The sequence below is a fragment of the Streptomyces sp. NPDC047072 genome, from assembly GCF_040643855.1.
Lineage (GTDB): Bacteria > Actinomycetota > Actinomycetes > Streptomycetales > Streptomycetaceae > Streptomyces.
On the sequence record NZ_JBEYVC010000004.1, the window covers coordinates 113,376 to 153,940 of the forward strand.

Here is a 40,565-nt window from a genome sequence, read left to right on the forward strand (position 1 = left end):
CAGACGCGGGTCGAGCGCGGCGGTCACCCCCGTCACCCAGCCCTGGACCCCGGGGTGGTGCCCCGGCTCGGACAGCGCGTGCAGCGCCATGCAGAGCTCGGCCAGGGGCGAGGGCACGAAGGCGACCCCTTCCGGCCGCAGCCCCGCGATGTCGATGTGCACGCTCATGTCCTCATGGTGCACCCCGCCACTGACAACGCGGCCGTCGATTGACGGCGGCCGTCAATCCGCCGGTCGGTCCAGGCTGTCGGCCTCCTTGAGCTGTACGTCCTTCAGCCGTACGACGAAGTCCGCGACGGCCGCCTTCACGTCCGCGGACGTCCACTCCAGGCCGGCGGCGCGGACGTACACCTCCGTGGCGGCCAGACCGGGCCCCTTCGCGTCCCAGGCGTTCGCGAACAGGACGGTGCCGGTCTCCTCGGCCTGCCGGATCGCGGCCTCCGACAGGACGTCGAGGTCGTACGGCAGCCAGACCTGGAACTCGTTCGTGTGCGGCTCGGCCGGCAGGACGCGCGCCCACGGCAGCCCGGCCGCCGCGAACCCCTCCCGCAGCGCGGCGGCCACCACGCGCGCGTGGGTCACGTACTCCGGCAGCCGGGGCAGCTCGTGCTTCAGTCCGGCCAGCGCCGTGAGCGCCGTGGGGAACTGCTGGAAGACCATGCCGCCGTAGCGGTGCCGCCAGACCTTGGCCTCCTCCACCAGCGTCCTGGGCCCGGCGAGGGCCGCGCCCCCATAGGCGCCGAGGGACTTGTAGTACGACACGTAGACGCTGTCCGCCAGGCCCGCGATCTCCTCCAGGGGGCGGCCGAGGTGGACCGTGGACTCCCACAGGCGCGCGCCGTCGAAGTGCACCACCGCGTCCCGCTCCCGGGCGGCCTCCACCAGCTCGGTGAGCTCCTCCCAGGAGGGCAGCAGGAAACCGGCGTCCCTGAGGGGCAGCTCCAGCATCAGCGTCCCGAAGGGCTCGGGGAGGCCGCGGACCTCGTCGGCGGTCGGCTGGCGCGGCTCGCTCGTCAGCCTCACCGGACGCAGGCCGCTGACCTGGCTGAGCGCGTCCTCCTCGTGCACGAGGGGGTGGGCCAGGCCGTGCAGGGCGACGGCGGGGTTCCCGGTGCGGCCCGCCCAGCAGCGCAGGGCGACCTGCTGGGCCATCGTGCCCGTGGGGAAGAAGGCGGCGGCCTCCTTGCCGAGCAGCGCGGCGGTCCGCTCCTCCAGCGCCTCGACGACGCCGTTGCCGTAGAGGTCGGACCGGTCGTCGAGGTCGTAGACGTCCGCCGCCGTGTCCAGCGCCGCGAGGCGCTCGCGGAGCGTGCCCAGGAAGTCCAGGTGCGCGAGGACGCGGTCCGCGCTCCGGTACGCGCGTATGCGCCGTTCGCGGCGCTCGAGGAGCCGTTCGCCGTCCGTGGTCTGCTCGTCGGTCCGCTTGTCCTGATCCGCTGCATCGCTCATGCCCTGGATCATCGCCCGGCCCCCGCGCGCGGGCACCCCCATTTCCGGGCACGGCCGCGTGCGGAAACCCACAGCCTGTGGACAACCGGACGCCTCCCGAACCGATCGCGTTAACATGACGAGAAATCGTCCGGTACCCGGAGCGGACTGGAACGGGAAGGCCGCCGTCGCGTGAGTACAACCCCACAGCAGGACACCAAGGACCGCCCCGCGCGGCTCACCGTCGGCGTCGTCGGCGCCGGCCGCGTGGGTCCCGCGCTCGCCGCGTCCCTCCAGCTCGCCGGACACCGCCCGGTGGCCGTCTCCGGAGTCTCCGACGCCTCCCGGCGCCGGGCCGCGCAGCTGCTGCCGGACGTGCCGCTGGTCAGCCCCGCCGACGTGCTGGCGCGCGCCGAACTGGTGCTGCTGACCGTCCCCGACGACACCCTGCCCGGCCTTGTCGAGGGCCTCGCCGAGACCGGCGCCGTCAGGCCGGGGCAGCTGCTCGTGCACACCTCCGGGCGGTACGGCGCGAAGGTCCTGGACCCCGCCCTGCGCGCCGGGGCGCTCCCACTGGCCCTGCACCCCGCGATGACCTTCACCGGCACCCCCGTGGACGTCCAGCGCCTCGCGGGCTGCTCCTTCGGCATCACCGCGCCCGAAGAGCTGCGGCTGGCCGCCCAGGCCCTCGTCATCGAGATGGGCGGCGAGCCCGAGTGGATCGCCGAGGAGATGCGGCCGCTGTACCACGCGGCCCTCGCCCTGGGCGCCAACCACCTGGTCACCCTGGTCGCCCAGTCCATGGAGCTGCTGCGCTCGGCCGGCGTCGAGGCCCCCGACCGGATGCTCGGCCCGCTGCTCGGCGCCGCCCTCGACAATGCCCTGCGCTCCGGCGACGCGGCCCTGACCGGCCCGGTCGCGCGCGGGGACGCGGGCACCGTCGCCGCGCACGTCTCGGAGCTGCGCAAGCACGCCCCGCAGACCGTCTCCGGCTACCTCGCGATGGCCCGCGCGACCGCCGACCGCGCGCTCGCCCACGGCCTGCTGAAGCCCGAGCTGGCCGAGGACCTGCTCGGGGTACTCGCGGGCGGGACGAACGGCACCGACGGGACGAACGGCACCGACGGCGGCCGAGGCTCCGAAGGGGGTGCCCGATGACCGAGCTGCTGCGCACCGCCGCCGACCTGCACGCACGCGCGCGCGTGGGCCGCCGTGCGGTCGTGATGACCATGGGCGCCCTCCACGAGGGCCACGCCACCCTAGTGCGCACCGCGCGCGACCTCGCGGGCCCCGACGGCGAGGTCGTCGTCACCGTCTTCGTGAACCCCCTCCAGTTCGGCGCCGCCGAGGACCTCGACCGCTATCCGCGCACCCTGGACGCCGACGTCGAGCTCGCCGGACGCTCCGGCGCGGACGTAGTGTTCGCCCCCTCCGTGGACGAGGTCTACCCGGGCGGCGAACCCCAGGTCCGCATCTCCGCCGGCCCCATGGGCGAGCGCCTGGAGGGTGCCTCGCGCCCCGGGCACTTCGACGGCATGCTCACCGTCGTCGCCAAGCTGCTCCACCTCACCCGCCCCGACCTCGCCCTGTACGGCCAGAAGGACGCCCAGCAGCTCGCCCTGATCCGCCGGATGGCGCGGGACCTGAACTTCGGCGTGGACATCGTCGGCGTGCCCACCGTGCGCGAGGAGGACGGCCTCGCCCTCTCCAGCCGCAACCGGTACCTCTCGCCCTCCGAAAGGCGCACGGCCCTCGCGCTCTCCCAGGCCCTGTTCGCCGGGCGCGACCGGCACGCGGCACAGGAGGCGCTGCGCGCACGGGCCCGCGAGGTGCCCGCCACGCACGCGCGTGCCGAAGCGCTCAGCGCGCTCGGCGAGTCCCGCGCGGCCGCCGACGCGCACGCCGTCGCCAAAGCCCTCCCGCAGCCCGGTGACGGAGAGGAGACGCGTCGCGCCTCCTACGGCGCCCCCTCGGCCGTCCGCGCGGCCGCCCGCCTGGTCCTGGACGACGCCGCGCGCCTCACGCCACCCCTCGCCCTGGACTACCTCGCGCTCGTCGACCCCGCGGACTTCACCGAGATCGACGACGACTTCACCGGCGAGGCCGTCCTCGCCGTCGCCGCCCGGGTGGGGACGACCCGGCTGATCGACAACATCCCGCTGACCTTCGGAGCCGCCTCGTGACCAGCACAGGCATACGACTGCACGCACCCGCCCCGGGCTGGGCCATCGCCGCGGACGTGGTGGTCGTCGGCTCCGGTGTCGCCGGGCTGACCGCGGCCCTGCGCTGTGAGGCCGAGGGCCTGCGGACCGTCGTCGTCACCAAGGCCCGTCTCGACGACGGCTCCACCCGCTGGGCGCAGGGCGGCATCGCCGCGGCCCTCGGCGAGGGCGACACCCCCGAACAGCACCTGGACGACACCCTGGTGGCGGGCGCGGGCCTGTGCGACGAGGAGGCCGTCCGGATCCTCGTCACCGAGGGCCCGGACGCCGTACGGCGGCTGATCGCGACCGGCGCCCACTTCGACGAGTCCGAGCAGGGCGACCTGGAGCTGACCCGCGAGGGCGGCCACCACCGCCGCCGGATCGCCCACGCGGGCGGCGACGCCACCGGTGCGGAGATCTCCCGGGCGCTCGTCGAGGCGGCACGCGCGCGGGGTGTGCGCACGATCGAGAACGCGCTCGTGCTGGACCTCCTGACGGACGCCGAGGGCCGTACGGCCGGCGTGACCCTGCACGTCATGGGCGAGGGCCAGCACGACGGTGTGGGCGCCGTGCACGCCCCCGCGGTGGTCCTCGCGACCGGCGGCATGGGCCAGGTGTTCTCCGCGACCACCAACCCGTCCGTCTCCACTGGCGACGGCGTGGCGCTCGCCCTGCGCGCCGGCGCCGAGGTCTCCGACCTGGAGTTCGTGCAGTTCCACCCGACCGTGCTCTTCCTCGGCGCGGACGCGGAGGGCCAGCAGCCGCTCGTCTCCGAGGCCGTGCGCGGCGAGGGCGCCCACCTGGTCGACGCCGACGGCGTGCGCTTCATGGTCGGGCAGCACGAACTGGCCGAACTCGCGCCCCGGGACATCGTCGCCAAGGGCATCATGCGCCGCATGCAGGAGCGGGACGCCGAGCACATGTACCTCGACGCCCGGCACTTCGGCGCCGACATGTGGGAGCACCGCTTCCCGACGATCCTGGCCGCCTGCCGGGCCCACGGCATCGACCCGGTCACCGAGCCCATCCCGATCGCCCCGGCCGCCCACTACGCCTCCGGCGGCGTGCGCACCGACTCCCGGGGCCGCACCACCGTCCCGGGCCTGTACGCCTGCGGCGAGGTCGCCTGCACCGGCGTGCACGGCGCGAACCGGCTCGCCTCCAACTCCCTCCTGGAGGGCCTGGTCTACGCCGAGCGGATCGTCGCCGACATCGCGGCGAGCCGCGCCGAGGACGGCCTCCACGCGCGCGTGCCCGCGCCGGTCGAGCACCCCGACAAGCCCGCCCACCCGCTGCTCGCCCCCGAGGCCCGGTTCGCGATCCAGCGGACCATGACCCAGGGCGCGGGCGTCCTGCGCTCCGCGGAGTCCCTCGGCACCGCGGCGGAGGCCCTCCAGAGGCTGCACGCCGACGCCCGCGACGCGCTCGACGAGAACGGCAAGACCGCCGAGCCCGGCGTCGACACCTGGGAGGCCACCAACCTCCTGTGCGTGGCCCGGGTCCTGGTCGCCGCGGCGGAACTGCGCGAGGAGACGCGCGGCTGCCACTGGCGCGAGGACCGCGCCGACCGCGACGACACGGACTGGCGGCGCCACATCGTCGTACGGCTGAATCCCGACCGGACCCTCGCCGTACGCACCACCGATACCGCAGACTTCCCCCCGACCCGGCAGCCCCTTCAGGAGCAGTGACAGCAGTGAGCACCGACGACCTTCCCCTCGTGTCGAACGGAGGCTGCGGCGACGGCTGTGCCTGCGGCGCCCCTTCCGGCGGTCCCGACGAGGAATACCTGGAGTGCGGGCTCGACCCCGCGCTCGCCCAGCTTCTGGCCGACGCCGGGCTCGACCCCGTCGAGGTCGAGGACATCGCCAACGTCGCCATCCAGGAGGACCTGGACCGCGGCGTGGACGTGACGACCGTCGCGACCATCCCCGAGGACGCCGTCGCCACCGCCGACTTCGTCGCGCGCGAGGCGGGCGTCGTGGCCGGCCTCAGGGTCGCCGAGGCGGTCGTCTCGGTGGTCTGCGAGGACGAGTTCGAGGTCGAGCGGCACGTCGAGGACGGCGACCGGGTGGAGGCCGGGCAGAAGCTCCTGTCGGTCACCACGCGCACGCGTGACCTGCTCACCGCCGAGCGCAGCGCGCTGAACCTCCTGTGCCGGCTGTCCGGCATCGCGACCGCCACGCGCGCGTGGGCGGACGCCCTGGAGGGCACCAAGGCCCGCGTGCGGGACACGCGCAAGACCACCCCGGGCCTCAGGTCCCTGGAGAAGTTCGCGGTGCGCTGCGGAGGCGGCGTCAACCACCGCATGTCGCTCTCCGACGCGGCCCTGGTCAAGGACAACCACGTGGTCGCAGCCGGTGGCGTCGCCCAGGCCTTCAAGGCCGTCCGGGAGGCCTTCCCGGACGTGCCGATCGAGGTCGAGGTCGACACCCTGCACCAGCTGCGCGAGGTCGTGGACGCGGGCGCCGACCTGATCCTGCTGGACAACTTCACGCCGGGCGAGTGCGAGGAGGCCGTCGCGCTCGTGCACGGCCGGGCCGCCCTTGAGGCCTCGGGACGGCTGACGCTCGACAACGCGCGCGTGTACGCCGACACCGGCGTCGACTACCTCGCCGTCGGCGCCCTCACCCACTCCGCGCCGATCCTCGACATCGGCCTCGACCTGCGCGCGGCGGAGTAGCCGCGATGCTCCTCACGATCGACGTCGGCAACACGCACACCGTCCTCGGCCTGTTCGACGGCGAGGACATCGTCGAGCACTGGCGGATCTCCACGGACGCCCGCCGCACGGCGGACGAGCTGGCGGTGCTGCTTCAGGGGCTCATGGGCATGCACCCGCTCCTCGGGGACGAGCTCGGCGACGGCATCGACGGCATCGCCATCTGCGCGACCGTCCCCTCGGTCCTGCACGAACTGCGCGAGGTGACCCGGCGCTACTACGGCGACGTACCCGCCGTGCTCGTCGAGCCGGGCGTCAAGACGGGCGTGCCGATCCTCACCGACAACCCCAAGGAGGTCGGCGCCGACCGGATCATCAACGCGGTGGCGGCCGTCGAGCTCTTCGGCGGTCCCGCGATCGTCGTCGACTTCGGCACGGCGACCACCTTCGACGCGGTCTCCGCGCGCGGGGAGTACGTCGGCGGCGTCATCGCCCCCGGTATCGAGATCTCGGTCGAGGCGCTCGGCGTCAAGGGCGCCCAGCTGCGCAAGATCGAGGTGGCCCGGCCGCGCAGCGTGATCGGCAAGAACACGGTCGAGGCCATGCAGTCGGGCATCGTCTACGGCTTCGCGGGCCAGGTCGACGGGGTCGTGGGCCGGATGGCGCGCGAGCTGGCCGACGACCCGGACGACGTGACGGTGATCGCGACCGGCGGCCTGGCGCCGATGGTGCTGGGCGAGTCCTCGGTGATCGACGAGCACGAGCCCTGGCTGACGCTGGTGGGGCTCCGGCTGGTCTACGAGCGCAACGTGTCGCGCATGTGAGGCGGGGCGCGGCGGCGGGGCCCGGACCAACCGGGTGGCTCCGTCGCGCCACACCCGTCCGGTATGACGAGTTTGTCTGATTAGCGCGTACTGTCGCCGCATGCCCACGCCATACGGATCCCGCGGCGGCATGGCGTTCGGTGCGGAGGAGCTGCGTGTGCTCCGCCGCGCTCTCGCCCTTGCCCTGAACCCCGAACCCGCCTCGGCCGAGGACATCAAGGACTGCCATCGTCTCGCCGGGAGCCTGGACGAGGCGGTGCGCGAAGGGGCCCGGCTGCGCGCCTTCCTGGTGGCCGACCTCGGCCGGTACCGCGCCGCGCTGCCCGGCACCGCCGCCGGGTACTTCACGCTCCTGGAGGAGGCGCTGGGGGCCGGGTACCGGCCCGAGCCCGACGATCTCGCCGCGCTGCGGGCGCTGCGCGGCAACCCGACCGCGGCGGCGCTGCTCCTGCGGTGCCAGATGCTGGCCGAGCGGGACGTAACGGCGCGTCTGGCGGGCGCCGGGAGTGATCGGAGGCCTCCGGCCGTCCCGGCGGTCCCCGCGTCGCGTACGCGGCTTCTGGCGCTGCCCGGGGGCCTTTCCGGGGGTGCCTGGGAAGGTGAGCGGGTTCCCGCCGGGCAGGAGGCGAAGGAACCGGTGAAGAAGCCCGCCAGGCCGCCGGTGAAGCCCGCCGAGAAACCCGCCCCCGCGCCCCCCGCGCCGAAACGGCCCATTCCCACACCCGGCGAGGTCTTTCCCCGCCGCAAGCCGACACCACCGCCGCCGAACCCGCCGCAGCACCTGGCCGCGGGCTGAACCCACCGGACGCCGCCGGGCGGGCGCGGTCACGGGGACGCGTTGTCCGACCCCGTCCCGGATGTCCGTCCGGCCGTGGCTACCCTGGGGCCATGGACTATGTCTCCGCGCTCGTGCCCCCGGTCGTCATGGCCGTGTTCTTCATCGGACTGATCCGGGTGATCGTGAAGACCCAGGGCGGGGCGAACAAGGCCAAGGAGGACGCGGCCGTCGACGCCGCCCTCGCGCGCGCGGAGGCCGCCAAGCAGTCCTCCGGAACCGGCGCCGCCGACGCCTGAGGGCCCGGCATACGCCCTTTTTGTTCCTTCTCCCACTACTGTGCTGAGTTGTGCCTCGCCCATTGGGAGAACTCGAAGACGCGGTCATGACGCGGGTGTGGAGTTGGAACCGCCCCGTCACCGTTCGGGAAGTCCTGGAAGACCTTCAGCAGGAACGCTCCATCGCCTACACCACGGTGATGACCGTTTTGGACAATCTCCATCAGAAGGGCTGGGTCCGCCGTGAGGCGGAAGGCCGGGCCTATCGATATGAGGCGGTCTCCACACGCGCCGCCTACGCCGCCGCTCTGATGAACGACGCCTGGTCCCAGAGCGACAACCCCGCCGCCGCACTCGTCGCCTTCTTCGGCATGATGAGCGGGGAACAGCGAGAGGCCCTGCGCGACGCCGTACGCATCGTCCAGGTGCCGTCCCCCGAGAACCCCGACTCCGCGCCGCGGGACGGCGGGCGATAGCGTCCGCTCATGTCCGCAGAGAGTCCCTCCGCCGAGAACCCCGAAGTCACCGCAAAAGCCATCACGGTCCGACGGGCCCGCACCAGCGATGTCGTCGGCATCCGCCGGCTCCTTGACACCTACGTCCGCGACCGCATCCTGCTCGACAAAGCGACGGTGACGCTTTACGAGGACATCCAGGAGTTCTGGGTCGCCGAGCGCGACGACAACGCCGAGCTGGTCGGCTTCGGCGCCCTGCACGTGATGTGGGAAGACCTCGCGGAAGTGCGCACTCTCGCGGTCAAGCCGGGCCTGAAGGGTGCCGGTGTCGGGCATCAGTTGCTGGAGAAGTTGTTGCAGACGGCCCGCTGGCTCGGTGTTCGTCGCGTTTTCTGTCTCACCTTCGAAGTGGACTTCTTCGGCAAGCACGGCTTCGTCGAGATCGGTGAGACACCCGTTGACACCGATGTCTACGCTGAGCTACTGCGTTCCTATGACGAAGGCGTGGCGGAGTTCCTCGGTCTCGAACGGGTGAAACCGAACACCTTGGGCAACAGCCGGATGCTTCTGCATCTGTGATCGAGAAGGCCCGGCAAGATGCCCAGGTTCCCTATGTCCGAAACGCGCATGTTTCCGGACGGGGGGCTCCTGTCAGTCTCCCCGGGGGGTTTGTGTTTTTCCCGGAAAAGCGGTTTGCTTTCCGACGTAGTGCAGTACTGCATATAACGATGAAAGGAAATCCGGTGGCACAGAAGGTTCAGGTCCTTCTTGTCGACGACCTCGACGGTGGCGAGGCGGACGAGACCGTCACGTTCGCGTTGGACGGCAAGACGTACGAGATCGATCTCACGACTGCCAATGCGGACAAGCTCCGTGGCCTTCTCGAGCCCTACGTGAAGGGCGGCCGCCGTACCGGAGGCCGTGCTTCTGGCGGGCGTGGAAAGGCGCGGGCGGCTTCCGGCGGCAGCCAGGACACCGCGCAGATTCGCGCCTGGGCGAAGGAGAACGGTTACGAGGTCAATGACCGCGGCCGTGTTCCGGCGACCATTCGTGAGGCTTACGAGAAGGCCAACGCCTGATCGAAAGGTCTTACCGGACTCCGGTGGACCTACGGCCGCGAACTCCGCAGCCGCAGCCGGTGGCAGTGCGTGGCCGCCGTGTCCACGACGCGCACGAGATCGGGGGCGCCCCCACCGCCCCCCAGCGCCGACATCGTCGGCAGCGAGGCCTCGACCTCGCACCCAGGCTCGGGGGGCCGCAGCCAGACGGCGGCCCCCTGCAGGGCGCCCGCACGGTCCCTGTCTCCGGCCTTCACGAACAGCGGCGCCCCGATGCAGCCGCCCGCGCCCCTGGCCCTCAGATCCAGCGGCAGCGTGCCCCACTCCAGCCACTCCAGCAGGCCCGGCAGCTCCTCCGCGCTGCCCGCCGCCACCAGGACGTGCATACGGTCGCCCCGGACGGCGACCGGGGAGCCGTCGGCGAGATGGCGCAGGGCCGCCCGTCCCGCCTCCAGCGGCATGTCCAGGACGTCGAAGCGCAGGCCCGTGCGCAGCCGTAACGCAGAACCCGGCGCGCTCGCGGGCACGGTCGGCCACCCCAGATCGTTCTCGTACCAGCGGCGGACCGGGTCACCGGGGCCGCCCGGATCGAGGGGGCGACGGGGGGAGGGGACCGTGGTGAGGTCCGTGGCGAGCGGGGGGTGGCTGCCGACCATGCCAAGTGCAACCGTCCCGAAGGCCCGCGAGTTACGCTGGGTGCGCTCGTGTGTGCGCAGTGTGTCCGAAAAGGGGGCGTGCGGGGGTGCCGGACGGCGCGAGGTTGTTCGCCCATAGCGGAGGGACGGGGGGCGTACGGCATGGAGTGTCAGTGGCTGCGGGTAAGACATCCCTAGTGGGAGGGGGCGACACGCAGGACAGGCCGTCTCACGTTCGCCATCGGCGTACTGGCGAGTGGGGTAAGTGCCTGGCCTGCGGGAACATCGTCTCGCACCATCAGGTTGGAGCAGATGTCGGCGTTAGCGGGGTCAGGAGGCCATCGACGGTGTCGGCAGTTGGAATGAGCGGTCCCCGCTTGCGGGACTAAGCTGCGGAAGGACAGGGAGGGGAAGTTCCCCCCACTGCCTGACCGCTCTGAGGAGCGATTAACGATGTTCGAGAGGTTCACCGACCGCGCGCGGCGGGTTGTCGTCCTGGCTCAGGAAGAAGCCCGGATGCTCAACCACAACTACATCGGCACCGAGCACATCCTCCTGGGCCTGATCCACGAGGGTGAGGGTGTCGCCGCCAAGGCCCTTGAGAGCCTCGGGATTTCGCTCGAGGCGGTCCGCCAGCAGGTGGAGGAGATCATCGGCCAGGGCCAGCAGGCCCCGTCCGGGCACATCCCCTTCACCCCCCGTGCCAAGAAGGTCCTGGAGCTGTCGCTCCGCGAGGCCCTTCAGCTGGGTCACAACTACATCGGCACGGAGCACATCCTGCTCGGCCTGATCCGCGAGGGCGAGGGCGTCGCCGCCCAGGTCCTCGTCAAGCTGGGCGCAGATCTCAACCGGGTGCGGCAGCAGGTCATCCAGCTGCTCTCCGGCTACCAGGGCAAGGAGACCGCCACCGCCGGCGGGCCTGCCGAGGGCACCCCCTCGACGTCCCTGGTCCTCGACCAGTTCGGCCGGAACCTCACCCAGGCCGCTCGTGAGTCCAAGCTCGACCCGGTCATCGGGCGCGAGAAGGAGATCGAGCGGGTCATGCAGGTGCTGTCCCGCCGTACCAAGAACAACCCGGTCCTGATCGGTGAGCCCGGCGTCGGCAAGACCGCCGTCGTCGAGGGTCTCGCCCAGGCCATCGTCAAGGGCGAGGTGCCCGAGACCCTCAAGGACAAGCACCTCTACACCCTGGACCTCGGCGCGCTGGTCGCCGGCTCCCGCTACCGCGGTGACTTCGAGGAGCGCCTGAAGAAGGTCCTCAAGGAGATCCGCACCCGCGGCGACATCATCCTGTTCATCGACGAGCTGCACACGCTCGTCGGTGCGGGTGCCGCCGAAGGCGCCATCGACGCGGCTTCCATCCTGAAGCCGATGCTGGCCCGCGGTGAGCTGCAGACCATCGGTGCCACCACGCTGGACGAGTACCGCAAGCACCTGGAGAAGGACGCGGCCCTCGAGCGCCGCTTCCAGCCCATCCAGGTCGCCGAGCCCTCGCTCCCGCACACCATCGAGATCCTCAAGGGTCTGCGCGACCGCTACGAGGCCCACCACCGTGTCTCGATCACGGACGAGGCCCTCGTGCAGGCCGCGACCCTGGCCGACCGGTACATCTCGGACCGCTTCCTGCCGGACAAGGCGATCGACCTGATCGACGAGGCCGGTTCCCGGATGCGCATCCGCCGGATGACCGCGCCGCCGGACCTCCGCGAGTTCGACGAGAAGATCGCGGGCGTCCGTCGCGACAAGGAGTCGGCGATCGACTCCCAGGACTTCGAGAAGGCGGCCTCTCTCCGCGACAAGGAGAAGCAGCTGCTGGCGGCGAAGGCCAAGCGCGAGAAGGAGTGGAAGGCCGGCGACATGGACGTCGTCGCCGAGGTCGACGGCGAGCTGATCGCCGAGGTCCTCGCGACCGCCACCGGCATCCCGGTCTTCAAGCTGACCGAGGAGGAGTCCTCGCGTCTGCTGCGCATGGAGGACGAGCTCCACAAGCGGGTCATCGGCCAGATCGACGCCGTCAAGGCGCTGTCGAAGGCGATCCGTCGTACGCGTGCGGGCCTCAAGGACCCGAAGCGTCCCGGTGGTTCGTTCATCTTCGCCGGCCCGTCCGGTGTCGGTAAGACCGAACTCTCCAAGGCGCTCGCCGAGTTCCTCTTCGGTGACGAGGACGCGCTGATCTCCCTCGACATGTCGGAGTTCAGCGAGAAGCACACGGTCTCGCGGCTCTTCGGTTCGCCCCCCGGTTACGTGGGCTACGAAGAGGGCGGCCAGCTGACGGAGAAGGTGCGGCGCAAGCCGTTCTCGGTGGTCCTCTTCGACGAGGTCGAAAAGGCGCACCCGGACATCTTCAACTCGCTGCTGCAGATCCTGGAGGACGGTCGACTGACCGACTCCCAGGGCCGGGTCGTGGACTTCAAGAACACGGTCATCATCATGACGACCAACCTCGGCACTCGGGACATCTCCAAGGGCTTCAACCTGGGCTTCGCGGCCTCGGGCGACAAGAAGACCAACTACGAGCGCATGAAGAACAAGGTCTCGGACGAGCTGAAGCAGCACTTCCGGCCCGAGTTCCTCAACCGCGTCGACGACGTGGTCGTCTTCCCGCAGCTGACCCAGGACGACATCCTCGCGATCGTCGACCTGATGATCGGCAAGGTCGACGAGCGCCTCAAGGACCGGGACATGGGCATCGAGCTCTCCCAGTCCGCGAAGGAGCTGCTGTCCAAGAAGGGGTACGACCCCGTCCTGGGCGCGCGGCCGCTGCGTCGCACGATCCAGCGCGAGGTCGAGGACACGCTGTCGGAGAAGATCCTCTTCGGCGAGCTGCGTCCCGGTCACATCGTGGTCGTCGACACGGAGGGCGAGGGCGAGACCCAGACCTTCACCTTCCGCGGCGAGGAGAAGTCGGCGCTGCCCGACGTCCCGCCGATCGAGCAGGCGGCCGGCGGTGCCGGGCCGAACCTGAGCAAGGAGGCGTAGCCCTTCGGGGGTGCGTCGAGTGAAGGGGCCGGTGCCTTCGGGTGCCGGCCCCTTTCGCTGTTCAGCGGCGGACCACGTCGAGGGTGGCGTTCGGGAAGAGGTCTGCGTAGCGGTCGGCGGGAAAGTCGATGCCCGGGTACGTCTGCAGCGTCACCCGGCGCAGGCCGGGGAGCCTGGAGGCCAGCAGGGAGAGGTCCTCGGCGCCGTGCAGCGAGGTGACCTGGAGGAGTTCGATGCCCGGCAGCTCGGGCATGTCCTCGATGGAGTCCGGAAAGTCGTTGACGAGCTTCCTGTTGATGTGGAGGTCGGTCAGCAAGGGCAGCGCGGCGACGGACCGCCAGTCCCTGGCCGAGGGGGGACAGGCCAGGGGGCCCAGGCTGAGTTCTGTGAGACTGGCCCAGTGCTCCAGTCCGCGCAGGCCGGTGTGGAGGGTGGACAGCTGGCCCAGGAAGAGGAACTCCAGCGCGGCGCCGACGGGCAGGACATCTGTGAGGCTCTCGCCCGGCAGCTCCTGATCCAGAGAAAGACGCAACAGTGAGCGGAGCGAGCCGAGACCGGTGGAGTCCGCGATCCCAGCGCAGGTGAGATCGACGAGGGACAGTCCCGCCAGCCGATCCAGGCCGTACGCGGCCGGGCAGGTCTCCAGCCACAGGCCGCTCAGCGACCGGAACGACGACAGGGCGCCCAGGTCGATGGGCAGGGGATTGTCCCGCAGACTGATGAGGATCACCGCTTCGGGCACCGGCGCACTGGCCGCGATCTCCTCTGCCCGGTGAGGGCCTCGGAGGGCCAGGCCACGCCAGGGGGCCATTCCCGCCTGGGCTTCCCGCTGGTCCCAGGACTCGCAGGTGAGGAAGAGATTCGCGCGGTCCAGGTGGTCCAGCACCTCTGTCGCGTACTCCTCGGTGTCGAAACGGCCCCATGTGCCGACGAGTTGCCGCCGCACGGCCAGGTCCGGGTGCGAGCGGAAACGGCGCAGCACGCCGAGGGCGCCCGTCGGTTCCTCCGAGCCGAGTGTCGAGGCGGTGATCGTGACCCCCAACGCCTCCTCGTCCGTCAGGCCCTCCGGTCCGGGCAGCAGCTCCAGCACCAGGGGTCCGGCTTCCGCGAGCGCCTTTGCCTCCTGTGCCGACCGGGGTGGGATCAGCGCTCCGGCCCTGCGCTCCACCTCCGCCCGGACCCCTGGATCCACGGCCGCCGCATGTTCCAGACACGCCAGCGCCAACAAGGTCAGGCGAGCGGTGCCCCGGTCCAGCAACCGCCGTAGCAGCAAAGCCCGTTCTCGGGGGCGGGCGTGTGCCACGGCCATCCGGATCACGTCCTCCCACTGCGTGTCGTCCGCGTGGCCGGCGAGGACGTCCAGGTGTCCCTCCTCCACCGCGTACCGGGCGCCCAGGTAGTCCTGGAAGGTGCGGTGGACGAAGTCCAGGGCACCGTTGGCAGGTTGGCGGAGCAGGCCGCTGCGCAGGAGGAGGGAGCGCAGGACGTCCTCGGCGGGCCGCGAGACCGCGATCGAGGGCAGACAGCGCTCCACGATGCCCTCCGCTGTCTCGGTGTCCATCTCCGTCCTGCCGCTCAACACCAGTGCGTACGCGAGGCGTTGCAGCAGTTCCAGTTGGGCCTCCTCGCCCAGTTCCTCCTCGACGCCCCGCTCCCGGTCCCGGCGGGTCAGCAGCATCGTCAGGGCCGCGTCGTACAACTCCTTGCGGCCGGTGGGGAGATAGCCCCGCCGCTCTCGGTGCAGGGCGCAGATCAGGCCGCACATCAGGGGGTTGGTGGCGAGGCGGGCCAGGTCGCGTTTGGTGCGGAGGGAGTCCAGGAGGGGGGCCTCGAACTCGGGGGCCCGGGCCGCCGTGTGCCAGCGGTGGACGAAGGTCGCCACGTCCGGGCGGCGCATCGGGGCCAGGGTCAGCTCGCCGAAGCCCTCGCCGGTCAGCCAGTCGGGGCGGACGGCTGTGGGGCGGGAGGTCAGGAGCCAGCGGTTGCCCGGGTAGGCCTGGATGAGGGAGCGGAGCCAGTCGCGGGTGCGGTGGCGGTCCGCGGTGGGGATCTCGTCGAGGCCGTCGACGAGGACCAGGCCGCGGCCGGCCGTCAGGACGCGTTCCGTCCAGCCCTCCGGCGGACCCAGCGGGCAGCCCACCGCCTTCAAGAACTCCTCCGGCGGCGGGAGCGCGCCCGCGCGGATCAGCGTACGCAAGGGGAGGACGTACGGGATCCCGCCGCCGTCCCGTGCGGCCGTCACCGCCAGCCACTGCACCAGCGTCGTCTTGCCGGAGCCCGCGTCGCCGCGCAGCAGGACGCGGTCGTGGGTCAGGAGGGCTTCCTCCGCCGGGAGTTGGACGGTCACCGCACCCCCCGGTTCCTCCGGCAGCAGACCCCGCTCCTCGGTCGTCGCCTCCAGGCTGAGGTACGCCACTTCGAGCGGCCAGCGGTCCGGGGAGTCGCGCAGGTCGATGCCGTAGATGGTGATGTGGTTGTGGCGGTCGGCGACGTAGGGGAGGTAACGGCGTTCGAAGGCGCGGTCCGTCGCGCCGGGGCGGGGGGTTCTGGACAGCAACTCATCGACCCTGGCGATGAGTTCGGTCTGCGCGCGGGTCTGTTCGACCATCGTGCGGGCCACAAAGGTGGAGCGGCGGGTGAAGAACTCCAGGATGTGGAGGCAGGCCCACTCGGTCGCGGAGTCGAGGAAGTGGGAGGCGTCGGTGGAGAGGCCGAGGCCGGAGAGGTGATCGGCCTGGTGCAGGCGTCGGGACAGTTCCCGGTGGCCCAGGCTCACCGCCTGGACGTCGTCCATCTCCAGGTCGCCGAGGGCGAGCAGGCGGCGGGTCAACGCCTCGGCCACGGCGGTCTGTTCGGCTTTTCGGAAGGGCGGCTCGCCGGGGGAGTCGACGGCCTGCCGGACCAGGTGCTCCGCGAGCTTTCGTACGTCCTTCTCGTCCAGGGTCCGCTTCTCGCCCCGGAAGGACACCAGGGCCTTCAGGCGGACGGGCTTGTCGACCAGCCCGGCGCCGGGGCCGTCCGCCACGAACAGCCGCTTCACCAACTGGCCGACCAGCCCCGAGGCCAACTTGCTTCCCAGTACCGCCGGTTCCATCCGCCACCCCCGTATACGCACCGTGACGGACAGACCCTAACCGTCGGCTACGACAACTGGCCGTCGTAGTCCGGGAGTTTGTACGTCTTCTCGGCGTGGCCGCCGGAGAGGTCGGTGGTGCTGTTGCCGATGTTCGCGATGATCGTGTAGCCCTTGTTCTCGATGTCGACGCGCTGGGCGGTCTTGTAGGCGGCGACGTCCTTGAACAGGTCGATGAAGTTGCGGACGTAGAGGCCGCTGACCTGGTAGCCGACGTACGTGAGGTTGTAGTCGGTGAACGAGGCGATGATGTCGGGGCGGGCCGTCACGAAGAAGAGGGCGACGCCGTGTTCCTGGGCGTACTTCGCGACGTTCAGGACGGGCTTGTTGGCCGGTGAGGGGTAGCTGAAGCCGAAGTCGGTCTCCAGCGTGGTGTTGTCGATGTCGAAGACGATCGCCTGCTTCTCACCGGACTTGACGGCGGCGATGCGCTGCTTCAGATAGGGGAGCGCCTGGTCCATCACGGCCTGGCAGTCCGACTGCCAGGTGGCGTAGTCGACGGCGGCCGCCGCGGTGACGGTGCTCGTGGTCGTGGTGGCGGCCTCCGCGGGGACGGCCAGGGCGACGAGGGCGGTGGCGGAGACGGCGGTGACGGCGAAGCGGCGCGCCCAGGGGCGGCGTCTGTTCGTCATGGGGTGGGGGTCCTCTCACGTCCGAGCACGCTGAAGTTGTCGCGTGCATGTTTGTCGGCGAGGGTGGCGCGAGGGGAACCGTAGGGTTACTGGGTGGTAAGTGGCCAGAGACGTACGTCACATGACCGGGAAAGTCGGTGACATGCCCCACAGGGGCTTTGTCACTTACTAAGTGGAATAGTGCGCTGTTTACCTAGCCGAAAAGTGACTTAAGGGGACTCTTACTAATAAGTGTCGTAGAAGGCTTGTTTTGGGGCTGAAGGTCCTTGGGGGTACCAAGGGGTGCCCACCCGATCGCCATCCCCATGAGGTTCCGATGTCCCCGCGTGTCTTCCGCCGCTCCTCCCGTACGTCCTCGATCCGTACCCGCGTCGCCGTCGCGGCCGCAGCCCTGGGCGCCACCGTGGTGCTGGGCGCCGCCGGGACCGCCTCGGCCGCCACGCCCTCCTGGGTCGACCCGGTGAAGAAGTACACGCTCAGCGCGAGCTACGCGCAGTCCGGCGGCATGTGGCAGTCCACCCACAGTGGGCAGGACTTCGCGGTGCCGAGCGGGACGAAGGTCGTCGCCGCGCACGGCGGGACCGTCGTCAAGGCGGGCGGCAACGGCGCCGGGGACGGGGCCGCGTACGGCAATGCCATCGTGATCAAGCACGGCAGCCGGACCTACTCGCAGTACGCCCACCTTTCGCGCGTCGACGTGAAGGTCGGCCAGGTCGTCAAGACCGGTCAGCGCATAGGCCTCTCCGGCAACACCGGCAACTCCAGCGGCCCGCACCTGCACTTCGAGATCCGTACGACCGCGAACTACGGCTCGGCCGTCGACCCGGTCGCCTTCCTGCGCGCCAAGGGCGTGACCGTCTAGGGGGTCCCCTTGTGGGCCTGGGTGACCAGGTCCGTCGCCACCTCCAGGACCGCCTCGCGCTTGGCCTCCGGGTCGCCCGCGAGGTCCTGGAGGAGGAACATGCCGGCGTGCAGGGTGAAGATCGCGCTGACGCAGCGGACCTGGTCGGTCAGGTCCGCCTCCGGGTCGATGATGATCTCGCGCAGGCCCTGCATGCGCTCCTTGAAGGTCTCGCCGACCCGCAGTTCCCGTACGGCCGCCTGGTTCTCCTGCATGAAGCGGAACAGCGGTGCCGCGCCGGCCAGGATGCCGTTGTAGCGCCGTACGATCTCCAGCTTGGTCTCCAGTGTGTGCGGCTGGCCGCGGCCCCAGTCGGTCAGGTCGAGGATCGGCTGCGTCAGGTCGTCGAAGATGCTGACGAGGATCTCTTCCTTGGTCTTGAAGTGGTAGTACAGGGCCGCCTTCGTGACGTCCAGGCGCTCCGCGATCTCGCGCAGTGACGTCTTCTCGTAGCCCTGCTCGGCGAAGAGTTCGAGGGCCACGTCCTGGATGCGCTGGCGCGTGTTGCCGCGGCGCTGTTGCTTCGTGCCGTCCATGGTGCCGCCCATCTGGTGTTCCTCGGCTTTCCATAAAACTTACTTGACGCCCGGCTAGTTACGCGTCTACCTTCCCCAGTGTAGACAACTAGCCGGGCGGCAAGTAAGTGCCCCGGCGGGGGAAGTACCGCAGCACCTTCAGGGGAGTGGGAACGATGGCGGACACACAGACGGTCGAGACGAAACCGGACAAGCCACAGCGCAGCGTGCGGGTCGTCCTGCTCGCGCTGATGATCACCATGATGCTGGCGATGCTCGACAACATGATCGTGGGCACCGCGATGCCGACGATCGTGGGCGAGCTCGGCGGCCTGGAGCACCTGTCCTGGGTGGTGACGGCCTACACGCTGGCGACGGCGGCGGCCACCCCGATCTGGGGCAAGCTCGGCGACATGTACGGCCGCAAGGCCACCTTCATGACCTCGATCGTGATCTTCCTGATCGGGTCCGCGCTCAGCGGCATGGCCCAGGACATGGGCCAGCTCATCGGCTTCCGGGCGATCCAGGGCCTCGGCGCCGGCGGTCTGATGGTCGGTGTCATGGCGATCATCGGCGACCTGATCCCGCCCCGGGAGCGCGGCAAGTACCAGGGCATGATGGCCGGCGTCATGGCGCTGGCGATGATCGGCGGCCCGCTGGTCGGCGGCACCATCACCGACAACTGGGGCTGGCGCTGGTCCTTCTACATCAACCTGCCGCTCGGCGTGGTCGCGCTCGGCCTGATCAGTGCCGTACTGCACCTGCCGAAGAAGCGGGCCAAGGCGGGCATCGACTACCTCGGCGTGGTCCTGCTGACCGTCGGCATCACCTCCATCGTCCTCGTCACCACCTGGGGCGGTACGGAGTACGCCTGGTCGTCCGCGCGGATCATGGAACTGATCGGCATCGGTGTCGCCTCGCTCATCGGGTTCGTGTTCTGGCAGACCAGGGCGGCCGAGCCGATCGTGCCGCTGCACATCTTCCGCAGCCGCAACTTCACGCTGATGTCCCTCATCGGCTTCATCACCGGCTTCGTGATGTTCGGCGCGACGCTCTTCCTGCCGCTGTACCAGCAGTCCGTGCAGGGCGCCTCCGCGACCAACTCCGGTCTGCTGCTCCTGCCGATGCTCGGCGCGATGCTCGTGACCTCGATGGTCGCCGGGCGGGTGACCACCAACACCGGCAAGTACAAGGTCTTCCCGGTCGTCGGCAGCGTCCTGATGGTCGTGGGCCTCTACCTGCTGTCCACGATGGACACCGGGACCTCGCGGTTCATGTCCGGGGTGTTCATGGCGGTCGTCGGTCTCGGCATGGGCTGCCTGATGCAGATCACCATGCTGGTCGCGCAGAACAGCGTGGAGATGAAGGACATGGGCGTCGCGTCCTCGTCCACCACCCTCTTCCGGACCCTCGGCTCCTCCTTCGGCGTCGCCATCATGGGCGCCCTGTTCAACAACCGGGTCCAGCACGTCATGACCGAGCGGGCCGGGGCGCTCGGCTCCAAGGTGACCGAGCAGTCGGCGCAGCTGGACGCGGCGAGCCTGGCGAAGCTGCCGGCGGCGGCACGCGAGGCCTACCAGTACGCGGTCTCCGCGGGCACGCACTCCGCGTTCCTGCTCGGCTCGATCGTGGCCGTGGTCGCGCTGGTGGCGGCGGTGTTCGTCAAGGAGGTCCCGCTGAAGGGGGCGGGTCCGCAGAAGTCGGCCGAGGACACGGCACCGGCTCCGCTGGTCGAGGTCTGATCCGCCGACGTCCGACCTCCTGAACCGAAGGCCCCCGGATGGTGTCCGCCCCGGGGGCCTTCGCCTGTCCGTCCGTCCGCCGCGCGCGACGGCGCGATGTCGGTGCCGGGTGTCACCATCGGCGTATGGACAAGGTGCGGCAGCTCAGGCTGGCCAAGGACGCCATGGACCGCGACTGGGCCGACCCGGCGCTGGACCTGGAGGCGGTGGCGGCACACGCGGGCTACTCGCGCTATCACTTCCTACGGGCCTTCCGCGCGGCGTACGGCGAGACACCCGGCCAGTACCTCACGCACCGCCGTATCGAGCGGGCCGAGGAGATGCTGCGCAGCGCCGATCTGAGCGTGACCGAGATCTGCCACCTGGTCGGCTTCAGCAGCCTCGGGACGTTCTCCGCGCGGTTCAAGACGCGGACCGGGCTCACGCCGAGCGAGTACCGGACCAAGCACGTGGGGCGCGGGGCCGCCCTCATCCCCGGGTGCTACGCGATGCTGTGGGCCGGCGGCTTCCCCGCCGCACGTTCCGCAACTTCGGAGAAGCGCCCCGGGACTCCCGCTGCCTACGGTGAGGAACAGGACACCGGAAGCGGACCGGAGGGAACAGAGCCATGATCCTTGGGCTGGGCATCACCACCGTGTGGACCTTCGACCAGCAGCGCACGAAGGCCTTCTTCACCGAGAAGCTGGGCTTCGAGGTGCGCAGCGAGGTCTCCATGGGTGACATGAAGTGGGTCACCGTGGGGGCGAAGGGGCAGGAGGGCGTCGAGCTCGCCCTGATGCGCCTGGACGGGCCGGGGCTGGACCCCGAGTCCTCCGAGGCGCTGAAGAAGCTCGTCGGCAAGGGGGTCATGGGCGCGGGGGCGTTCCGGACCGACGACTGCCGGGGCGACTACGAGACGTTCCGGGCACGCGGGGTGGAGTTCATCCAGGAACCCCAGGAGCGGCCGTACGGCATCGAGGCGATCTTCCGCGACGACAACGGCAACTGGTACTCCCTGACCCAGCGCAGCGAGGAACTGGACTTCTCGAAGGGCTGGGCGTGACATGCCGCCCACCACACCCACCTGAGTGGTCAGGACCTCACCGCCGCCCCCCTCACCCACCCCCACGGCCAAGCCCCGCAGGGCTACGGCAGCAGCGGATAGCTCCCCGTGCTCGTAGGCGCGTGTTCCGGTAGCCACAGGACCGCCACCGCTCCCTCCGCCGGTATCTCCTCCGGCGCTCCCGCCGGGCGGACGTTGCGGAAGGTGAGGCGGGCGCCGAGGACTCGGGCCTGGCCCGCGGCGATCGTGAGGCCGAGGCCGTGGCCGTGGCCCGCGCGGTCGGGGCTGCCGGTGCGGAAGCGGCTCGGCCCGTCGGCGAGGAGGGCCTCGGGGAACCCGGGGCCGTGGTCGCGGACGCGGATCACCCGGCCCTCGACGGTGACCTGGATCGGCGGCTTGCCGTGCCGCGCGGCGTTGGCGAGGAGGTTGAACAGCACGCGCTCCAGTCGGCGCGGGTCGGTCGTGACCTCCGACTCGTGCACCACCCGCACCTCGATGTCGGGGTCCTTCACCGCGACCCGACGGGTGACGAACTCGCCGAGCAGGATGTCCTGGAGCTCGGCCCGCTCGGAGGCGCCGTCGAGACGGGCCACCTCCAGGACGTCCTCGACCAGCGTGCGCATCGCCTTCGCACGGTCCAGGACCAGCTCGGTCGGCCGGCCGGGCGGCAGCAGCTCCGCCGCCGTCAGCAGGCCCGTCACCGGGGTGCGCAGTTCGTGCGCGATGTCGGCCGTGACCCGCCGCTCCGCCTCCAGCCGCTGCTGGAGCGCGTCCGCCATGGCGTCCACCGCGCTCGCGAGGTCGTCGGTCTCGTCTCGGACGACTCCGCCGATCGCGTCCCGCACCCGCACGTCCGTCTCGCCCTTGGCGACCTGGTGCGCCGCGGCCGCCGCCTTGCGCAGCCGGCGCGACAGCTGCCCGCCGATCAGCACACCGAGCGCGCTGCCGCCGAGGACCACCGCGATGGAGCCGATGATCAGGGCCTGGTCGAGGTCGCTGATGATGTCGGTGCTGCGGTCGGTGAACCCGGTGTGCAGGGACAGCACATGCCCGCCCTTGACCGGGACCGCCGCCCAGATGTCCGGCCCGTCGTGCCGGCGGTCGGAGACGAAGGTGGCCCGGCGCCCCTCCTCGACCTTCTCGCGCAGCGCGGGCGGCAGATCACGGTCGTCGATCATGATGTCGGGGAAGTTGGGCCGCCCGGTCAGCTCGAAGTTGCGCTGGGCGATCTGGACCCGCTCGTCCGCGAGGTCGCGGGCGTTGTCCAGCATCGAGACCCGGGCGGCGTTGTGCACGACCAGGCTCAGCGCGATCGCCACCAGCGCGCCGACGAACGCGATGGCCGCGCTGAGCTTCCAGCGCAGCCCCGTGCGCACGGCAAGCCGCTCGGTCATGCGTCCGGCCACGCGGTCGGTCATGCGCCTGGCCGCGCGGTCGGTGGCGTGCCCGGTCACGCGGTCGGTGGCGCGCCCGGCCGCCGGGCTCCGGAGGATCCCCCGCATACCGTCGATCCCCCTGCTCAGGCCTTCAACTTGTAGCCGAAGCCGCGGACCGTCTCGATCCGGTCCTGGCCGATCTTCGTCCGCAGCCGCTGCACATGGACGTCCACGACCCGGGTGTCACCGCCCCAGCCGTAGTCCCACACCCGCTCCAGGAGCTTGTCGCGGGAGAGGACGGTCCCGGGCGCGGAGGAGAACTCCAGCAGCAGGCGCATCTCGGTCGGGGTGAGCGCCACCGTCTGCCCCGCCTTGCGCACCTCCATGCCCTCGGTGTCGATCTCCAGTTCGCCGAAGGTCAGCATGCCTCCGGTGGCCGGGGCCGTGTTCTCCTCGCCCTTGTCCCCGCCGCCCGCGTGCCCGAAGCGGCGCAGCACGGCGCGGATCCGGGCCACGAGCACCGCGCCGTCGAAGGGCTTGGTCACGTAGTCGTCGGCGCCGGCCTCCAGGCCCAGCACCACGTCGATGGAGTCGGCGCGCGCGGAGAGCATGATCACCGGGACGGTGGACTCGTCGCGGATGCGGCGGCACAGGCTGACGCCGTCCAGGCCGGGGACCATCACGTCCAGCAGGGCGATGTCGGGGCGGTGGGCCCGGAACGCCTCCAGGCCCGACAGGCCGTCGGGCATGGCGGTGACCGCGAAGCCGTCCCGCTCCAGGGCGAGCTGGGTGGCCTCGCGGATGACGTCGTCGTCCTCGACGAACAGCACGTGGGTCTGGTCTGCCATCCGGGTGCTCTCGCTTCTCGTTCGCTTGGTTCCTACTCTGAGATCGTTCCGAGCGGCCCGATCGGTTCACTGCGTACGACGTACGCAATAAGCGCGGTCCAACGCCGAGTCAGCTGTCCGGCACCGGCGTGGGGTCGGTGCCGACGAGATTGCTGTAGTCGCTGTGTGTCCGGTAGACGGCGACGAACCTGCCGGACGTCCAGCGGTAGGTGATCACGTTCTCGCCGGACGGGCTCGACACCGGATCGCCCTTCTCGTACACCTGCTTGGTCACCACCAGGTCGCCGCGGTCGATCTCGGCGTAGACCGGAGGCTCCTCGGTCTGGAAGACATTCTGGTACGAACCGTCCTCCTCGCGATACACGTACGATCCGACGCCCACCACATCCGCACAGGTCACGACGTTGACGACGACGTCGTCGACCTGCCCGCCGGTCAGGTCGCCGTAGGACAGGTCGACGGGGTACTGGTCGGCGACGCAGGGCTTGAGGGCGCGCTTGACGGTGTCGGAGACCCTCGGGTCCGCCATGAGGAGCTTGACGGCGGTCGTGCGGTCCAGGCGCGGCGAGGCCACCGCCGACGGCGCCATGCCGGGCGAGGCGGCGCCCGCGACCGCCGAGGCGTGCGCGGGACCCTCGTCACGGGTGCCGGTGCCACCGGTGGCGCAGGCGGAGACGAAAAGGGCGAGGGCGGCCAGCACGACCACCGCCGTGCTCGCCGCCTGGAAGATCCCCCGGACAGGGGTGGGCCCCGGCCGTCCCGGCTCGGGCGCCGGAGGCCCCGGCCGGACGGGCCCGGGTTCGGTCAGGCCGCCGTGCAACGCTCCCGCTCCTCACGCTCCAGCGCGCGTGCGTCCAGGTCGCGGGCCTCCAGCTCCTCGCGGAGCCGGGCGAGCGCCCGGTGCAGCGTGCTCTTGACCGTTCCGGCCGACATGCCGAGGGCGGCGGCCGTCTCCTCCGTGGACATCTGCTCCCAGTGTCGCAGCACGACGACGCTGCGCTGCTTGGGAGCGAGCACCTTCATGACGTCCATCAGCAGGGCGCGGTCCGCGTGCTGCTCGGTGGAGTCGTCCACGCACGCGTCCGGGAGCTGCTCGGTGGGCACCTCCTCCAGCTTGCGCGCCCGCCACCACTCGGTCCGGGTGTTGATCATCACCCGGCGCAGGTAGGCGTCCGCGAGCCGCTTGTCCTCGATGGTCTCCCAGCGGCCGTACGTCCGTACGAGCGCGGTCTGGAGCAGGTCCTGCGCGTCCACCGGGTCCGGGACCAGTCGGCGTGCGCTGCGCAGCAGCGCGTCCTGCCGGGTGCGGACGTACTCCTCGAACTCGAGCACCTCGCCCTGCGCCATGTAGACCGCCTCCTGCTTCCCCGTGTGTCCCTCGTGGTCTGCGTGCCCGGTTCCGCCGGGTACGCAGATGAAGCTACGGAGGTGTTGTCACGGGGCTGTGCGGGCCAGCGCGCGGCTGGCACTCGGCTGTCCGTCGGTTGTGTAACGGAAGGAGGAAACGGGTATACCGGCGCACTGATTCGCGCCGTTATGGGCGAATCTAAGGGGCGGGTCAGGCGTGCGTCATGTCAACGGGAGCCGATACAGACCACCCGGCAGCGGCTCCACGAGCCCGTCCGCCACGAGCCCGTCCAGCGCCCGCGCCCGCTGCACCGGCTCGTGCCACACCCGGTCCAGGGCCGCCTGCGGGACGGGCGTGTGGGCCTCGCGCAGGACGGCGAGCAGCTTGCCGCGCACCTGACGGTCGGTCCCGGCGTACGTCTGTCCGCGCCGCGCGGGGCCGTCGTGCTCGGGCTTGCCCGCGAGCCGCCAGGCGCACTGAGCGGTGATCGGGCAGCGGTGGCAGGTCTCGTTCTTCGCCGTGCACACCAGCGCGCCCAGCTCCATGGAGGCGGCGGCCCAGCGCGCGGCCGTGCCCTCCTCCTCGGGCAGCAGCGCACGGGCGAGCCTGCGCTCCGCGGCCGTGGTGGCGTTCGGCGGGTACTGCACCCCGGTCACGGCCCGCGCGAAGACCCGGCGCACATTGGTGTCCAGTACGGCGTGCCGCTGTCCGTACGCGAAGGAGGCGACGGCCGCCGCCGTGTACTCCCCGATGCCGGGCAGGGCGAGCAGCTGCGCGTGGTCCGTCGGTACGTCCCCGCCGTGCCGCTCCGTTATGGCGACCGCCGCGCCGTGCAGCCGGAGCGCCCGGCGCGGGTAGCCGAGCCGGCCCCAGGCGCGGACGGCCTCGCCGGGGGCGTCCTTCGCGAGGTCGGCGGGGCGCGGCCAGCGGGCGAGCCACTGCTCGTAGACCGGCAGGACGCGGTTGACCGGCGTCTGCTGGAGCATGAACTCGCTGACCATCACCCCCCACGGCCCGGCCTCCGGGCGGCGCCACGGCAGATCCCGGGCGTGCTCGTCGAACCAGTCGATGACGGGGGAGTGCAGGTCCGCTCCGCGGGGCGCGCCGGAGAGGACGTCACCGGCGTCGGCGGAGCTGCTGTGCGGGGGCTTCGTGGGAGCAGTCATGGCTCTTCCGATCCTGCCATGCCGGAGGCGGCGGCCGGGTGACCTGAACTCCGCTGTCACGGAACGTCAATCACCGGGCCCGGTGATCACACCCTGTGCCCATCCGGCGAACGGCCTTGGCGGGGCGGGCGGTTCCGGGATGATGATCCTGAAAAGTTGTGGCGCGGGCGGCGGGTGGGGCCAGCGAACTCGCCGTTCTCTCGTACAGTTTGCGCCGTGGGATCTCTGCGCAATCCGATCGGGCCGCTTCCCTCCTCCATCTACTGGCGACGGAGGGCCGTACTCGTGTCCGTCCTCGCGCTGTTGGCGCTGCTGATCGCGTGGATCGTCAGCTCCGGCGGCGGAGGCGGCGACAACGGCGCCGGCGGGTCCAACGACAAGAATCCCACGCCCTCCACCATCACCCCGGGGCCCTCCGGATCAGGTCCCGCGATCAGCCAAGCCCCGGGCGGGCGCGACGAGTCGACGGGCGGCGGGGACGCCGGCGGGTCGGGTTCCGGCGACTCCTCCGGTACGGGCGACACGTCCGGGTCGGGCTCCGACGCGGGGTCCTCCACGGGGGCCGGGGGCGGATCCGGTGCCGCGGACGGATCGGGCAGCGCGGGCGGGGACACCGGCAGCGGCGTCGGCAGCGGGGACACCGTCCCCGCCGGTACCTCGTTGGCCAACTGCACGGCCGGAGCAGTGCAGTTGAGTGTGCGGAGCCAGCACAACGCGTACGAGCCGGGGCAGACCCCGACGCTGTTGCTCACCGCCACGAACTCCTCCGGGAGCGCCTGCAAGGTCGACCTCGGGCCGAAGAACGCGGTGGTGACGATCACGCAGGCCGGGGAGGACGACGACTACTGGTCGTCGGCCGACTGCCCGAAGACCGCCGGGAACCTGGTCTTCCGGGTGCCGGCGGGGAGCGCGATCACCTACACGGTGAAGTGGGACCGCAAGCCGAGCGCTCCGCAGTGCGCGACGCCTCCGGCGGGGTCGGCCGGGGTGGGGACGTACCTCGTGGAGATGAAGGCACCCGGGTACGCGACCACGCAGACCTCGTTCGTGCTGGAGAACGACTAGCCGGGAAAACGACTAGCCGGGAGAACGACCGGCTATACGTACCGCTCCAGGATCGAACTCTCCGCCAAGCGCGACAGGCCCTCTCGTACGCTCCTGGCGCGGGCCTCGCCCACTCCGTCCACCGTCTGCAGGTCGTCCACGCTTGCCGCGAGGAGCTTCTGCAGGCCGCCGAAGTGTTCCACCAGGCGGTCGATGATCGCGCCGGGGAGGCGGGGGACCTTGGCCAGGAGGCGGAAGCCGCGGGGGGAGACCGCGGAGTCGAGGGACTCGGGGGAGCCGGTGTAGCCCAGGGCGCGGGCCACGGTGGTGAGTTCGAGGAGTTCCGCGTGGGTGAGGACGTTCAGTTCGTACAGCGCCTCGTCCACCGTGCGGGAGCGCTTCGCGGTGGGCTCGGGGACGTAGTCCCGGACGACCAGCTCACGCTCCGGCTCCACACCGGCGATCAGCTCGTCGAGCTGGAGCGCCAGCAGGCGGCCGTCGGTGCCGAGTTCGACGACGTACTCGGCGATCTCCGTGGCGATCCGGCGGACCATCTCCAGGCGCTGGGCCACCGCCGAGACGTCCCGTACGGTCACCAGGTCCTCGATCTCCAGGGCCGAGAGCGTGCCCGCGACCTCGTCGAGGCGGAGCTTGTAGCGCTCCAGGGTCGCGAGGGCCTGGTTCGCGCGGGACAGGATCGCCGCGGAGTCCTCCAGCACACGGCGCTGGCCGTCGACGTAGAGGGCGATCAGACGCATCGACTGGGATACGGAGACCACCGGGAAGCCGACCTGCTTGGAGACGCGGTCCGCGGTGCGGTGCCGGGTGCCCGTCTCCTCCGTGGGGATCGTCGGGTCCGGGACCAGCTGGACGCCGGCCCTGAGGATCTTCGACAGGTCGGACGAGACCACGATGCCGCCGTCGAGCTTGCACAGCTCACGCAGACGCGTGGCCGAGAACTCGACGTCCAGGACGAAACCGCCCGTGCACATCGCCTCCACGGTCTTGTCCGAGCCCAGCACGATGAGACCGCCGGTGTTGCCGCGGAGAATGCGCTCCAGGCCGTCGCGCAGGGCCGTGCCCGGCGCCACGGCGCTCAGGGAGGCGCGCATCAGGCCATCGGTACCGGCACTCCCACCGGACTTTCCGGGAGCTGCTGCCCGGTCGTTGGCTGCCACTGCACTCCTCCGGTCGCAGGTTCCTAGGCGCTCCCGTGACGCACACTCGGTTCGTACGGACGGGCGAGACCAGGGCAAAGTCTACCGGCGGTCCTCGTCGTCCCGTGGGGCCTCTCTGCGACGCGAGCGCGGAAGCACCCTCAGAGCGTCCCCTATGTCCGCGACTTCCAGGACCTTCATACCGGGCGGGACCTTGCCGGGATCGCCCGGCACGAGGGCGTGGGTGAAGCCCAGACGGTGTGCCTCGGAGAGCCTGCGCTGCACGCCCGTGACCCGTCTGACCTCGCCCGCGAGGCCCACCTCGCCGATCGCGACGAGGTTCTTCGGCAACGGGGTGTCGCTGGCTGCCGACGCCAGGGCGAGGGCGATCGCGAGGTCCGCGGCGGGTTCCGAAAGCTTTACGCCGCCGACCGTGGCGGAGTAGATGTCCCGCTTGCCGAGCGCGCTGATCCGGCCGCGCTGCTCCAGGACGGCGAGCATCATCGAGACCCGGGAGGTCTCCAGTCCCGATGTGGTGCGCCGGGGCGAGGGGATCTGCGAGTCGACGGTGAGCGCCTGCACCTCGGTGACCAGCGGGCGGCGGCCCTCCAGGGTGACGGTGAGACAGGTGCCCGGGACCGGTTCGTCACGGCGTGTCAGGAAGAGTCCGCTCGGGTCGGCCAGGCCCGTGATGCCCTCGTCGTGGAGCTCGAAGCAGCCGACCTCGTCGGTGGTGCCGTAGCGGTTCTTGACGCCCCGCACGAGCCTGAGGCGCGCGTGCCGGTCGCCCTCGAAGTTCAGGACCACGTCCACCAGGTGCTCAAGCAGGCGCGGGCCCGCGATCGCGCCGTCCTTGGTGACATGACCCACCAGGAGGGTGGACATCCCGCGCTCCTTGGACGCCCGGATGAGGGCGCCGGCCACCTCGCGGACCTGGGCCATGCCGCCGGGGGCGCCGTCGATCTCGGGGGAGGCGACCGTCTGCACCGAGTCCATGATCAGCAGGGACGGCTTCACCGCGTCCAGGTGCCCGAGGACCGCGGACAGGTCGGTCTCGGCGGCCAGATACAGGTGGTCGTGGAGGGCGCCGATGCGGTCGGCGCGCAGCCGGACCTGGCTCGCGGACTCCTCGCCGGTCACATAGAGGGTGCGGTGCTCGTCGCTGGCCGACTTGGCCGCCACGTCGAGCAGGAGCGTGGACTTGCCGACGCCGGGCTCGCCCGCGAGCAGCACCACCGCGCCGGGCACCAGGCCGCCGCCCAGCACCCGGTCCAGCTCCGGCACGCCGGTCGAGCGGGCGGTGGCCTGGCGGCCGTCGACCTGGCCGATGGGCACGGCGGAGGTGGTGACGCGGCCCGGGGCCGTCGTACGGACCGCGGGCGCGCCGTACTCCTCGATCGTCCCCCAGGCCTGGCACTCGGGGCAGCGACCGAGCCACTTGGCCGTCTGCCAGCCGCACTCGGTGCAGCGGTAGGACGGACGCTCCTTGGCGGTCTTCGTACGGGCAGCCATGCACGAACCGTAACCGCCGCCACTGACAACACGGCCGCCGCCCGCCCGGCGCTCCGGATCGCCCACCGCGAACCGGCCACGACCCGTCAAGAACGAGCCATGGAATCAAGGGTTCCTGTCCCCTATTGAGGGATCGTTTCACCCGTATGGATTAAAAGTGCTCAAGGTTCAGGAAGGGGCCAACTCCGGCCCCCTACGGTCCACGGGATGAGCAGCAGTCCGGAGACCTCGACCCGCACCACCGGCGCGCACCGGGCGCAACGGGAGGCGCGCGACCGCGGTGCCGCGCGCACACTCGCGCAGCGGCCGCCCGCGCGCTACGAGCCGTACCTGGACGGCCTGTTCACCTACTGTCTGTCCGTCCTGTGCGACCACGACGCGGCCACCACCGCCCTCGGCGACGTCCTCGCGCTCGCCGAGCGCCGCCGCGGCCCGGACGCCGCCGGCGACCGCCGGGCCTGGCTGTACGCGCTGACCCGCTGGGCCTGTCTGCGCGGGCTCGCCGAGGCCAAGCAGAAACGTCAGGCCACCCACGCGGCGGGCCGCCAGGGCGCCGCCGGGAAGAGTGCCGCGCCGGTGTCCGAGGAGGTCCAGGAGCAGCGCCGCCGCGAACTCGCCCTGCTCGCCTGGCCGGAGGCCGCCGGCACCACCCCCGAGCAGCGCGAGGCGCTCGAACTCGCCGTCCGCCACCACCTCGCCGCCCACGAGGTCGCCGCCGTCCTCGGCATGGACCTCGCCGCCGCCCGCGAACTGCTCGCCTCCGCCGCCTGCGAGGTGGAGCGCACCCGCGCGGCGCTCGCCGTCGTCGAGACCGGCGACTGCCCGGGCGTGGCGCGCCTGACCGGCGACCACCAGTTCGTGCTCGGCACGGCCCTGCGCAAGGAGCTGGTCCGGCACGTCGACGACTGCCCCCGGTGCCGCCGCAGCGCCGAGCGCGTGATCCCCGGCCGCTGGCCCGGCGCGATGATCACCCCCGCCGAACTGCCGGTCCTGGAGGCCCCCCGCGCGGCCCTGCACATGGCGCTCGCGCACCACCCACGCGCGCGTGGCGCCGCCCTGCCCCGCTTCGACCGGCGCGGCTTCCCGATGGACCCCAAGGACCGTGCCGCCCGCCGCGACCGGCTGCGCGCGCGTGCCGTCACCACGACCGTCGTCGCCACCGTCGTCGCCGCGCCCGTGCTCGCCCTGTGGGCCGCCTACCGGGGCGGAGCGGGCGAGGGCGCGGACGGCCACGCCGCCACCGCGGGCCAGGCGCACGGCCCCGGGAGCCTGGGCGGCGAGGCCACGGGCGACTACCAGAACGCGGGCAACGCCGGCCCGACGCCCGCCGAGCGCTTCGCCAAGGAGGGCCGCTCCGACGTCTCCGTGGAGGTCGTCAGCGTCTCCGGCGCCGGGAAGAAGGGCGCCGGACAGCTGCGGGTCGGGGCGGACAACGCCGGGGACACCACCCTCGTCACCCTCACCGCCACCGGCGACGCCCCGGTCCGCTGGTCCGCCACCGCCAACGTCTCCTGGCTCTACCTCAGCCAGTCCTCGGGAACCCTCGAACCCGGCGAGACGTTGACGATCAAGGTGTACGTCGACCATCTGCGCGAGCCGTCCGGCCCCTGGAGCGCGCGCGTGGCGATCTCACCGGCCGGCGCCGTCGTCACCATCGAGGGCTACGGCACCGCCCCCGCGCCCACCGACCCGAGCCCCCGCCCCACCGCACCGACCGACCCGCCGAGCACGCCGGGACCGGACCCGAGCCCCACGCCCACGAGCCGGCCGACCAGCGAGGACCCCTCCTCGCCGCCCCCGGACTCCGGCACCCCGACCCCGACCGACCCACCGAGCTCGTCGCCGCCACCCCCCGACAGCGGCGACCCGAGCCCGTCCACGTCGTAGCGGTAACCCCGCGCGATGCGGCTAGGGCGTGTTGCGAAAGTCCCGCCTGCCAGGCGACGCCCGGCACGCCCTCTCGCCGCACCGGACGAAAGCCCACATACAACCAGTACGAGGGCTTCCGCCCGGCACGCCGAGAGCACGCACCGAACACCGCCCGGCCCGCCCTCCGGGCGGACGACGGGACTTTCGCAACACGCCCTAGTCGACCGGGTCCGCCGGATGCGGTGCCAGCAGTGGGAGCTGGGACGCCAGACGCTGCTCGCACAGCTCGACCAGGCGGTCGTAGCCGGCCTTGCCCATGAGTTCGATCAGCTCGGGCCGGTAGGAGACGTACACCGGGTCGCCCGCGCCGTGCGCCGAGGTCGCCGAGGTGCACCACCAGTGCAGGTCGTGGCCGCCGGGGCCCCAGCCGCGCCGGTCGTACTCGCCGATCGACACCTGGAGCACGCGCGTGTCGTCGGGCCGGTCGATCCAGTCGTAGGTCCGCCGCACCGGGAGCTGCCAGCAGACGTCCGGCTTGGTCTCCAGCGGCTCACGGCCCTCCTTGAGGGCGAGGATGTGCAGCGAGCAGCCCGCGCCGCCCGCGAACCCGGGCCGGTTCTGGAAGATGCAGGACCCCTGGAAGGGCCGGGTCTGCCGGTCGCCGTCCTCGTCCTCGGACACCCAGCCGTTCCGGGTGCCCTCGGCGTGGTGCTGCCAGATGTCCGGCGTGAGCCTCGCCACATGGCCGGCGACCCGCTTCTCGTCGTCCTCGTCGGAGAAGTGGGCACCCAGCGAGCAGCAGCCGTCGTCCGCGCGGCCCGCCTGGATGCCGTGGCAGCCGCTGCCGAAGATGCAGTTCCAGCGAGAGGTCAGCCATGTCAGATCGCAGCGGAAGACCTGCTCTTCGTCCGCCGGATCAGGGAATTCCACCCATGCGCGAGCGAAGTCGAGCCCCTTCTCGTCCGCTGCCAGGGCTGCCTTCTCCTGCTTCGACAGCTTCGGTGGCTTCACCTGCGAAGAACCGCCGGAAGATTTGTCGGCCTTCGTCTTTTTCGTCTTTGGCACCCGTCCAGGGTAAGTCGCCGGGAGCCCCTCCGAGGACCGGCGAACGCCCAGCTGGCAGTAGCGTTCCGTACATGAGACTCGGTGTCCTCGACGTGGGATCGAACACGGTGCATCTGCTGGTGGTGGACGCACACCCGGGCGCGCGCCCGCTGCCCGCGCACTCGCACAAGGCGGAACTGCGCCTTGCCCAACTCCTCGACGAGGCCGGGGCGATCGGCCCCGAGGGGGTCGAGAAGCTGATCTCGGTCATCCGGGAGGCGCTCCAGGCCGCCGAGGACAAGGGCGTCGAGGACGTCCTCCCGTTCGCCACCTCCGCGGTCCGCGAGGCCAGCAACGCCGACGACGTCCTCGCGCGCGTGCAGGCCGAGACCGGCGTCGAGCTCCAGGTCCTCACCGGCGCCGAGGAGGCCCGGCTGACCTTCCTCGCGGTCCGCCGCTGGTTCGGCTGGTCCGCGGGCAAGCTCCTGGTCCTCGACATCGGCGGCGGCTCCCTGGAGATCGCCTACGGCATCGACGAGGAGCCGGACGCCGCGGTCTCCCTCCCGCTCGGCGCGGGCCGCCTCACGGCCGGCTGGCTGCCCGGCGACCCGCCCGACCCCGAGGCGATCCGGACGCTACGACGGCACGTCCGCGCCCAGATCGCCCGTACGGTCGGAGAGTTCAGCCGCTTCGGGGCCCCCGACCACGTGGTCGCCACGTCGAAGACCTTCAAGCAGCTGGCCCGCCTGGCCGGCGCGGCCCGCTCCGGCGACGGCCTCTACGTCCAGCGCGAACTCAAGCGCGAGTCCCTGGAGGCATGGGTCCCGCGGCTGGCCGGTATGACGACCGACCAGCGCGCGGAACTCCCGGGCGTCTCCGAGGGCAGGGCGAACCAGCTCCTGGCCGGCGCGCTGGTGGCCGAGGGCGCGATGGACCTGTTCGGCGTGGAGACCGCCGAGATCTGCCCGTGGGCCCTCAGGGAGGGCGTGATCCTGCGGAGCCTCGACCAGATGGCGACCGCGTAGGCGATCAAGCGGTGGCCAGCCCGAAGACGTGCATACGGCCACCGCTCGTACTCGCCGGCAGCGTCACACTGCCCAGCTGCTTGCCCGTGGCCAGCGCGATAGGCGCGGTGGCGAACACATAGGTGTCCACGTCGTCCACACCGCCCGAGTACAGCCGGTACGCGCTGCGAACGGCCACGACATTGCCGTACGACGGCTTCTGCGCCCCGCCGCCCAGCGTCCAGTCGCTGAACCCGACGCCCACCCGCTCACTCGTCCCGTCGGTGTACGTCAGCGTGAGCGTCCCGCTGCTCGATCCGTTGCCGGCGCTGCCCAGGAGGGCGAGCTTCGTCGCCGTACCGGACACCTCCAGGACCTGGCCCGCGGCCACGATGTTGTCGGGATCTCCGGGATTCACCCGGGGCCAGCTGAAGGAGAAGCCCCCGGCGGTCACCGTGGAGCCGGGCGCGACCCCGGAGTCGGCGAGCGCCTTGGCCGAGTAGCTGGCCCCGCCCCCGTCGAAGTCCCCGGTCGGCGCGGTGTCGTCCGAGGAGATCCCGTTGTTGTCGAGGGACCACAGCAGGCTCCCGCGAGGCGCGACGGTGACGGCGAGCGAGGTCTTCCCGACGGCCGTACCGGAGGGGTCCTCCAGGGTCACGGGCACCGTACGGAAGCCGCCTGCGGCTCCGGCGGAAGCGGTCACGCTCAGAGAGGCCGTGCCCGGCGCGCTCAGCTCCCCCTCGGACGGCGTGACCGTCAGCCCGTCCGGAGCGGCCGCCTTCCACCGCAGCCGGCTCTGCGCGCCGAGCAGCGACCGTACGTCGAGCGTCACCTTCGGAGACGTCTCGCCGGGCTGCACGCGTACGCGTGCCGGTGCCACACCGGTGAAGTACGGCTGCTCGCCCTCCCGGAAGGAAGGCGGCACCTCGGCGTCGGAGCTGCCCCAGGACGTGTCCGGTGACGTCCCCAACGTGTAGTCCAGGGTGCCCCCGTCGGCGACGAACGACTCCGGCAGCCAGGCCCGCCCGCTCTCCGCGCCGTTCACCTTCAGGGACCGCACGTAGTACGTGTCGGCGGACGCTCCCGGCGCGTTCACGGTGATGGTCTGTCCGCTGCCCCGGTGGATGGTGATCCTGGTGAACAGCGGGCTGGCGAGGACCAGTTCGGCCCGCCCCGGCACCTGCGGGTACATGCCGAGCGCGCCCCACACGTACCAGGCGGACATCGTGCCCAGGTCGTCGTTGCCGACCAGACCGGCCGGGCCGGGCCCGTAGAGGGTGTTCAGGGCGCGCCGGACGACGTCCTGGGTGCGGTACGGGGCGCCCGCGTAGGCGTACGCGTACGGGGCGTTCAGGGACGGCTCGTTGCCGAGGAAGGCGTACGGCTCGTGCGGGCCCGCGTTGAGCTTCGTGAAGTAGGTGTCCAGCCGCTTCACGGCCGCTTCGTCGCCGCCCACCGCGCGGAAGAGCCCGGCGAGGTCGTACGGCACCATCCACTGGTACTGCGCGCCGTTGCCCTCCATCCACCAGCCGGAGTCCGCCGGATCGTACGGCGTCACGAAGGAGCCGTCCCTGTTGCGCGGCTGGAGGGACTCGTTCGCCGGGTTGAAGAGGTTCTGCCAGTACTGCGCCCGCTTCATGAACGCGGCCCTTGTCGCGGTGTCCCCGAGCCGGTCGGCGAGCTGGGCGATGCCGAAGTCGGCGGTCGTGTACTCCAGGGTCGTGGAGGGGTCCCCGGGGAGGTAGCCGAGCCTCTGGTAGTCCGCGAGTCCGTAGCGCTCCTTATAGCGTGCGTTTGATTTCTGGACGGTGGTCGCGCCCTTCACCATCGACGCGAGCGCCCCTCGGGTGTCGAATCCGGTGGCCCCGAAGGCGTACATGCTCGCCAGGACCGAGTGGTAGGGGTCGCCATTCATGACGCCGTTGAAGTCGTTGTTCACCGACCAGCGGTCCCAGACGTCGCCCGCCTGGTGGGCCTGGTTGAACATCGACTGCGCGATGTCACCGGCCTCCTTCGGCGCGAGGAGCGCCAAGAGCTGCACCTCGGAGCGGTAGATGTCCCAGCCGGAGAAGTTGGCGTACTGGACGTGTCCGGTCCCGGTCCGGTGGATCCGCCCGTCGAAGCCGATGTACCTGCCGTCGCTGTCGCCGAAGACGTTCGGCTGGATCAGCGAGTGGTACAGGGCCGTGTAGAAGGTGGTGCGCTCGGCTTCGGTGCCGCCCTCCACCCGGATCTGGTTCAGCCGTTCGTTCCACGCGGCACGCGCGCGTGCGGCCATCTCGTCGAAGCGCGCGGCCCCCTGCTCGGCCCGCGCGTTGGCGGCGGCACCCTCGACACTGACGTACGACAGCCCGACCTTGACGCCGACCGAGCGGTTCGCGTCGGTGTCGAAGGTGACGTAGGCGCCGGAACCGGGGCCGGAGACGCTGACGGAGTCGTGCTCGACCCGGTCGCCGCGCTCCGTGCCGGCCTTGTTCGCCTTGTCCGCCGTATCCATGTCGACCTTGGCGCGTGCGGTCCCGCGGACGTCCTCGTCGCCGGGGGAGACCGTGTCGTTGTGCCAGGTGCCCACGGAGGTGAAGGGGCGGTCGAAGGTGGCCGAGAAGTACACGCGGTAGCGGTTGATGCCCCCGCAGAACTTCCCGCTCGCCACAGAGCCGGTGATGGTCCGGCGGTCCTCGCCGATGGTCGCCTGGGCGTCGTTCGCGCCGCCGATCGAGCCGGAGACGTTCAGCAGCAGGGAGGCGGTGGTGCCGCCCGCCGGGTAGGTGAAACGGCCCGCGCCGGACCGCTGAGTGGCCGTCAGCTCGACCCTGGTGCCGGAGGAGAGCGTGACGTCGTAGGAGCCGGGGGAGGCCTTCTCGGCGGTGTGCGAGAAGCCGTCCAGGTAATGGCGGGGGTCGGTGGCGGGGGAGGTGGTGACCGCGCCCGTGTACGGCATGAAGGGCAGGTCCTGGGCGCCGTAGCAGCCGGCGCCCGAGAGGTGGGTCAGGCTGAAGCCGCGGACCTTGTCGTCGTCGTAGAAGTAACCGCCGGGCTGCGAACGGTCGGTGTCCGGGCTCCAGTGGACCATCCCGAAGGGGGCGACCGCCCCGGGGAAGGTGTTCCCGGCACCGCCGCCGGTGCCGAAGTCGGGGCCACCGGGCCTGGTACCGACGAAGGGGTTCACGTAGCGGGCGAGATCGGCCGGGGCGTCCGCGCGGGCGGGGGCCATGGGGGCGGACGTGACGAGGACCGCCCCGAGCGCCATGGCGGTGAACGCCGTACGCGCGCGTGCGGACCGGATGCGTGGGGGGTGCATGGGCGGCAGTCAACCGCCGACGCGATCACAAACGCCTGATTGAGACGTCAAGTTTCTCGTGATGTCTCCTTCGCGACCACTCCTATGGCGAAAGCCACAACGGCCAGGAGGCGCCCGGTCTCACCCGAACGCACCCCGTACGCTGTCCCCGTGGCAGAACCAGTCGTACGGATCCCGGACGCGAAGGTCGCCCTCTCGACGGCCTCCGTCTACCCGGAGTCGACGGCGACGGCCTTCGAGATCGCCGCACGCCTCGGGTACGACGGCGTCGAGGTCATGGTGTGGACCGACCCGGTCAGCCAGGACATCGAGGCCCTGCGCCGCCTCTCCGACTACCACGCAGTCCCCATCCTCGCGGTGCACGCGCCCTGTCTGCTCATCACCCAGCGGGTCTGGTCGACGGACCCCTGGGTCAAGCTCCAGCGCGCCCAGGCGGCCGCCGAGAAGCTCGGCGCGAGCACTGTCGTCGTGCACCCGCCCTTTCGCTGGCAGCGGCAGTACGCGCGGGACTTCGTCGGCGGGATCTGGCGGATGGCGAACGAGACGGACGTCCGGTTCGCCGTCGAGAACATGTACCCCTGGCGCTACCGCGACCGCGAGATGCTCGCCTACGCCCCCGACTGGGACGTCACCCAGGACGACTACCGGCACTTCACGATCGACCTCAGCCACGCGGCGACCTCCCGGACCGACGCGATGGACCTGGTCGACCGCATGGGCGACCGCCTCGGACACGTCCACCTCGCCGACGGCAAGGGCTCCGCGAAGGACGAGCACCTCGTGCCCGGCCGCGGCGGCCAGCCCTGCGCCGAGCTGCTGGAGCGGCTCGCGCTCGGCGGCTTCGACGGCCATGTCGTCATCGAGGTCAACACCCGGCGCGCGATGTCCAGCGCGGAACGCGAGGCCGACCTCGCCGAGGCACTCGCCTTCACGCGACTGCATCTGGCGTCGCCGGTGAAGGTGCCGCGGCGGTGAGCGACAGCACGACCAGAGGGCGCGGCCGACCCCGTCGTACCGCATCGGACGCCACCGGCACCCGGGACGCGATCCTCGCCGCCGCCCGCGCGGAGTTCTCCGAGCGGGGCTACGACAAGACGTCCGTGCGCGGCATCGCCAAGGCCGCCGGGGTCGACTCGGCCCTGGTCCACCACTACTTCGGCACCAAGGAGCAGGTCTTCGCGGCCGCCATCGAGGTCGCCTTCGCGCCCGCCCTGAACGCACCGGAGGCACTCGCCGACGGCCCGCTGGACGGCGTCGGCGAGCGCCTGACCCGCTTCATCTTCGGCATCTGGGAGAACCCCACCACGCGCGCGCCGCTGCTCGCGATCGTCCGCTCCGCCGTCAACAACGAGACCGCGGCCGCCGTCTTCCGCCGCCTGGTCGCCTCCCAGCTGCTGCGCCGCGTCGCCGCCCAGGTCGACCTCCCGGACGCGGAACTGCGCGCGGAACTCGCGGCCGCGCAGCTCGTCGGGACGGCGATGCTGCGGTACGTCATCAAGGTGGAGCCGCTGGCCTCGGCGGACCCCGAGGTGATCATCGCGCGGGTGGCGCCGGTGGTGCAGGGCCATCTGACCCACCCCTGAGTCCTGAGACCGGCGTCTTGGATTCCGGACACCGCGTCGGCATCCCGTGTGACCGGCGTACGCTCGTTAGCAGCCAGAACTGTCTGAAGGAGCGAGCGACGATGCCCGAGCTGAGGTCCCGCACAGTCACCCACGGCCGCAACATGGCGGGCGCCCGCGCCCTTATGCGAGCCTCCGGTGTACCCGGCGCGGACATCGGACGGAAGCCGATCATCGCCGTCGCGAACTCCTTCACGGAGTTCGTCCCCGGCCACACCCACCTCGCCCCGGTCGGCCGGATCGTCTCCGAGGCGATCGTCGAGGCCGGCGGCATCCCGCGCGAGTTCAACACCATCGCGGTCGACGACGGCATCGCGATGGGCCACGGCGGCATGCTGTACAGCCTCCCCTCCCGGGACCTGATCGCGGACTCGGTCGAGTACATGGTCGAGGCCCACTGCGCCGACGCCCTGGTCTGCATCTCCAACTGCGACAAGATCACGCCGGGCATGCTGAACGCCGCCCTGCGCCTGAACATCCCGACGGTCTTCGTCTCCGGCGGCCCGATGGAGTCCGGCCGCGCGACCCTCGTGGACGGCACGGTCCGCACCCTCGACCTGGTCGACGCGATCTCCGACGCCGTCAACGACAAGATCTCCGACGAGGACATCCTCCGTATCGAGGAGAACGCCTGCCCGACCTGCGGCAGCTGTTCCGGCATGTTCACGGCCAACTCGATGAACTGCCTGACGGAGGCCATCGGCCTCTCGCTCCCCGGCAACGGCTCGGTCCTCGCCACCCACACGGCCCGCAAGCAGCTGTACGTCGACGCGGCCAACACCGTGATGGACATCACCCGCCGCTACTACGAGCAGGACGACGAGACGGTCCTGCCGCGCTCGATCGCCTCCTTCGCGGCCTTCGAAAACGCCATGGCTCTCGACATCGCCATGGGCGGTTCCACCAACACGATCCTGCACCTGCTGGCCGCGGCCCAGGAGGCGGAGGTCCCCTTCGGCCTCAACGAGATCGACGCGGTCTCCCGCCGGGTCCCCTGCCTCGCGAAGGTCGCCCCCAACGTCGCGAAGAACCGCACGTACTACATGGAGGACGTGCACCGCGCGGGCGGCATCCCGGCCCTCCTCGGCGAACTGCACCGCGCGGGCCTGCTCAACGAGGACGTGCACTCCGTCCACAGCCCCTCCCTCGCCGACTGGCTCAAGACCTGGGACGTGCGCGGCGGCTCCCCGTCGCCGGAGGCCGTGGAGCTGTGGCACGCGGCCCCGGGCTGCGTCCGCTCCGCCGAGGCCTTCTCCCAGTCCGAGCGCTGGGACTCCCTGGACGAGGACGCCGCCGAGGGCTGCATCCGCTCGGCCGAGCACGCGTACTCCAAGGATGGCGGCCTCGCGGTCCTCAAGGGCAACCTGGCGGTCGACGGCGCGGTCGTGAAGACGGCCGGCGTGGACGAGTCCATCTGGCGCTTCGAGGGCCCCGCGGTGGTCTGCGAGTCCCAGGAGGAGGCCGTCCAGAAGATCCTGCTGAAGGAGATCAAGGAGGGCGACGTCGTCGTCATCCGCTACGAGGGCCCCAAGGGCGGCCCCGGCATGCAGGAGATGCTCTACCCGACGTCGTACCTCAAGGGCCGCGGCCTCGGAAAGGCATGCGCCCTGATCACCGACGGCCGCTTCTCCGGCGGCACCTCCGGCCTCTCCATCGGCCACGCCTCCCCGGAGGCGGCGGGCGGCGGCACCATCGCCCTCGTCGAGGACGGCGACCGCATCCGCATCGACATCCCGGGCCGCACGCTCGAGCTCCTGGTCGACGACGCCGAGCTCGCGCGTCGCGAGGCAGCGCTCGGCGGCGCCTACGCCCCGAAGAACCGCGAACGCAAGGTCTCGGCCGCGCTCCGCGCCTACGCCGCGATGGCCACGAGCGCGGACAAGGGCGCGGTGCGGGACGTCTCGAAGCTGGGCTGAGGAGCCCAGCTCCTCGGGAGTGATCGTGGCGGGGTCGGCGTCGGCGACCAGGCGGCCGCGGTACATCACCCGCAGGGTGTCCGACAGGCCGATCA

36 protein-coding genes (1 of these 36 only partly in view) are annotated in these 40,565 nt (G+C 71.3%); 21 read left to right on the forward strand and 15 right to left on the reverse strand.

Going from position 1 to position 40,565, the window contains the following annotated elements; all coding sequences use genetic code 11:
• Together ABZ896_RS03145 and ABZ896_RS03150 are read right to left on the reverse strand one after the other, a co-directional pair.
• Nucleotides 1-168 carry the start of a DUF5937 family protein gene (locus ABZ896_RS03145; protein ID WP_360920991.1) on the reverse strand. Its footprint begins 936 nt before the window's first position, so only the first 168 of its 1,104 coding nucleotides appear in the window; the start codon lies at nt 166-168; its stop codon lies beyond the left edge, outside the window.
• Between the two features lie 54 nt (nt 169-222).
• Nucleotides 223-1,449: a beta-eliminating lyase-related protein gene (locus ABZ896_RS03150; RefSeq protein ID WP_360920994.1), complete on the reverse strand. Its 1,227-nt coding sequence runs from the start codon at nt 1,447-1,449 to the stop codon at nt 223-225.
• A gap of 171 nt (nt 1,450-1,620) precedes the next feature.
• Between ABZ896_RS03150 and ABZ896_RS03155 the strand changes: the two genes are divergently transcribed.
• The 10 genes from ABZ896_RS03155 to ABZ896_RS03200 all read left to right on the forward strand — a co-directional run bounded on the left by ABZ896_RS03155 (nt 1,621) and on the right by ABZ896_RS03200 (nt 9,705).
• Nucleotides 1,621-2,586, forward strand: coding sequence for a DUF2520 domain-containing protein (locus ABZ896_RS03155; protein ID WP_360920997.1), 966 nt, complete (start codon nt 1,621-1,623; stop codon nt 2,584-2,586).
• The gene (gene panC, locus ABZ896_RS03160; protein ID WP_360921000.1) at nt 2,583-3,611 is read left to right on the forward strand and encodes a pantoate--beta-alanine ligase; all 1,029 of its coding nucleotides are present in this window, start codon (nt 2,583-2,585) and stop codon (nt 3,609-3,611) included. The genes ABZ896_RS03155 and panC overlap by 4 nt, the downstream gene beginning before the upstream one ends.
• The gene (locus ABZ896_RS03165; protein ID WP_360921003.1) at nt 3,608-5,323 is read left to right on the forward strand and encodes an L-aspartate oxidase; all 1,716 of its coding nucleotides are present in this window, start codon (nt 3,608-3,610) and stop codon (nt 5,321-5,323) included. The genes panC and ABZ896_RS03165 overlap by 4 nt, the downstream gene beginning before the upstream one ends.
• A 5-nt stretch (nt 5,324-5,328) precedes the next feature.
• Nucleotides 5,329-6,315 (forward strand): carboxylating nicotinate-nucleotide diphosphorylase, encoded by a 987-nt coding sequence (gene nadC / locus ABZ896_RS03170; RefSeq protein WP_360921006.1) that lies wholly within the window; start codon nt 5,329-5,331, stop codon nt 6,313-6,315.
• 5 nt (nt 6,316-6,320) lie between these two features.
• Entirely contained in the window at nt 6,321-7,118 is a 798-nt protein-coding gene (locus ABZ896_RS03175) for a type III pantothenate kinase (protein WP_359030816.1), read from the forward strand.
• A 130-nt stretch (nt 7,119-7,248) separates the two neighbouring features.
• A complete protein-coding gene (locus ABZ896_RS03180; protein WP_360921095.1) occupies nt 7,249-7,914 on the forward strand; it encodes a hypothetical protein in 666 nt (221 codons plus the stop codon).
• 92 nt (nt 7,915-8,006) lie between these two features.
• Complete coding sequence (locus ABZ896_RS03185; RefSeq protein WP_360921009.1) at nt 8,007-8,192, forward strand: hypothetical protein; 186 nt, start codon at nt 8,007-8,009, stop codon at nt 8,190-8,192.
• A 50-nt stretch (nt 8,193-8,242) separates the two neighbouring features.
• The gene (locus ABZ896_RS03190; RefSeq protein ID WP_360921011.1) at nt 8,243-8,647 is read left to right on the forward strand and encodes a BlaI/MecI/CopY family transcriptional regulator; all 405 of its coding nucleotides are present in this window, start codon (nt 8,243-8,245) and stop codon (nt 8,645-8,647) included.
• A 9-nt stretch (nt 8,648-8,656) separates the two neighbouring features.
• The gene (locus ABZ896_RS03195; RefSeq protein WP_360921014.1) at nt 8,657-9,205 is read left to right on the forward strand and encodes an amino-acid N-acetyltransferase; all 549 of its coding nucleotides are present in this window, start codon (nt 8,657-8,659) and stop codon (nt 9,203-9,205) included.
• Between the two features lie 164 nt (nt 9,206-9,369).
• The gene (locus ABZ896_RS03200; RefSeq protein WP_210577987.1) at nt 9,370-9,705 is read left to right on the forward strand and encodes an Lsr2 family protein; all 336 of its coding nucleotides are present in this window, start codon (nt 9,370-9,372) and stop codon (nt 9,703-9,705) included.
• Nucleotides 9,706-9,734: 29 nt separating this feature from the next.
• Here ABZ896_RS03200 and ABZ896_RS03205 read toward each other — a convergent pair whose 3' ends face one another.
• Nucleotides 9,735-10,340, reverse strand: coding sequence for an SCO3374 family protein (locus tag ABZ896_RS03205; protein WP_360921018.1), 606 nt, complete (start codon nt 10,338-10,340; stop codon nt 9,735-9,737).
• A gap of 432 nt (nt 10,341-10,772) precedes the next feature.
• Between ABZ896_RS03205 and ABZ896_RS03210 the strand changes: the two genes are divergently transcribed.
• Nucleotides 10,773-13,298, forward strand: a complete 2,526-nt coding sequence (locus ABZ896_RS03210; RefSeq protein WP_360921020.1) for an ATP-dependent Clp protease ATP-binding subunit — start codon at nt 10,773-10,775, stop codon at nt 13,296-13,298.
• Between the two features lie 61 nt (nt 13,299-13,359).
• Here the strand turns inward: ABZ896_RS03210 and ABZ896_RS03215 are convergent, their stop codons facing one another.
• On the reverse strand, nt 13,360-16,392 hold the full coding sequence (locus ABZ896_RS03215; protein ID WP_360921023.1) for an NACHT domain-containing protein: 3,033 nt from the start codon (nt 16,390-16,392) through the stop codon (nt 13,360-13,362).
• 47 nt (nt 16,393-16,439) lie between these two features.
• On the reverse strand, nt 16,440-17,063 hold the full coding sequence (locus ABZ896_RS03220; protein WP_360921026.1) for an HAD family acid phosphatase: 624 nt from the start codon (nt 17,061-17,063) through the stop codon (nt 16,440-16,442).
• A 316-nt stretch (nt 17,064-17,379) separates the two neighbouring features.
• On the opposite strand from ABZ896_RS03220, the gene ABZ896_RS03225 reads away from it, so the two are divergent.
• Nucleotides 17,380-17,925, forward strand: a complete 546-nt coding sequence (locus ABZ896_RS03225) for a M23 family metallopeptidase (protein WP_360921028.1) — start codon at nt 17,380-17,382, stop codon at nt 17,923-17,925.
• On the opposite strand, the gene ABZ896_RS03230 is transcribed toward ABZ896_RS03225, so the two are convergent.
• Complete coding sequence (locus ABZ896_RS03230; RefSeq protein WP_360921030.1) at nt 17,922-18,512, reverse strand: TetR/AcrR family transcriptional regulator; 591 nt, start codon at nt 18,510-18,512, stop codon at nt 17,922-17,924. The genes ABZ896_RS03225 and ABZ896_RS03230 overlap by 4 nt on opposite strands.
• A 143-nt stretch (nt 18,513-18,655) precedes the next feature.
• Between ABZ896_RS03230 and ABZ896_RS03235 the strand changes: the two genes are divergently transcribed.
• From ABZ896_RS03235 to ABZ896_RS03245, 3 genes are all read left to right on the forward strand, one after another.
• A complete protein-coding gene (locus ABZ896_RS03235) occupies nt 18,656-20,221 on the forward strand; it encodes an MDR family MFS transporter (protein WP_360921033.1) in 1,566 nt (521 codons plus the stop codon).
• Between the two features lie 125 nt (nt 20,222-20,346).
• Nucleotides 20,347-20,832, forward strand: a complete 486-nt coding sequence (locus tag ABZ896_RS03240) for a helix-turn-helix transcriptional regulator (RefSeq protein WP_360921036.1) — start codon at nt 20,347-20,349, stop codon at nt 20,830-20,832.
• Entirely contained in the window at nt 20,829-21,263 is a 435-nt protein-coding gene (locus ABZ896_RS03245; protein WP_360921039.1) for a VOC family protein, read from the forward strand. The genes ABZ896_RS03240 and ABZ896_RS03245 overlap by 4 nt, the downstream gene beginning before the upstream one ends.
• An 83-nt stretch (nt 21,264-21,346) precedes the next feature.
• Here the strand turns inward: ABZ896_RS03245 and cseC are convergent, their stop codons facing one another.
• The 5 genes from cseC to ABZ896_RS03270 all read right to left on the reverse strand — a co-directional run bounded on the left by cseC (nt 21,347) and on the right by ABZ896_RS03270 (nt 26,001).
• Nucleotides 21,347-22,681 (reverse strand): two-component system sensor histidine kinase CseC, encoded by a 1,335-nt coding sequence (gene cseC / locus ABZ896_RS03250; protein WP_360921098.1) that lies wholly within the window; start codon nt 22,679-22,681, stop codon nt 21,347-21,349.
• Between the two features lie 101 nt (nt 22,682-22,782).
• Entirely contained in the window at nt 22,783-23,487 is a 705-nt protein-coding gene (gene cseB, locus ABZ896_RS03255; protein ID WP_360921042.1) for a two-component system response regulator CseB, read from the reverse strand.
• Between the two features lie 109 nt (nt 23,488-23,596).
• Nucleotides 23,597-24,193, reverse strand: a complete 597-nt coding sequence (locus tag ABZ896_RS03260) for a hypothetical protein (protein ID WP_360921101.1) — start codon at nt 24,191-24,193, stop codon at nt 23,597-23,599.
• A gap of 98 nt (nt 24,194-24,291) precedes the next feature.
• A complete protein-coding gene (locus ABZ896_RS03265; protein ID WP_360921045.1) occupies nt 24,292-24,834 on the reverse strand; it encodes a SigE family RNA polymerase sigma factor in 543 nt (180 codons plus the stop codon).
• 222 nt (nt 24,835-25,056) lie between these two features.
• Nucleotides 25,057-26,001 carry an A/G-specific adenine glycosylase gene (locus tag ABZ896_RS03270; protein WP_360921048.1) on the reverse strand — a complete coding sequence of 315 codons (945 nt, stop codon included), beginning with the start codon at nt 25,999-26,001 and terminating at the stop codon, nt 25,057-25,059.
• Between the two features lie 216 nt (nt 26,002-26,217).
• On the opposite strand from ABZ896_RS03270, the gene ABZ896_RS03275 reads away from it, so the two are divergent.
• A complete protein-coding gene (locus ABZ896_RS03275) occupies nt 26,218-27,066 on the forward strand; it encodes a hypothetical protein (protein WP_360921051.1) in 849 nt (282 codons plus the stop codon).
• A 32-nt stretch (nt 27,067-27,098) separates the two neighbouring features.
• On the opposite strand, the gene disA is transcribed toward ABZ896_RS03275, so the two are convergent.
• Both disA and radA read right to left on the reverse strand, forming a co-directional pair.
• Nucleotides 27,099-28,223 (reverse strand): DNA integrity scanning diadenylate cyclase DisA, encoded by a 1,125-nt coding sequence (gene disA, locus ABZ896_RS03280; RefSeq protein ID WP_360921054.1) that lies wholly within the window; start codon nt 28,221-28,223, stop codon nt 27,099-27,101.
• Between the two features lie 81 nt (nt 28,224-28,304).
• Nucleotides 28,305-29,714 carry a DNA repair protein RadA gene (gene radA / locus ABZ896_RS03285; RefSeq protein ID WP_360921057.1) on the reverse strand — a complete coding sequence of 470 codons (1,410 nt, stop codon included), beginning with the start codon at nt 29,712-29,714 and terminating at the stop codon, nt 28,305-28,307.
• A 207-nt stretch (nt 29,715-29,921) separates the two neighbouring features.
• Between radA and ABZ896_RS03290 the strand changes: the two genes are divergently transcribed.
• The gene (locus tag ABZ896_RS03290) at nt 29,922-31,601 is read left to right on the forward strand and encodes a hypothetical protein (RefSeq protein ID WP_360921060.1); all 1,680 of its coding nucleotides are present in this window, start codon (nt 29,922-29,924) and stop codon (nt 31,599-31,601) included.
• Between the two features lie 198 nt (nt 31,602-31,799).
• Here ABZ896_RS03290 and ABZ896_RS03295 read toward each other — a convergent pair whose 3' ends face one another.
• Nucleotides 31,800-32,594, reverse strand: coding sequence for a hypothetical protein (locus ABZ896_RS03295; RefSeq protein ID WP_360921062.1), 795 nt, complete (start codon nt 32,592-32,594; stop codon nt 31,800-31,802).
• A 125-nt stretch (nt 32,595-32,719) separates the two neighbouring features.
• On the opposite strand from ABZ896_RS03295, the gene ABZ896_RS03300 reads away from it, so the two are divergent.
• Complete coding sequence (locus ABZ896_RS03300; RefSeq protein WP_360921065.1) at nt 32,720-33,652, forward strand: Ppx/GppA phosphatase family protein; 933 nt, start codon at nt 32,720-32,722, stop codon at nt 33,650-33,652.
• A gap of 4 nt (nt 33,653-33,656) precedes the next feature.
• Here the strand turns inward: ABZ896_RS03300 and ABZ896_RS03305 are convergent, their stop codons facing one another.
• Entirely contained in the window at nt 33,657-36,932 is a 3,276-nt protein-coding gene (locus ABZ896_RS03305; RefSeq protein WP_360921068.1) for a GH92 family glycosyl hydrolase, read from the reverse strand.
• A gap of 150 nt (nt 36,933-37,082) precedes the next feature.
• Here ABZ896_RS03305 and ABZ896_RS03310 point away from each other — a divergent pair, with 150 nt between their 5' ends.
• From ABZ896_RS03310 to ilvD, 3 genes are all read left to right on the forward strand, one after another.
• A complete protein-coding gene (locus tag ABZ896_RS03310; RefSeq protein ID WP_360921071.1) occupies nt 37,083-37,907 on the forward strand; it encodes a sugar phosphate isomerase/epimerase in 825 nt (274 codons plus the stop codon).
• Nucleotides 37,904-38,515, forward strand: a complete 612-nt coding sequence (locus tag ABZ896_RS03315) for a TetR family transcriptional regulator (protein ID WP_360921074.1) — start codon at nt 37,904-37,906, stop codon at nt 38,513-38,515. The genes ABZ896_RS03310 and ABZ896_RS03315 overlap by 4 nt, the downstream gene beginning before the upstream one ends.
• 101 nt (nt 38,516-38,616) lie before the next feature.
• Nucleotides 38,617-40,470 (forward strand): dihydroxy-acid dehydratase, encoded by a 1,854-nt coding sequence (gene ilvD, locus ABZ896_RS03320; protein ID WP_360921077.1) that lies wholly within the window; start codon nt 38,617-38,619, stop codon nt 40,468-40,470.
• Nucleotides 40,471-40,565: the final 95 nt, after the last annotated feature.

Excerpts from the sequence above, each read along its gene's own strand:
- ABZ896_RS03150 (WP_360920994.1), bottom strand. The coding sequence starts at position 1,449 with ATGAGCGATGCAGCGGATCAGGACAAGCGGACCGACGAGCAGACCACG.
- panC (WP_360921000.1), top strand. The coding sequence starts at position 2,583 with ATGACCGAGCTGCTGCGCACCGCCGCCGACCTGCACGCACGCGCGCGC.
- ABZ896_RS03175 (WP_359030816.1), top strand. The coding sequence starts at position 6,321 with ATGCTCCTCACGATCGACGTCGGCAACACGCACACCGTCCTCGGCCTG.
- ABZ896_RS03180 (WP_360921095.1), top strand. The coding sequence starts at position 7,249 with ATGGCGTTCGGTGCGGAGGAGCTGCGTGTGCTCCGCCGCGCTCTCGCC.
- ABZ896_RS03185 (WP_360921009.1), top strand. The coding sequence starts at position 8,007 with ATGGACTATGTCTCCGCGCTCGTGCCCCCGGTCGTCATGGCCGTGTTC.
- ABZ896_RS03195 (WP_360921014.1), top strand. The coding sequence starts at position 8,657 with ATGTCCGCAGAGAGTCCCTCCGCCGAGAACCCCGAAGTCACCGCAAAA.
- ABZ896_RS03205 (WP_360921018.1), bottom strand. The coding sequence starts at position 10,340 with ATGGTCGGCAGCCACCCCCCGCTCGCCACGGACCTCACCACGGTCCCC.
- ABZ896_RS03210 (WP_360921020.1), top strand. The coding sequence starts at position 10,773 with ATGTTCGAGAGGTTCACCGACCGCGCGCGGCGGGTTGTCGTCCTGGCT.
- ABZ896_RS03215 (WP_360921023.1), bottom strand. The coding sequence starts at position 16,392 with ATGGAACCGGCGGTACTGGGAAGCAAGTTGGCCTCGGGGCTGGTCGGC.
- ABZ896_RS03220 (WP_360921026.1), bottom strand. The coding sequence starts at position 17,063 with ATGACGAACAGACGCCGCCCCTGGGCGCGCCGCTTCGCCGTCACCGCC.
- ABZ896_RS03225 (WP_360921028.1), top strand. The coding sequence starts at position 17,380 with ATGTCCCCGCGTGTCTTCCGCCGCTCCTCCCGTACGTCCTCGATCCGT.
- ABZ896_RS03230 (WP_360921030.1), bottom strand. The coding sequence starts at position 18,512 with ATGGGCGGCACCATGGACGGCACGAAGCAACAGCGCCGCGGCAACACG.
- ABZ896_RS03235 (WP_360921033.1), top strand. The coding sequence starts at position 18,656 with ATGGCGGACACACAGACGGTCGAGACGAAACCGGACAAGCCACAGCGC.
- ABZ896_RS03240 (WP_360921036.1), top strand. The coding sequence starts at position 20,347 with ATGGACAAGGTGCGGCAGCTCAGGCTGGCCAAGGACGCCATGGACCGC.
- ABZ896_RS03245 (WP_360921039.1), top strand. The coding sequence starts at position 20,829 with ATGATCCTTGGGCTGGGCATCACCACCGTGTGGACCTTCGACCAGCAG.
- cseC (WP_360921098.1), bottom strand. The coding sequence starts at position 22,681 with ATGACCGACCGCGTGGCCGGACGCATGACCGAGCGGCTTGCCGTGCGC.
- cseB (WP_360921042.1), bottom strand. The coding sequence starts at position 23,487 with ATGGCAGACCAGACCCACGTGCTGTTCGTCGAGGACGACGACGTCATC.
- ABZ896_RS03265 (WP_360921045.1), bottom strand. The coding sequence starts at position 24,834 with ATGGCGCAGGGCGAGGTGCTCGAGTTCGAGGAGTACGTCCGCACCCGG.
- ABZ896_RS03270 (WP_360921048.1), bottom strand. The coding sequence starts at position 26,001 with ATGACTGCTCCCACGAAGCCCCCGCACAGCAGCTCCGCCGACGCCGGT.
- radA (WP_360921057.1), bottom strand. The coding sequence starts at position 29,714 with ATGGCTGCCCGTACGAAGACCGCCAAGGAGCGTCCGTCCTACCGCTGC.
- ABZ896_RS03290 (WP_360921060.1), top strand. The coding sequence starts at position 29,922 with ATGAGCAGCAGTCCGGAGACCTCGACCCGCACCACCGGCGCGCACCGG.
- ABZ896_RS03300 (WP_360921065.1), top strand. The coding sequence starts at position 32,720 with ATGAGACTCGGTGTCCTCGACGTGGGATCGAACACGGTGCATCTGCTG.
- ABZ896_RS03305 (WP_360921068.1), bottom strand. The coding sequence starts at position 36,932 with ATGCACCCCCCACGCATCCGGTCCGCACGCGCGCGTACGGCGTTCACC.
- ilvD (WP_360921077.1), top strand. The coding sequence starts at position 38,617 with ATGCCCGAGCTGAGGTCCCGCACAGTCACCCACGGCCGCAACATGGCG.